This window comes from Acinetobacter haemolyticus CIP 64.3 = MTCC 9819 (assembly GCF_000369065.1).
In the GTDB taxonomy this organism is placed as follows: Bacteria; Pseudomonadota; Gammaproteobacteria; order Pseudomonadales; family Moraxellaceae; genus Acinetobacter; species Acinetobacter haemolyticus.
The window spans coordinates 356,383-414,053 of record NZ_KB849812.1 but is presented as its reverse complement, the minus strand read 5'-3'; the positions used below and the strand labels follow the sequence as shown (position 1 = coordinate 414,053).

Below are 57,671 nucleotides of genomic sequence, written 5' to 3'. Positions count from 1 at the left end.
GAAGCATCTTAGTAACAACTTAGAAAAAGCCCAGAAGTTGGGCTTTTTTTTTGCCTGTATCAAATTTATACATGATTTTTAGATCGTTTTATAAAAACCTGTCGGGATATTCGGCATAATAGAACCATTAAATATATTGTGAGAATTGGTCATGTTAAGCAATCAGCAGCAGGCCTTGGTGCAAGCCATACAACAACTCGATTTAGACCAAGTGCGATTTTTACTGGCTGAGGGACTCGACCCAAATTTTATCGATCCTGAACAAGGACCACCCGTTTCGGTGATATGTGATGGATTATTTACATGGTGGGAAACCATCTGTGAAGCATATGAAGCTAATCAACCACTGACTGAAACTGAAAAACAACAACAACTTCAAGTCTACTTAGATATTTTAGATGCGCTGATTCAAGCCAAAGCGAATTTACATCTTTGGGATGCGGAAGAGTTTTATGGACCATTGTGGGATGCCGCAAGTTCAGCATGTGCACCAGTGGTCAAGCGTTTACTAGATGAAAAAGTTGACCCAAATACGCGTGATGAAGAGGGTCTTACGATTTTATCCTCGATTAGTCAGCTTTTCTTTGATTGTGATTTTGATGAAATTGACTGGTCACAGGCGTTGGCAGAGGAACGTACAACACTTGAACTGTTACGGGAACATGGTGCAAAAATGTCAAAAGAGCTAGCAACTTGAGTTTAGCCGATTGAATAAAAGGGGATAATGATGAAACAACGTCAAACATTAAGCTTGATCGCGCTATCAATGCTAGCAAGTTCAGCCTTTGCGAATGAATTTTCTTTTGATCGTCCTGGCGCTGGCATAGGTACAGGCATTACACCAGTTGGTCAACTAGCTTGGGAACAAGGTCTGCCAACCGCAAGTTATCAGCAACAAACAATTGATGGGGTAAAGGAAAAAACTTTAACCTTAAATGGCGATATGTTGTTACGTACAGGTTTAGCGAAAGGGTTAGAGCTTCAGTTGGGTTGGCAAGGTCCTGTTTGGCAGCAACACAAGCGTGCGGGTGCAACTAAAGAAAACAATGGTTTAGGTGATGTCAGCATCGGTTTGAAAAAAGCGATTAATTTAAAAGATGACCGTCTGAGCATGGCATTGTTAGCTGAAGCGATTCTTGCGACAGGAAATGACGAATTTACTGCCCATGATGATATCTATAGCCTCACTTCGGCGGTGGCTTATGAGTTTAGTGACCTCATTGGTACCTCGATTACCATGCGTTACGAAGCGCAAAACAGCAATTGGGCTGTGACTGCAATTCCAACCATTGATTATAAAATTGCTGGAAAATTGTCTGGATATTCAGAGTTTATTTATCGTAAAGCAGAAAGCCAAGATTATGAATATGGGCTGGGTGCAGGTCTGATTTATGCAGTGAACAATCGTATGCAGCTCGATGCCAGTGTGGGTGTCGATTTAGAAGGCAATGCGCGAAGCTATAACGGTGGTTTAGGCGTTTCCGTTTTATTTTAATCCATGTCACTTCTCAATCTCCCGTGAATCCCTGCATTTCTCATCGGGAGTATTGGGTTGATAAAAGAGAAATCTGAATGAAAATCTATGCTCAGGGTGGCTACAGTAGCGAACTGGTGCGTTACTTTCTTGGTAGTTTACTGTTGTTATGTGGGAGTTTTACCCACGCCCAAGAGAATCTTTCCGCGCAACTGTTAAATCCTGAGGATGCATTTGTATTTTCCGTAGAATCATCTCGTGCAGATCAAGCTCGATTACATTGGGAAATTCAACCAAATTATTATTTATATCAGCATAAGTTTGAGGTGAAGCAAGGCAATCAGCCTGTTGCTTTAAACTTACCTAAGGCGAAGGACCAATATGATGAAAATTATGGTCATAGCCAAGTGTACTATGATGAGCTTGCATTTGAGATTCCTACACAAGCATCTCAACACTATCAAGTGACATGGCAGGGATGTGCCAAAGATCGTATTTGTTATCCGCCACAAACAATCGCATTTGATACGGATGCCAATGGTCTTGTAAATACACAAAACCTCAGTCCAAACGCACAAAAGCGCTTTCTTGATGTCGCTCGCTCTGCCAATGCAATCAATACGCAACGCCCCGATCTGGCAGATATTTCTGATCAAGAGCAAGCATCTGCAATAAGTTCATCCAATGAGGCAGGGCAAATGGCACAAGACCAAAAATGGTCGAGTCGTTTAGCACAGCATTCATTGTTGTATAGCATTCTTTTATTTTTAGGCTTAGGTATTTTACTGGCCTTTACACCTTGCTCACTCCCCATGCTACCGATTTTGACGTCACTTATTGTGCGTGAAAATAAAGGGGTCAAAGCTTGGGCAATAGCGCTGACTTTTGTAGTCAGTATGGCAATGATCTATGCTCTACTGGGGCTTATTGCTTCCGCTGCTGGGTTGAATTTCCAACGTTGGTTACAACAACCTGCCACCTTGATCGCATTTAGTCTGTTATTTGTGGTGTTTGCTTTAAACCTGTTTGGTTTATTTGAATTGAAAATGCCACAGAAATGGGTAAATCGACTGGATCATCTGCAAGCCTCACAAAAAGGTGGGACGCTGGTCGGTGCGAGTGTCATGGGCATGATTTCGGCGTTATTGGTTGGCCCTTGCATGACAGCTCCTCTTGCCGGTGTGTTGCTATTTATTTCGCAAACACAGAACCAATGGCAAGGTGCATTATTGCTATTTACCTTGGGCTTTGGGATGGGGATACCACTGTTATTGGCTACAGTTTTAGGTGCACGAGTGTTGCCAAAAGCAGGGGAGTGGATGCATCAAATTAAGGTAATTTTTGCCTTTTTAATGTTGGCTTTGAGTCTTTATTTTATTCGTCCATTATTACCTGAGTTGGCATTACAAATTCTCAGTCTAATCCTTGGTTTAGCATTTATTATTTATGCCGCCTCTCGTTTGTTGGCACAGAACAGTAAACTGAAATGGCTTTATATTGTCTTATTGATGATCACGACACCTTGGCTTGTATTCAATCAATATCAACATATTCAAAATTTAAATTCAGTTCAGGCAGACAAACTAGCTGAATGGCATGTCGCCAAAACAGCAGATGAGTTTCAACATATTCTTGCCAATGCACCGAAAGATCGTGGGATTGTTATTGATGTATATGCTGATTGGTGTGTGGCATGTCAACCTATTGAACATCGTATTTTAAAAGATGCAGAAGTGCAGCAAGCTTTAGCGCCGTATTATTTAATTAAGTTGGATTTGAGTCAGTATGATGATTCTCATCAAGCTTTGTTAAAGCAATGGGATATTTTAGGTCCACCCACTTATTTATTCTTAAACGCGCAACAACAAGAACTCCGTTCATTACGTTTAACTGGCGCATTTAAAAAAACGGAGTTACTCCAACAACTGGCTTTATTTGAGGGGAAATCATAACGATGTATACGCTCTTTATTGGTAATAAAAATTACTCAACATGGTCAATGCGCCCTTGGATTTTATTAAAACAAGCAGGCATTGATTTTCATGAGCATTTAATTCAATTTGATAGCTTTGAACCAGACAGCCAGTTTAAGACAGAAATCTTAAAGCTCAATCCAACAGGAAAAGTACCTACTCTAGTCGATGCAGATATTACGGTTTGGGATAGTTTAGCTATTTGTGAATATGTAGCTGAACAGCAGCCTGAGAAAAAACTGTTGCCGCAAGATCAGAAATTACGTGCTAGAGCGCGTTGCATTAGCGCTGAAATGCATAGCAGTTTTCAAAACTTACGTAATCTTTGCCCGATGAATATTGAAGCTGATCTGACCCATATTGGTGAGCAATTGTGGGCTGAGCATGAGCAGTTGCGCGCTGAAGTTGCACGAATTGATCAGATCTGGTCAGAGCGTCCAAGTGAAGACAGCTTTTTATGTGGTGAGTTTAGTATCGCTGATGCATTTTATGCACCTGTAGTCATGCGCTTTGTGTGTTTCAAGCTGCCTGTCTCTGCATCAAGCCAAGCTTACATGCAAAAAATCTTGGCCTTGCCATCGGTTCGACAGTGGATTGCTGACGCGAAGCAAGAACAAATGTTTGTTCCTTTTGATGAGCCGTACCGTCAAAATCGTGAAATGTATTTAAATAAGTAGACAAAATTTCAACAAATTATTCTCCTACGTTATTTTTAGACACGTAATATTATGACTTGAAATAAAGTCATAATAGGAGAATACACTCAGTGTTTTTAAAAGCCTATAAAGAAATTTGGCGTGTTTCCAATAAATTTTATAAGAATGAGAGAAAACATTTAGTTTTACTGGTTTTGTTGCACAAAGATTTGAAATGCAAAGCGCCCCTAATTGAGCCAAATTTAAGGCGTAACTTGGGTAAGTGGTCGACCTAATTCCGTAAACCTGTTGAGGACTGCTACACGTGCATGAATTTCATTCACCTGACTAGGAAAGCTTCTTGCCATTAATTTATCGCCTAATAATTTAATGCAATGCATCTTGGTTTCCACCAAACTTCGTCGATGATAGCCTGACCATTTTTTCCATAGTCTCCTGCCTAAACGTTTAACTGTTCGAAGTAATTCATTTCGTTCTAGCGAGCTGATCTTTGTATCTTTCCATGGTTTCGCATTTTTTCTAGGTGGAATCACCGCATGCGCTTGCCGATCTGCAATGACCTGACGGCATTGCTTGGTGTCATAAGCTCCATCGGTATAAACAGAGTCAATCTGCTCATCTTGTGGAATCTGATCGAGTAAATCACCAAGCACTTGTGAATCACTGACATTATTTGTAGTGAGTTGAATAGCGCGTATTTGAAGGGTTTCAGCATCTATACCAATATGTAGTTTACGCCATTGGCGACGATATTCAGGTCCATGTTTCTTGCGTTTCCATTCGCCCTCACCTAGAAACTTCATGCCTGTAGAGTCTATGAGTAGATGCAGCCCATCGCTACTTTTTTGGTAGCTGATTGCAATATCAATATGCTTTTGTCTTCTACAAAGCGTACTGTAATCTGGTGCGGTCCAATTTAATCCACAAAGTTTAATCAGACTTTGCACAAAGCCAGTGACCATACGTAAAGATAGACGGAATAAGGATTTAATCATTAAGCAGCATTGGATAGCTGCGTCGGAGTAGGTTTGATTTCGCCCTTGTTTGCCTTTTGATGGAGCATACCATTGCGTAGCAGGATCAAACCAAATGGCAATATTTCCGCGACTCATGAGTGCTCGGTTATATGCGGGCCAATTGGTTGTGCGGTAGATTTTGTGTGTAGGCTTCTTCATTTGAAAATTATATCGCTGAAAAAGCTTTTACAGATAGGTTTGTGCAACAAAGCCACGTTTAAATATATTACGTGCAGTTCTGAAAAAGCCCAAGGTCTTAATTTTGGATGAACCAACCTCAGCATTAGATTTGAATACCAGCATTAAAATATTGAGCTATTTAAAGGAGAAAATAGAGACGTTAATCGTGATTACACACTCCCAAGAATGTATTGATCTTGCTGATGAGATTATTAATGTTGAGCAGCTATTTAGATATGAATCATCATAATCTTGATTGGTTTTAATCTTTTAATTATTAATATGAGTAATCACAGTGCTAAATCTCCAAAAATCTGAATATTATTTCTTCCTGATGCTTTCACGGCATAAAGTGCTTGATCGGCCTGACTGACAACTAAGTGTGGTTCATTCGCATTGAGCGAGCTACTGATCCCAAAACTCGCACTAACAGAAAATTGTTGTTGATCCTCAGCAATAAAACACATGTCAGCAATTGCTAATCGACAACGTTCAGCAACATTCTTGGCTTGGATTGCTGTGGTATTGGGTAATAATAAAATGAACTCCTCTCCACCAAAGCGACCAATCAGATCCTGATCACGGACATTGTTTGAAAGGCACTTTGCCACATGCACCAAAACTTGATCGCCCATGCTATGACCAAATTCATCATTAATATTTTTGAAATGATCTAGATCAAGTAGCACCACCGAATAAAATGAATTTGGCTGTTTATTTAGTTTCTCCAAATGGTTACTAATACTACGTCGATTCATAACATTGGTAAGAGGATCAAGGCGACTAAGTGCTTGAATGGCAGTTTCGCGAGTACGCCATTGGGTCAGTAAGATCTCAAATAAGAATAAACAAGCGATTAAAATAGGCAGCAGGAAAAACAACATGCTCCCCACCCAAAATGGGTGCATCTCGGCTTGATTTAAAATCTTTGGATTAAACAATGGTGCGTACTGGAGCACACCATATAAACTTAAAATATTGCAGAATAACAGCGCAATTGTTGCAGGAATAAGTGCACAGTAAATCATTTTACGATTAAATAGGACTAAGCCAACAGCGACGACACTGACATAAACCACCATCGTGGCAGGGCTAAAGCTTCCAATTAAATAGCTGGTATGACACAGCAGTGCTGTAAACAATTGGACGGTTAAGATAGGAATAACTTCTGACGCCCAAGCCCGATCTTTAAAAAGATAACAGGGAACAATCAGGCCCAAAAAAACAAAAAACATAATCAAATTGGTCCAAAGTTTAGACCAAATCAACGGTAAATTGACCCATTGCCATGTCACTGGATTGAGTAAGACCAGTACATCCCAAACGATCCCGAAAAGGGTCATAAAGGCAGCAAGGATCAGTAGCAGAATCGACTTCTTTAACATGTTCCAGTTGATCAGTGGTTCATGTTCCCAAAGCTGTGAGAAACTCCATTTCTCTCGATTCGCTGTCCTCTTAAAATGAATCTTCGTCATTGGCATGCATCCTTTTATGCAATGAGATTCCTTAGAAACTTTATAAATGTAAATTTGACATCAAAATGTTGATCAAATGCGTATATAACTAACAATAGCATCTTTGGAATGCGAAGAAAGTCTGCTTCTAAGCTTTGAGTGCAAATCAGAACGGGAAAAATTTTTAGAAAAATAGAGTATGATCTAAATAATCGATTAATTTTATTTTATGATGACAAAAATGAATTAAGTATGACAATGGTCAGCCATAGCTGACCATTTTTCACACAAAACCCAAAGGACTCAGTCACGATCAATCCGTTGTGCAAAAGTTGCAATATCTGCCAATGCTTGTTTTGCTTCTGGAAACCAAGCGTTGAACATTTGAAAATTATGCCACATGCCCGTATAGAGTTTGAAAATCACTTTAACATCGGCTTGCTCTGCTTTTTCGCGGAAACGCTTGGAATCATCCAATAAGATCTCTTTAGATCCGACTTGAACCAATGTTGGTGGTAAGCCCGTTAAATCATCAAATAAAGGAGAGACACGAGGATCATCAGCTTGAATATCTGCAGTCAGATAATGATTAATTCCCGCTTGTAAGGCTTCTATCGACAGTAATGCATCGTGTTTTTGATTAAAGCGTAGCGATTCACTGGTGAGGGTTAAATCCAAATAAGGAGACATTAAAATCAAGCCACTTGGCATCAGCTCAGGTTGTTGCTTTAAACGTAAGCACAGCGCGAGTGCAAGATTCGCCCCACAAGAATCACCTGAAATAATAATATCTTTGGGTTTAATCCCTTGAACCAGTAACGCTTGGTAAACATCAAAAATTGCATCAATCGCTTCAGGAAAAGGATGTTCTGGTGCTAATGGATAATCAATATGGATGACTTGCATTTGGGTACTGTCAGCGATATCGGTCATCAATGCCCGATGTGTATTGAGGCTACCTAAGAAAAATGCGCCGCCATGTATATGGAAAATTAACTGTGTTGCTGTTGCTTTGGTTTTGATTTCCTCACCACGTACGCCAGCCAAACGTAGAGGACGGATTCGCGCGTTTGGGTTTTGTGGAAATAAGCGACACAGTTGGTCTAATAGCGGACGTAAAGCATTCGGTGCTAAATTGAATTGACTTGGTGTCCGGATGGTCGCTTTGAGTAGGGATTCAGTAAAATAATATTTCCAAACAGTACCAAATTTCATAATTTTTCCATATTGTTAGAGCAGTATACAACTAAGAGAGTACTTGATTTTAAGACCTATACAATGGCGTTCTGTACGGTGTTTTGCACCTGATCAGGTTGTACCTAATAGTCACAATCAAGAATTGCAATATTGATGGAAGTTTTCAATACTCTTAGTCTTAAAAGACCCATTAAGGATATTACAAAAATGAAGAAAATTGCTTTAGCACTAGGATTGTTTAGTTTGACAGCATTTGCCAATGCAGCGGATGCATTACACGGTAGCGTGTGGCAAACGATTGACGATGAAACCAAGCAACCCAAAGCGATCGTCAAGTTTACTGAACAAAAGGACGGTTCATTATCTGCATCGATTCAGAAGTATTTAGTTCCAGGTCAGGAAAGTGTTTGTACGAAATGTGAAGGTCCATTTCATAACAAATCATTGAATGGCGTAACGATTGTACGCAACCTTAAAAATGTAGGTGGCGTAAATTATGATGGTGGTTCTATTGTAGATCCAAAAAATGGTAAAACTTATAAGCTTAAAGCAGAGCTTACCGATGGTGGTCAAAAGCTGAAATTACGCGGTTATATCGGCGTTGCAGCACTTGGTCGTAACCAAACTTGGGTGCGTTCTAACTAAGTTGATTAGTTGAATAAAAAAACTGAGTTCGCCTAATGTGAACTCGGTTTTTTAATGTCTATTCTAAGCCGATAGGTTTTGATACGTTGTTTCATCAAAGCCAATGATAAAACCTTGCGGGGTTTGTAATACAGGACGTTTAATCAAGCTTGGCTGTGCAATTAAAGTCTTAATCAGGTTTTGCTCGCTACTGCTTGCATGCGCTTGTTCATCTGCTGTTAATTTACGCCATGTTGTACCTTTTTTATTAAGGACTTTATCTGCACCGATTTCCTTTAACCAAATCTCGATGGTTTCAGCATCAATACCTTGTTTTTTATAATCATGAAATTGGTAATCAATTCCCTTGGCTTGTAGTGCATCAAAAGCTTTTTTCATCGAATTACAATTTTTAATACCGTAAATTTTAAACATATTCAAACCATCAAAAACAGTGAATCATCTTCCTCACAGCCTAACTGAAAAGCGATGTGATTTGCCAGCCGAATTTTTTTATTAAGTTGATCGATGTAGGGTATTAATAAGTGTCAATCAAGTAGGTGATAAGTAAATTGGTTCTTTGTGCTAAATGCGAAGGGAAAAATCAATAAAATTGTATATTCAGAAAAGAGAAAACCCGCATTTAATCATCCTGATCATGCGGGTCTCATTTCAACGTCCAATGTCTCATCCTTGCAAATAAACTTAAACTAAGTTTATTTTATCTTCCTACGGCGTCCTATCCCTTTGTGGTCATCCTGACCGCTTCCCTGTGCCGTGGTGCTATAATGCCGTCACAGTTGTTAAATAAAAATACACAAAAAGCGACATGATATGTAAGCTAAAGAAGCGATCAAAGTGAACAACTGTTCACTTATTCGTGTATTTTGTAGTCGATAATCACAGGGGCATGGTCACTAAACCATTGTTCTTTATAAACCCATGCATTTGCAGTACGCGCTTTCCAATCTGGAGAGCATGCATGGTAGTCGATACGCCAACCCACATTTTTTGCACGCGCTTGACCACGATTTGACCACCATGAGTACAGCTCTGCTTCAGGTCGTACTTCACGGAAGGTATCAACATAACCCAATTCATCATAAATATGATCGAGCCATGCACGTTCATGCGGTAACACGCCTGATGACTTCTGGTTACCTGACCAGTTTTTAATATCAATACGCTTGTGTACGATATTGTAGTCACCACACACGATGATTGATTTATTCTCGTCACGCCATTGTTTTAGTATCTTTGCGTATTTTTCGAGAAATACATCTTTACGTGCTTGGGCTTCATCACCACTTGATCCTGAAGGTAAGTATAGAGAAGCAATATGAACAGGATGTGACAGCCCTAAATCAAATTCAGCGGTAATAAAACGACCTTGAGAGTCTGCCAGTTCAAAACCTAAACCATTGGTGACTGAAACAAATGGTAGACGACTATAGATGGCTGTACCTGCATAACCAGCACGTTCAGCAGGGAATAGGTGTGTGTACCAACCTTCTGGTTTAAATTTATCAGTCCATTGTTCATGAGTGATACGGCTTTCTTGCATACAGACCACATCCGCATCGGACTGCTCTAACCATTCCAAGAGCCCTTTGGTTACGGATGCGCGCAGTCCATTCACGTTAATTGAAACGACTCGAAGAATTTTTACATCACTTGGATAGCTATCCTTTGGTATCATACGTCTGTTTAACCTCAATTGAAGAATTTGGAGCACCTTATATGACAACGCCTGTGTCATTTCATCCGCAAGCTTTTATCGAACTCGCATTATCACGTGGTGTGCTTAAATTTGGTGAGTTTACCTTAAAATCAGGTCGTGTCAGTCCTTATTTCTTTAACGCAGGTTTGCTCAATGATGGTGAAGCATTGTCTTTGTTAGCCCAAGGCTATGCGGATAAATTGGTCCAGTGTGACAATGTTGAAGTGATTTTTGGTCCAGCGTACAAAGGTATTCCTTTTGTTGCAGCAGCAGCAGTGGCGTTGTCTCAAGTGCATGGTAAGAGTGTGCCTTGGGGCTTTAATCGTAAAGAAGCCAAAGATCATGGCGAAGGCGGTGTGTTGGTTGGTGCATCAGTTGCAGGTCAAAAAGTCTGGATCATTGATGATGTGATCACTGCAGGGACTGCGATTCGTGAAGTTGTGAGCATCTTAAAAAATGCAGGTGCAACGATTGCAGGGGTGTTGGTTGCATTAGACCGTCAAGAACGTGGTCAAGGTGAGCTTTCTGCGATTCAGGAAGTGCAGAAAGAACTTGAAATCCCAGTGCATGCTTTAATCACAATGAAAGATTTGATGGATTACTTGGATGCAAAAGGCGAGAAAGAAGCATTGGCAAATATGCAGGCTTATCGTGAAAAATATGGCATCTAAGTTTTAGGTGTAAGAGAAAAGGAAGCGAAGGCTTCCTTTTTTGTTCGTTTATTTACACTAATTCTAGAAAAAATAGATTATTTAAAATATATTTTGCGATAAAAAGTATTTTTGATACAAATTGTTGTTTATAATTGGAAAAAACTGAGAATTATCATGCCTTTTGTATCACTTCTATTTTGGACATTACCTTATTATTTATTTTTTAATTTGGTATTTCTTATCCCATCGGGAATTATAATTTTTATTTTCCAAATATTTTTAGTTCTATTTATGGGTGATACCCAATTAGTGACTAATATTTGTTTAAGCTTGTTTTTTTTAGTTTTTATGCTGGAGTTATGGCTTATTTATAGAGCTGCTTACATAAAGTCTTTTGAAAATAGAGGTTTTTTTGAGGCTGCTAAAGATTCATTTAATGAGTTCAGACTCGGCATATGATGTGTGCTTAAAAAACAGGAGGGTTTAACTTGGTAAACTATACATACTCATTAGGAGTTTACCATGAGCAAGAAACAGAAGACTTACACCGCAGAATTTAAAGCTGAAGCCATAAAAGCCATTGAAGAGAACCAAGGTAATGTATCGGAATCCGCTAGACAACTTGGCATTTCAATGCAAACCCTTTCGAACTGGAATAACAAAGCAAAGGCTGGAACTTTAGCAGGCACAAAACAGTATTCGCCCGATCTAAACGCCTTACTCGAAGAAAATAAGAAGCTTAAACAACAGCTCAAAACAGCTGAAATGGAACGTGAATTTTTAAAAAAGGCAGCAGCGTACTTTGCCAAAGAAAGTCAGTGAGGTACGCCTATATGAAATCGCAAAGCCACTTATTTCCGATTATTTTAATGGCTCGATTACTTCGTGTATCCGTTTCTCGCTTTTATGATTGGCTAAAGCGAGGCATGAGTAAAAGATCAATTCAGCGAAATCAGCAGACAATTTTGGTCAAAATAGCCCATGAAGAAACCAAACAAAGCTATGGCTATGTTCGATTAACCAAGCATTTACAAGCGCAAAGTATCAAAATAAGTATGTATGCTGTGCGCCAAATAAAAAAATCAAATCAGTTGTATTGTAAGCGCCATAAGCGTTTCAAAAGAACCACGGACAGTGATCACAACCGTTCTATTTATGACAATTTACTCAAGCAACAGTTTTCAATGACGAAGCCTAATCTTGCGTGGTCGAGTGACATTACCTACATTTGGACGGCTGAGGGCTGGTTGTACTTGGCAGCTGTCAAAGATCTTTACACGAAACAGGTTGTTGGCTATAGCTTAAATGAGCGCATGACAGCCAAGCTTGTTTGTGATGCATTGAATATGGCTATTCGCAATCAGAAACCTGCTAAAGATCTCATTGTACATTCAGACAGAGGCAGCCAATATTGCAGTAATGAATATCGAAACTTACTTGAGAAATTTGATTTTCAGGGTTCAATGAGCAAAAAAGGCGACTGCTTCGATAATGCACCGATAGAGAGTTTCTGGGGCATACTCAAAAATGAACTAGTCCATCATCGCAACTACAAAACAAGGGAAGAAGCCAAAGCGGATATTACAAAATATATAGAGTTATTTTATAATCAGCGAAGAATTCAAAAAGGCTTGGATTTTAAGACACCAAATCAAATGGCAGAAGACTTTTATCGGTTAGCTGCCTAGAATCTCCCAAGTGAAAGTCTCCTGCTAATTCAGCACACATCAATAAGACTGTTTTTAAAATTTTAACTATCAATGTTAAACACAATTATCTAAATACTTACGTTGAGCGATATCATTGCTCAACGTAAACTTCCAAAGTCTAGTGGAAAAAGCTAGAGAAAGGAGAGTTATTCAACTCAGTATTAAAAAATCTATAAAACTAAACATTCTGATCTAACATCGCAGGCATCAAAATTTCTTTAACACAGCTTGCTTTACTGGTTGAAATAATAAAATTAATCGCATGAATAACATCTGCTAATGGGATTAGTGAATATTTCGTTTCTTCTAAAATTTCTTCAACAGGTTTTTCAATCTCATATTCACTGGCAAGATAGCCTAAGTTCAGTACACTCACCCCAATTAAGTGCTCACGTAAGATTTCTCTGAGGGATTGTGCAATACCTCTTAATGCAAATTTGGTGGCGGAGAAAACAAGTTCTTTGCCGTTATGATTTTCAACACCCCAAGTTGAACCGATCAGTATGATTTTGGCATTGTCAGAGCGCTTTAGATTTTCAATTAAAGATTGAATGGATTGGATACAGGTGGTGATATTGGTATTAATGATTTGATTGATTTCAGTAGCAGAAACATCTTCAAAATTATAGTTGTCGCTAAAAGCTCGTTGTTCCCAAATGCCCACGTTATAAATCAGCACATCAACTTTTTGCTGTCCAATTGCTGTTTTTACGTCACTTACAGCTTGTTCAGGTTTGGAGAGATCAGTACAGATCCAGTTTAAGTTAGGAGTTTCTCGTGGTTGGGTGCGAGATACGCCATAGATGGTATCTGTTGGTTTTGGTACAGTTTGAACAATCGCTTTGCCTAGGCCTTTACTAACACCATATATGAGAAATGTTTTATTTGAGTCGCTCATTACTCTTTCCAAGTGTTTAGGATTAAAAGGCAACTATAAAAGCTCAACTTAGCTTGAGGTCAAGAATTAAGTTTAGTTATTAGGAAAAATATGTGAGAGTTTCGTATTTAGTTTAACAAATCGATTATTGGAAATCATGATTGAAAACTAAGCGTGGAACGTGAAAAATCACAAAAATCCGTTCAAGTGTGCTGAATCCTAGAGTGGATTGAGGTAAGGTATTGATGCAAAAGTGGAAATCTCAAGAATTTCGCATAAGGCGTATTATGTTAATTTTAGATTCACTTAATTTAAAAAAACTAATCATTTATAGGGTATGAGCAATTGATCCCAAATTTAAGCGCAGAAATTATTCCTCATAAATCTATTGCTGATATTACATTAGGACTAGATTTTGAACACTTTACGGCTAATTCAAAATATCAGATTATTAATGATTATTCTGAATTAGAAAGTATGTATTCCAAAAGAGATAAGTGGCTAGTTCTACATCGAAATGAAGTTCTGCCTTGGGGTGATCCTATCAATGAAATATATTGTTTTTGGAATGAGATTATCACTCTAACATTCAATTTCAATACCAAAAAGCTAGAATTCATTTATGCTGGTCCAGGATATCAAGGAAAATTATTGGGTCTACTAGGCATAGGAGATCGGTTAGATTCTGTCAAAGATCAATATAATTTCTATTTTGAAGGTGATAAACATTATCTTGAATATAAAACAGATAGTGATAAAGCAGGAGAACTTGTTCCAGTTGAAATAGAAACAAATTATAGAACTGCATATTCAGAAGAATATAATGATCAAATTATTGAAGGCTTCTTGGTTTATTTACTTCCAGAAGAACGAGGGCATTTAACATAATGACTCTTATGCGAATTACTCGTCCTCACACTTCTTACACTCCAACAACACTCCAATTTTTTCTAAACGCCCTTGCTCTGTTAACACCCAAGGGCGATTCTGCCACGGTGGATCGTGGCGGACATGCTGCGTGTGACCACAGGCGAGATCAGCAACCCAATGATTCTCATCATCGAGGTGAAATCCAACAATGGCTTGTTGCATTTATTCACTCAAACTTTCAAGTTTAGAATTTTCCAAACCCTTTAAAAAACGATGGCATAAATTATGAATCGCCACTAAATCATTTGGATCAACACCCAAAGAGCAGGCGAGTTTAAATGGAATTAAGGTAATTTCATCTTTTGCAGCCAGTGCTTTTTCAAGCAAGATCACCTTTTTCATACGTTCATCTTCTTTCACCGCAACACGCTTTAAAAACTGTTTTTCTTCGAGTTTTTTAATAATTGGCGTCAGCGTTCCCGAATCAAAAAAGGTCTTTTGTCCAATTTCAGACAACGTCACATTGTCTTTTTCATACAAAGCCAACAATACAATAAATTGCGGGTAGGTCAGATCATATTCCTGAAGTAGTGGACGATATTGACGAATCATCGCATTGGTCGCGGAATACATCGCAAAACACACTTGATTATCCAAGTAAGAAATTTCGGTCATGCTTCGCTCCTCAACATCGTTTTTGCTAGGTGACAGTATAGTTTGGAAATGAATAAAAGTATATTGTGCATAATTAACTTGCACACAATATAATTGTGTGCAATATTAATATCCGCGGCTGAACAAATGCAAACAGCGATTAGGTAAATAAGATCGATTGAATCAAAGAGAGGTGTGGTATGACCACAATTTATGATTTTCAGGCAGAATTGTTAGAAGGCGAGCAAAAGAACCTTGCAGACTATCAAGGCAAAGTTTTATTGGTGGTTAACACTGCAAGTCAGTGTGGCTTAACCCCACAATTTGAGGGACTTGAAAAGCTATATCAAGATTATCAACAGCAAGGTTTAGTGATTTTGGGCTTCCCCTGTAACCAATTTGCTAACCAAGACCCATCAAGTAATGAAGAGATTGGCAGTTTTTGTCAGCGTAACTATGGCGTGTCATTTCCCATGTTTGCCAAAATTGATGTAAATGGTACAAATGCCCATCCACTATATAAATATTTGACTTCAGAAGCCAAAGGCATTTTAGGGAGTGAAAGCATCAAATGGAATTTCACCAAATTTTTGATTAACCAAAACGGTAAAGTGATCAAGCGTTATTCTCCAACCACCAAGCCCGAAAAAATTGGCAAAGATATTCAGAAACTTTTGGCTTAATTTGAATCTGAAATCGAATGTTGCACGAATTACTGGGGATGGATTCATTTGCCAGTAATTTTTTTTATTTATAATGAAAGATAAAAATCTTCTTTAAAATAAACCTGATGTAGTCATCTGAATCAATTGGAATTTTTTCGAGTTAAGAATTACACAACTTGTTGCACGATCAGCTGCAAACTTCGATATACTTTTTGCCAAGATTTAAAAATACGAGCGTCAGATTATGCGTGTACTTGTCGTGATGGACCCAATAGAAACCGTGAATCTCAAGAAAGATTCCACGATGGCAATGTTATGGGCGGCTAGTCGTCGCGGACATGAGCTGGGTTATGCATTACAACACGATTTATATATCGACCAAGGTAAAGCGTTTGGTTTGATTGCACCGCTTAAAGTCTTTGAAGATTATAACCATTATTATGAGTTGGGTGAGCAGCGCAAAGAGTCATTGGCTGACTATGATGTGGTATTGATGCGTAAAGACCCACCGTTTGACATGAATTTTGTCTATACCACTTATATCTTGGAACAAGCTGAACGTGAAGGCGTGTGGATTATTAACAAACCACAATCGCTGCGGGATTGTAATGAAAAGCTGTTTGCGACCCAATTTCCAGAGTTACAAGTGCCAACGCTAGTGACGTCACAGCAAAGCTTAATTCGCGAGTTTATTACTGAGCATGGTGATGTGATTGTAAAGCCACTTGATGGTATGGGAGGAACTGGGATTTTCCGTTTATACCAAGATGGTGTGAATATCGGTTCGACTTTAGAAATGTTGACTGAATTGGGTACACGCCCAATCATGGCACAACGCTATATTCCAGAAATTGTAGAAGGGGATAAGCGGATCTTGATGGTCAATGGTGAACCGATTCCCTATTGCTTAGCGCGAATTCCGCAAAATGGTGAAGTGCGTGGTAATTTAGCGGCAGGTGGTTTGGGGCAGGCGCGACCACTCACTGAAAATGATAAATTGATTGCGGCAAAAGTCGGTCCTTTCTTGCGTGAAAAAGGTTTGGTTTTTGTCGGTTTAGATGTGATTGGTAATTATGTCACTGAAATTAATGTGACCAGCCCAACCTGTATTCGTGAGATTGATGCGCAATATGGTACTTCGATTGCGGATGATCTTTTTTCTGTGCTCGAAGCGGGTCGTACACACTAAAAAAATGAGGGGCTGAAATGTTAACAGCCCCTATATTTTTGACCGAATTGCCCATGTGAATTTTTACCGAACTTGGTACTAAATAGGCAATTCAATGTAGACATCATCGTGTTTTTAGCAAACAATTGAAAAAAGCCGAGCTTTCTGTTGTAAACAAGTGAAATTCGCTTTTCGTGAATGAAGCTTTAGGATTAAAATAACGCCCGAAAACAATAGACGATAACCTTCTTTTTTTGAGTTGAAGAATTAGACCGTGACCAATTCACCACACAACAAACCTAAACATGTCTTGATGATGGCTGCAGGTACTGGCGGACATGTTTTTCCTGCACTTGCTGTTGCCAAACAACTTCAACAAGAAGGCTGTCAAGTCTCGTGGTTAGCAACGCCTGCGGGAATGGAAAATCGGTTGCTCAAAGATCAAAATATTCCAATTTATCAAATTGATATTCAAGGTGTACGTGGTAATGGTTTACTGCGTAAGCTCAGCGCACCGTTTAAAATTTTAAAAGCAACATTCAGCGCGATGCGCTACATGAAGCAGCTCAATATTGATGCGGTTGCTGGTTTTGGTGGTTATGTTGCAGGTCCAGGGGGATTAGCTGCTCGTATTTTGGGTATTCCTATTTTAATCCATGAACAAAATGCGATTGCAGGTTTTACCAATACCCAATTGGCACGTATTGCCACAACCGTGTGTCAGGCTTTTCCAAATACTTTCCCGACCAGTGATAAAGTGGTGACTACGGGAAATCCTGTCCGCGCTGAGATCACTGCAATATTAAATCCTTCATGGCGCTACCAAACCCGTGAACAAGAACAACAAGCACTGAATATTTTGATTGTTGGGGGATCGTTGGGAGCACAAGCGCTGAATGAGCGATTGCCTGAAGCCTTAAAAAAGGTCGATGTAGCATTGAATGTGTTCCATCAATGTGGTCAAAACCAACAAGAAGCAACGCGTGTACGTTATCAGGATGCACCTGAAGGTCTAAATGTTACGGTTGAGCCATTTATTCATGATATGGCTAAAGCGTATAGTGAGGCGGATTTGATTATTTGTCGTGCAGGAGCCTTAACAGTCACAGAGGTGGCGACTGCAGGACTTGCAGCAGTTTTTGTTCCTTTACCAATCGCGGTCGATGATCACCAAACAGCAAATGCAAAATTTTTAGCAAATGTGGGGGCTGCCAAGATTTGCCAGCAAGCGGAGATGACACCAGCGGCTTTGGATGAGTTGTTTGGGCATCTACTTAACCGCCAGCTACTTTCTGAAATGGCAATCAAAGCACGTCAACAGGCGCAACCAAATGCAACGCAGCATGTGGTTGATCTGATTCAAAAATTGTAATTCGAGTTTATTTATGTCTCCAACAAGTCCAAACCAAGCCAAAAAGCTGATTAAAGTGCCAGAAATGCGCCGTATTAAACATATCCACTTTGTTGGTATTGGTGGTGCGGGGATGTGCGGTATTGCTGAAGTGTTGAGTAACCAAGGCTATAAAGTATCTGGTTCTGATATCAAAGCTTCGAAAACTACGGCACAGCTCGAAGCGAATAACATTAAAGTTTATATCGGTCACACTGCTGACAATATTAAATATGCTGATGTACTGGTGGTGTCGACGGCGATTGATCCTGAAAATCCTGAAGTAAAAGCAGCGATTGAGCAACGTACTCCGATTGTACGTCGTGCTGAAATGTTGGGTGAGCTCATGCGTTATCGTCACGGGATTGCCGTTGCGGGGACACATGGAAAAACCACAACAACCAGCTTGTTGACTACCATGTTGGCGGAAGGCAATCTTGATCCAACCTATGTGATTGGTGGATTGTTGAATAGCACCGGTGTCAATGCAGCGCTGGGTGACAGCCGTATCATTGTGGCTGAGGCGGATGAGTCTGATGCATCATTCTTGTATTTACAGCCGATGGCTGCAATTGTGACCAATATTGATGCGGATCACATGGATACCTATGAAGGTAGTTTTGATAAGTTAAAAGATACGTTTATTCAATTTCTCCATAATTTACCGTTCTATGGTTTGGCTGTTGTTTGTGGTGATGATGCCAATATTCGTGAGATTTTACCGCGAGTTGGTCGTCCAGTATTGACCTATGGTTTTGATGAAGATAACGATATTCGTGCAATCGACGTTGAGCAGGATGGCATGCGTTCACATTTCACTGTGTTGCGCAAAGATCGTGAACCATTGCGTGTTACCGTGAATCAGCCCGGTTTACACAATGTCTTGAATGCGCTTGCAGCAATTGGTGTGGCAACAGATGAAGGTGTATCTGATGACGCAATCTGCCGTGCATTGGCTGGGTTTAGTGGCGTCGGGCGTCGTTTCCAAGTTCAGGGTGAGTTTGAAGTGGGCGATGGCCTCGTGAAGTTGGTTGATGATTATGGTCATCATCCAAAAGAAGTTGAGGCGACGATTAAAGCAGCACGTGCCAGTCATCCAGATCGTCGTTTGGTGATGTTGTTCCAACCGCATCGTTACAGCCGTACACGTGATTGTTTTGATGACTTTGTGGAAGTGTTGTCACAAGTGGACCAATTGTTATTATTGGAAGTTTATTCGGCAGGTGAAAAACCGATTGTTGGCGCAGATAGTCGAGCATTGGCACGCAGTATACGTTTGCGTGGTGAGGTTGAACCGATTTTGGTTGACCCTGTTGATGGAAATTTACCGAGTGTTCTACAAAAAGTGTTACAAGGCAATGACCTGTTATTAACACAAGGTGCGGGTAACGTTGGTGCAATTTCGGTAGAATTGGCTCAGCATCGTCTGTATGCCGAATAATTTTGTTTTGTAAATATTAAAAGTTTTAAGGATATAAACGTGTCAAATGCTGCAAAATTCGGCAAAGTTGCTGTGTTATTGGGTGGGAAGTCAGCTGAGCGTGCTGTGTCATTGGACAGTGGTCAGGCTGTGCTAGAGGCATTATTACGTTCGGGTGTACAAGCTGAGGCATTTGACCCACAAGAGCGCAGTGTGACAGAGCTGGTTGCTTATGATCGTGCTTTTATTGTGTTGCATGGTCGTGGTGGGGAAGATGGTCAAATTCAAGGTGTGCTTGAATGGCTGAATATTCCGTACACAGGCACTGGCGTACAAGGTTCAGCGATTGGGATGGATAAAGTCAAAACCAAGCAAATTTGGCAGGGTAGTGATTTACCAACAGCGCCATATCGTATCATTACGAAAGACACTGATTTAGATGCAGTGATTGCTGATCTTGGTTTGCCAGTCATTATCAAGCCTGTACATGAAGGCTCTAGTGTCGGTATGAGTAAAGTTGAAAAAACCGAAGACTTTGCTGCTGCAATTGCAAAAGCCACAGCACATGATGCAGTGGTGATGGCTGAAAAATGGATTACAGGTCGTGAATTTACCATTTCATTTTTAAATGGTCAGCCTTTGCCAGTGATTCGCCTACAGCCACCTGCTGATGTCGCGTTTTATGACTATGAAGCAAAATACCAACGCAATGATGTGGAGTATGGTATTCCATGTGGATTGAGTGAAGCAGAAGAAAAGACATTACAAGTTCTTTGCTTGCGTGCTTTCCAAGCCGTTGGTGCCGAAGGGTGGGGGCGTATTGATGCAATGCAGGATGAACAAGGCAATTTCTGGTTGTTAGAAGTGAATACTGTCCCAGGCATGACCAGCCACTCTTTAGTACCAAAGGCTGCTCAAGCGGTAGGTTATAGTTTTGATGCGCTCTGTGTTGCGATTTTAGAGCAAACCTTAGCAGCGTCGGTTTAGTTTTATGGCTCAACTTCCTGCATCTATGCGTCGCAAGCAACGACCAGCGATTAGCTCAATCCACGAGAAACCACCGACACCAAAACAAAAAATGGTGAATGCTGGTGGTTGGATATTGCTGGTGGTTGCATTTGCAGTGTTAGCATTGGGCATCTATGGTTTATATAAAGTGATGACCGATGCGACTGTGGCGGAACTGCAGGTCGTTGGTACAAATTCAGAACAAGAAAATCAACAGCTGATCCAGCAGTTGAGTCCAGTGATTAAAGATAATTACTTTACCTCGGATTTAGAGCAAATTCGAGATTACGCGTTAAAAGTGTCTTGGGTTGACCGTGTGGTGGTGTCACGAGCTTGGCCAAATGCAATTCGAGTGCGGGTCATGCCGCGCCATCCGATTGCGCGTTGGGGAACAGGGCGTTTGCTCAGTGACAATGGTGAGGTGTTTAGCGAGGCTGTGCCAAAAGCACATCCTAATCTACCGCTTTTACATGGGCCCGTCAGCCAATCCAAAATGATGATGCGTCGTTATAATGAAATTAGTCAATTGTTTCAGCCAGCAGATTTACGTCTGAAAGAATTGTATTTAACCGAGCGTATGACATGGTTTATGCAGTTTGATTCGGGTTTACGTATTATCGTTGATCAAGATCAAACCATGAATAAGTTACAGCGCTTAAGCCATTTGGCACAAACGGATCTTAAACCTGTATGGCCGAAGATCTCGGCGATTGATTTGCGTTATCGAAATGGACTGGCAATCCAGTGGAGAAATGCAACGCCGCCTAAGATCGTCAACGGTCAGTTTGTTGTAACGATTGATGACACAAGCCTTGCAGGTGGAATTCAGGCAAAGCCATAATACGTGGCTTGAAAACAACAGGCAGTTTGCCCGTACTAAACAACAAAAGATATGGTATTGAAGTAATGAGTGAAACTGTTCCCTCAGTTGTTACGATTGACATTGGGACTCATAAGGTCACAGTTTTAATTGGTAAAATCCATGCGCCCGATAAGATTCAAGTGATTGGCATGGCGTCTGCTCGTAACCGTGGTATGGTGAAAGGCAAGATAGTCAGTCTCGACAAGGTGATTGCGGCTATTAAAAATGCGGTATCCGAAGCTGAGGATATGGCAGAGTGCCGTATTCATAGTGCGTGGGTATCTATTCCAAGTACAGAATTACAAAGTTTTTATGCATCAGGTCGTACGCCTGTGGCAAACCACGATCATATTATTACAACCAATGAAGTGGTGCGCGCTTTAGAACTGGCGAAAGCTAGCCATGTTTCACCTGACTATTATTTGGCGAGTGCTGTGCCGTTAGGTTTTGAGCTTGGCGATTCTGGTGAATGGGTACAAAACCCAGTCAATATGTCAGCGCATAGCATGACAGGACATTATCAGCTCATGATGATGCCAATCAGCACCATGCAAAACCTTGATCGCGCCATGAAAGGGGCGAATATTGGGGTGGAGAAAATGGTCGTATCATGTTTGGCGACCGCTGAGGCGAGTTTGCTCAAAGATGAAAAAGAATATGGCGTATGTTTGGTGGATATCGGAGCTGGTATAACCAATATTGCGGTGTATTTAGATGGTCGTTTAGCTTTGGCGCGAACTTTACAGCGTGGTGGTGAAAATGTAACACGAGATATTGCTGCGGTTCTACAAACCACCACAGAAGAAGCAGAACGTATTAAAATATTACATGGTTGTGTGGATCTCAGTGTGGTGAAGCCTGATCATATGATTCAGGTACAAGGCATTGATGGGACACAAACCATTAGCCGCATTGAATTGGCTGAGATTATCATTGCGCGTTATGAAGAAATTTTTGCGATGATCCGTGAAGAATTAGAGCATAGCGGTGCGATTCATGGTTTGTATCATGGTGTTGTATTAACAGGTGATGCATGTCAGATTGAAGGCATGGTGAATTTGGCACGTCGTATGTTGGGCGTTTCTGCGCATTTGGGCAATCCACCGTTACAGGTCTATGCCGATGATCAACATCTACCAGCACTACGTCGTTCAATGTATGCAACAGCTGCGGGTTTGTTGATGTTTAGCCAAAGTGATTTGCAAGATGTGGTCGAAGAACCAGAAGAAGCAACCGAGCGTAGTTTTGTCGAACGTGTTGCCAATGGTTGGAATGCATTGAATAGCAAATTAAAGGCTATATTTTAGGATTTGCTGAGATTCTGCCTTGAGCGTTATAACTCACATTGCGACATTGGTTTTTTAGCTAATTAGGCAAGGCAGGGTAGAAATCTAAACAAACCCTTAGTTGTAGTTTTTTTTGGGAAAATTTGTTAAGAAGTTGTAATAGTAGGTCACTGTACTTGACAAGCTAGTGATTATTGAACAGCATCCTAAACATCAGTAGTTTTAAAAATCAGGGCAGTAACGGGCTGAAGTAACTGCCATTAATATATTAGGAAATCTAAAGGTCATGGCCTCATTTGAATTTATAGAAGATGAACTAGACGATGGCAACGGTCAAGCCCGTTTCACAGTGTTTGGCGTTGGTGGTGGGGGCGGAAATGCTGTCCAGCACATGGTGCAGTCAGATATTCAAGGCGTGAAATTTGTTTGTGCGAATACGGATAAGCAAGCACTTGATTGTATGAATGCGCCATTCAAAATTCAATTGGGCGAACAAAGTACCCGTGGTTTAGGTGCTGGTGCAAATCCAGAGGTGGGGCAAGTTGCGGCAGAAGAAAGTCGTGAAGTGATTCGTCAACACCTTGAAGGTACAGACATGGTATTTGTTACTGCTGGTATGGGCGGTGGTACAGGTACGGGTGCTGCGCCTGTGGTTGCCGAGGTTGCTAAAGAAATGGGCATCCTAACTGTGGGCGTCGTAACAACACCATTTAACTTTGAAGGTCGTCGTCGTCAAAAGTCTGCTGAAAAAGGTATTGATGCTTTAGAAGCGCATGTTGATTCTTTGATTATTATTCCAAACCAACGCTTACTCAGCGTTTATGGCGATATTTCAATGAAAGATGCCTATAAAAAGGCGGATGATGTGTTGTTGAATGCGGTACGCAGTATCTTTGATTTAGTGGTTAATCGTGGTCATATTAACCTCGACTTCGCAGATTTGAAAACAGCAATGAGTACTCGTGGTTACGCCATGATGGGTGCTGGTCTAGGGCGTGGTGAAGATCGTGCACGCCAAGCGGCTGAACAAGCAATTCGTAGCCCATTGCTTGATAATGTCAATATTATCAATGCCAAAGGCGTGTTAATTAATATCACAGGTGGTGATGACATTACCTTGCGTGAAACAGAAATTATCACTGATGTCGTCAATCAAATCGTTGACTTGGATGAAGGTGAGATTTTCTACGGTACTGTATTTGATCCAGATGCACGTGATGAACTACGTGTGACTGTGATCGCAACGGGCTTAACGCGTAATGCATCTGAAGTAGAAACCAAGAAACGTACCACTCATGCACAGGCTGTTTCCCAAGGTACGCAAACTGTTGATGAAGATGATGTTCCAGCGATCAGTAAGCGTGCAAATACAGAAGCACCGAGTAGTGCAGCGCCAAGTTCATCACCACTTTCATCTCCGATGAGCATTCAAGATTATCTAAAAAATCAACAAAGAAAGTAATTTAATCAATTACTTGGAAACAGGGAGGGCGAGCACCTCCCTTTTTTATTTTTTGTAATAAAGTATTGATTGACATTTCTGCCAACAACAGATTCGATTTATCAAGTGCCAAAACAACCCAAATATGCTAACTTATATCGGTTTTTGCAAATAAAGTTGGCATGGCATGTTGAAACAACGGACTCTTAAACGTGTAGTGAAAGCGAGCGGTATTGGTCTGCACAGTGGTCAAAAGGTGCTGATTAATTTTGTTCCACATCACGTAGATGGAGGAATTGTGTTTCGTCGTATCGACTTGAATCCCCCTGTTGATATACCAGCAAATGCGATGCTGATCCAAGAGGCATTTATGTGCTCGAACCTCGTTCGAGAAGATATCAAGGTCGGTACCATTGAACATGTGATGAGTGCGATTGCAGGGCTTGGAATCGATAATCTCATCGTCGAAGTCTCTGCGTCAGAAGTTCCGATTATGGATGGCAGCGCTGGTCCTTTTATTTATTTGTTGATGCAAGGTGAGCTCGCTGAGCAAAATGCACCGAAGAAATTTATAAGAATTTTAAAACCTGTCGAGGCGCTAATCGAAGATAAACGCGCTATTTTTACACCGCATTCTGGTTTCCAACTGAACTTTACTATTGACTTTGATCATCCCGCCTTTGCTAAAGAATATCAGTCAGCAACGATCGATTTCTCAACTGAAACTTTTGTATATGAGGTGAGTGAGGCGCGAACTTTTGGTTTTATGAAAGATTTGGATTATCTAAAAGCCAATAATTTAGCTTTAGGTGCGAGTTTAGATAATGCGATAGGTGTAGATGATACTGGTGTGGTCAACGAGGAAGGTCTGCGTTTTGCTGATGAGTTTGTACGCCATAAAATATTAGATGCAGTGGGTGACTTATATCTTTTAGGTCATCAAATCATTGCGAAGTTTGATGGTTATAAATCAGGTCATGCACTGAATAACCAGTTATTACGCAATGTTCAGAATGATCCAAGTAGTTATGAAATTGTAACATTTGATGACGAGAATAATTGTCCAATTCCTTACGTAAGTGTGACATAAGTCATTGTCTTTTCTTGCCTATGTTATAATGTAACAAATGAAAGTGAGATGGAAATCACGGAAAATAAGAAGATATTCCATCACTTAAGTTGTACTGTTTACTTTTTATTGCTTGCCAAAAGTAGTAAAGCTTGGCTAAGCTTAGGGTCGCTCACATATTCAGCGGCACTGCGTAAAAGCTCTTGAGTCTCTGAATTAAGTTTCTTTGATGCGGGGGCAGGTTCTGTTGAAACATGTTTTTTGTTTCTCAATCGAACTTGAATTTTGCGTAAATCACGGAATACTTCAAGTTGAGTGAACTGCGCGACATAGTGAGTTTGTAAGTAACTAAGTTGACTAATCATCGCTTGATTTTCACCTGTTATGATCAAAACGCCATGTTGATAACAAACAACCTGCCATTGCTCTGGTTGGGGCAATAATGGTTGAATAATTTTCGTAAGTTTTTGCCATTGTGTGACTTGCGTAGTCAGAAACGTTAAGTTTCCAGTTTTTGTATGTTGTCCTTTCTGTTGAAAAACGTTGTTAGGTTCAGACATGTCAACTTCCTTAGAGGTTACCTGTCCATCTTAAGCGTTTAGTTCGGCTGTGATCAAGGAAGAGATGATAAAGGAACAATTTAAGGACGGTTTCAAGAGGTTTTTTATGCATACGCGTCGTATTTTACTTGCATTTTCACTTGCTGCTTCAGCCGCTTCGGTTGCTTTTGCAGATTATCAAAATATCAATCAAGCCACTGCTGCAGACCGTCTAGAGCAGTTATCTAAAACCTTAGATCAAGGTTCATATACCCATCCTGATGATATTGATCTGCCAGCTGTATCAAATGTCTCTGTTAAATTACGCGAAAAAACCATTGAACTAAACAATGCCAGTATTGAAAAGAAGTATGGTCGCCAAGAGAGTGGACCTTCATTCTCAGCGGGTACGGGTCATTCTTGGTTAGTCAGTCATCCATTGCAAGATGGTCGTGTTAGTTCGACTTGGGGTAACCGTACGCTATTAGGTTCTACTCGCCATCATTCAGGTGTTGATATTGCAGCACCATCGGGCACACCTATCTATGCAACAGGTCCTGGGGTTGTAACCAAATCAGGTTGGGGTACGGGTTATGGTCAATACGTTGAAATTGATCATGGTAATGGCTATGTTACTCGTTATGCGCATGCATCACGCTTAATGGTCAATGCGGGTGAGCGTGTTGGTGCGGGTCAGCATATTGCAAATGTTGGTTGTACTGGTCGTTGCACTGGACCTCATTTACATTTTGAAGTCGTGAAAGATGGCCAACGTCGTAACCCTTCAACTTATCTTGCTTTGTTGCCTTAATGTAATTTGTTAACAGTTGTATATAAATGTTTGAAGAAATCGCCTTTATTGGCGATTTTTTATATTTTTTGTTTGATTTGGGTCAATGACTATTTAGGAAAAAAATATTAAGCGCTTTTGTATTCATTTAGGGCGATACCTTTATGAAGCCAAAACATGATAAATATAGCAATAACAATATAGCTTAAGGGAAAAGGTGAATTATATGGCGTTTTATGGCGACTCAGACGCGCAGGAAACCCAAGAATGGCAAGATGCTTTTGATTCAGTATTACAACATATGGGCACGGAACGCGCTGCTTTCTTACTTGAGAAACTTTATCAACGTGCCATTGCCAAACACGTTCCTATTCAACGCTTAAATACACCTTATCTCAATACTATTTCAGTTGAAGAACAACCTGCCATGCCTGGTGATCAGGATATGGAGCGTCGTATTCGTGCTTTAATCCGTTGGAATGCATTGGCGATGGTTCTTCGCGCCAATAAAACAGGTGATGATTTAGGTGGTCACCTCGCAAGTTTTGCATCGTCTGCAACCCTATATGATGTCGGTTTTAACCATTTCTTCCGCGCCAACAATGATAATTTCGGCGGAGATATGATTTATTACCAAGGACACTGTGCTCCTGGTATTTATGCACGTTCATTCCTTGAAGGACGTTTAACTGAAGAGCAGTTAAGTAATTTTCGCCGTGAAGTTGGTGGTAATGGTTTACCAAGCTATCCACATCCTTATTTGATGCCAGACTATTGGCAATTCCCAACGGTATCAATGGGTCTTGGTCCAATCATGTCGATTTATCAGGCACACATTCAAAAATATTTGATGAACCGTGGTTTGATTAAAGAAGAAGATCGTAAGGTCTGGGCATATCTCGGCGATGGTGAGATGGATGAACCAGAAAGCTTAGGTGCGATTTCATTGGCAGGCCGTGAAAAGCTTGATAATTTAGTCTGGGTGGTTAACTGTAACTTACAGCGTCTAGATGGTCCTGTACGTGGTAACGGTAAAATTATTCAAGAACTTGAATCGATCTTCCGTGGTGCAGGCTGGCGTGTCATTAAAGTAGTATGGGGCCGTCATTGGGATCCATTACTGGCTAAAGATACAAGCGGTGCCTTAAAAGCACGTATGGAAGAAGCTGTTGATGGTGACTACCAGCGCTACCAAGTAAAAGGTGGTGCCTATACGCGTGAGAAATTTTTTGGCAAGTACCCAGAAGCTGCGGAACTTGTAAAAGACTTAAGCGATGAGGACATTGATAACCTTAACCGTGGTGGTCATGACCCTTACAAAGTCTTTGCTGCTTATGCAGAAGCAATGAAAGCAAAAGGTCAGCCAACAGTAATCTTGGCGAAAACCATTAAAGGTTATGGTTTGTCTGAAGAAATTGAAGCGGTGAATAAAACGCACCAAATCAAAAAGATGCAAATTGACTCGTTACGATATGTGCGTGACCGTTTCAATCTTCCATTCACGGATGAGCAGTTAGAAGAACTTCCATTCTATCGTCCAAGTGAAAACTCTCCAGAAATGAAATATATGAAGGCGCGCCGCGATGCATTGGGTGGTTACTTGCCAGCACGTCGTCGTGAGAGTGAGTCTTTAGAGATTCCTGATTTATCTGTATTTGATGCAGTGTTGAAAGGTTCTGGTGGCAAAGAGCAATCCACCACGATGGTGATGGTGCGTTTAATTTCTGCTTTACTCAAAGAAAAAGCAATTAAAGATCGCGTCGTGCCAATTGTTCCAGATGAAGCACGTACGTTTGGTTTAGAGGGTATGTTCCGTCAGTTGGGTATTTATGCCGCTCACGGCCAAAAATATACACCAGAAGACCAAGAACAGCTCATGCATTACCGTGAAGCAAAAGATGGTCACATGTTACAAGAAGGGATCAATGAAGCAGGTGCGATGAGCGCATGGGCTGCTTTGGCAACCAGTTATTCAACCAATAACTTGCCGATGATTCCAATGTACATGTACTACTCAATGTTTGGTTTCCAACGTATTGGTGATATTGCATGGGCTGCTGGTGATGCACAGGCTCAAGGTTTCTTGTTGGGCGCGACTGCGGGTCGTACAACATTAAACGGTGAAGGTTTACAGCACCAAGATGGTCATTCACATATCTTGGCGAACACGATTCCAAACTGCGTATCGTATGATCCATGTTTTGGTTATGAGTTAGCGGTAATCGTACACGACGGTTTACAACGTATGTATGTGAACCAAGAGCGTGTGTTCTATTACTTAACGGTAATGAATGAAAACTACGAACATCCTGAAATGCCAGAAGGCGTTGAAGAGGGCATTAAACGTGGTATGTATTTATTTGAGAAAGATGAAAAAGCAACTGTCCAATTACTTGGTTCAGGTGTAATTCTTCGTGAAGTGATTAAAGCTGCGAAAATCTTACGTGATGAATACCAAATTCATTCAAATGTGTGGAGTGTAACAAGCTTCAACGAATTGGCACGTGATGGTATGGCATGTGAAGAATACAATCGCCTACACCCACTTGCTGAACAAGTGAAAGAATCTTGGGTATCTAAACAATTACGAGGTACGGAAGGTATCGTCGTTTCTGCTACAGATCATATGCGTGCTTATAGTGAACAAATTCGTGCCTATCTTCCAGATGGTCGCCCATTTGTAGCATTGGGTACAGATGGCTATGGCCGTTCAGATACCCGTGCGAACCTACGTAGTTTCTTTGGTGTTGATGCTGCGCATATCGTTGTTGCGACTTTGAAAAAATTAGCGGATGAAGGTGAGGTGGATGCACGTTTGGTGAAAGATGCAATTTCTAACTTTGAGCTAGATACGGATCGTCCAGTAGCCTGGGTTCCACAAGCACATCCAGAAGTTCAGCCAGTTGCTGAATACAATGAAACGCAAACAGGTGAGGGGAACTAAGCATGCAAATTAAGACCCCTGATATTGGTGTAGATAAAGCAAACGTTGCTGAAATTTTAGTAAAAGTTGGTGACCGTGTTGAAGTTGACGACAGTATTGTTGTGCTTGAGTCAGATAAAGCAACTGTTGAAGTGCCTAGCACTTCAACAGGTGTCGTAAAAAGTATCTTGATTAATCAAGGTGATGATGTGACTGAAGGTGTGGCTTTGATCGAGGTCGAAGCAGAAGGGGCAGCACAAGCAGCGCCAACTCCAGTTCCTGCGGCTGAAGAAAAGCCAGCTGCTCCAGCACCTGCACAACAAACTCAAGCTTCAGCTCAACCTGCTGCTACATCAACTGCAACTGTTGACGTAACTGTACCTGACATCGGCGTTGAAAAAGCATTGGTTGGTGAAATCCTCGTTAAAGTGGGTGATCAGATCGATGTTGAACAAAGTATTGTGGTTGTCGAGTCAGATAAAGCGACTGTAGAAGTTCCAAGTAGTGTTGCGGGTATTGTGGAAAGCATTCAAGTGAAAGAAGGCGATACCGTTAAAGAAGGTGTTGTGCTTCTTCAAGTGAAAACAACGTCTGCATCTAGTGCACCAGCTGAGGCGCCTGCTTCTATCACAGCTGCTGCGGCAGCACCTGCACCAGCTCAACAAGAAACTGTAGCAGCGACGGCTACTCAATCTGGTCCAGTGGATATCAATGTTCCTGATCTAGGTGTCGATAAAGCAGTTGTTGCTGAAATCTTAGTTCAAGTTGGCGATAAAGTTGATGTCGACCAAAGCCTTGTTGTGGTTGAGTCAGATAAAGCGACTGTAGAAGTCCCAAGTACGGTTACTGGTGTTGTTAAAGCAATTCATTTACAAGCAGGTCAACAAGTTTCGCAAGGTATATTGCTTGCAACAATTGAAGTTGAAGGTCAAGCAACTGCGGCAGCTCCAGCAGCAAAAGCAGCAGTAGCATCTACTTCACCAGCAACGGCACCTAAAGCGGCAACTCCTGCTCCAACTCAGTCTGCGCCTGCGGCACCATCTGGTACTGACAAGTTAACTAAAGAGCAAGAAGCTGAAAATGCCAAGGTATACGCTGGTCCTGCCGTGCGTAAATTAGCACGCGAATTGGGTGTGGTACTTGGCCAAGTTAAAGCATCTGGTGAACATGGTCGTGTGATGAAAGATGATGTTTTTGCTTATGTAAAAACTCGTTTAACTGCACCGCAAGTTGCTCCAAGCACACAAGCAGCGCCTGTGGCTTCAGGTTTGCCATCGCTACCTGATTTCACCGCATTTGGTGGTGGTGAAGTAAAAGCAATGACGCGTTTGCAACAGGTTTCGGTACCGCAATTGTCATTGAATAACTTCATTCCGCAAGTGACTCAGTTTGACTTGGCTGATATCACTGAGCTTGAAGCATGGCGTGGCGAACTGAAAGATGGCTTTAAGAAGCAAGGCGTTAGTTTAACTATTTTAGCGTTCATCGCGAAAGCGGTTGCTCACTTGTTAAAAGATGAGCCTTATTTTGCAGGTCATTTGGCGGATGATCAAAAGTCTGTATTGCTTCGTAATGAAATCCATATGGGTATTGCGGTTGCAACACCAGATGGTTTGACAGTGCCTGTACTACGTAATCCAGACCAAAAGTCCATTAAGCAAATTGCTACGGAGTTAGCTGAACTTAGTCAAAAAGCGCGTGATCGCAAGTTATCACCAAAAGATTTACAAGGTGCGAACTTCACGATTACCAGCTTAGGTTCAATTGGTGGAACGGCCTTTACGCCATTGGTGAACTGGCCTCAAGTTGCAATCTTGGGTATCTCACCTGCCACCATGCAGCCAGTATGGAATGGTAAAGACTTTGATCCGCGCTTAATGTTGCCGTTGTCATTGTCTTATGATCATCGTGTGATCAATGGTGCGGATGCAGCACGCTTTACCAATAAATTGACTAAATTATTGAAAGATATTCGTACTTTGTTACTGTAATTTCAATGGTTTGATTTGGAATAACCTCGCAATTGCGGGGTTTTCTTTTTTTGAATAGCCTGAATCAATGTAGTGCTTTATTTGTGCAATTTTTTATCTAAAATGAATACTAAATAAGGAGATCTGATGTGGAGTAATAATGTTCGCGGTATATAAAATAATGTTGCCGTTATTGCTGGTTATGTTTGTTGCTATGGGGCTCTGGGTGAGTGTTCTGCATTTCCCGTGGGAATGGGTATTCTATATGGTGATGGGGTTAGAAGTAATGGTTGCTACAGTCGCGATGACAATGGAATATCAAGCACAACAAGTGGGTGGTGTAAGCAGTTGGGGCAGTATGGGTTTTATAGGGAGTAATCTTTTTTTTGCTTGTGTGTTGGGTATATTACGTTATGGATTATGGTGTTATCAAAAAATCTAAATTTAGAGATTTTAAATGGAGAAGGGATTTGTTAAAATAATTAAACTTCATTGGGGAGTAGCCGCTCTTTACGCAAAGTAAAGAGGTGATGATCAACATAATTGTTCAACCGAACATGGTCATCATAGCAAAGAACCAAAGCAGCTCACGCTGTGCTTTTGTTGGCAAGACCTTTGATTTATCACTCTGCATCAATTCATTTGATTTTGGCTAGCAGGAGGGATAGGTCATCGGTATATATGCTAGCCAGAGCAATCCATTATGTATGAATTTCTCATCTCAACTTCGATTGTTGCCCTTGCTGAAATGGGCGATAAAACTCAGCTTTTGGCATTGTTACTTGCTGCGCGATTCCGTAAGCCGATTCCGATTTTAATTGCTATATTATTGGCGACCTTGATCAATCATGGTGTGTCTGCTGTACTAGGTCAGTGGATTACAACTGTACTCAGCCCTGAAATTTTGTTGTGGATTCTGGCGCTTGGATTTATTGGAATGGCGATTTGGATGCTGATTCCGGATGAATTGGGCGATGAATCAGATAACATTAATAAATGGCAAAAGTTTGGTGTATTTGGTGCGACTTTTATCTTGTTTTTCTTGGCAGAAATTGGAGATAAAACCCAAATTGCAACGGTTGCTTTAGCTGCACGTTTTGACAGTATCTTTTGGGTGACGATGGGTACAACCCTAGGGATGATGATTGCCAATGCGCCAGCGGTGTTCATTGGGCACAAGATTGCTGATAAATTGCCGATTTCATTGATTCATAAAGTCGGCGCTGCCATTTTCTTGATTATCGGTGTGTCTACTTTGCTTCAGCATTATTTCTTTTAGGGTTGTAATCTGAAAAACACGCTTTGGCAGAAGTTGTTGAGTTTTTGTTGATTAGAGCGCATTACAATTTTAAAGCCCCTTTGATCAAAGGGGCTTTAAATGATTAATAGTTAAATTTCACAGTAAAATTAATCTGTCGTGGATTGCCTAAGGTGATGAGATTCTCATTGAGCGCACCCGCATAATAGTCTTTATCAAACATATTGCGAATTGCCAATTGGGCACCCCAATGTGCCGCATCATAGCCTGCTTCAGTATCAAAGACGGTATAACCTGGAATATGGACATCTAGTTTATCCATAGTTTTATAAGTTTCGCCGCGGAATCCACCACCTACATACCAGCCAAGTTTTGATGTGGGATCAAATTTATAACGTGCAGAGAAACTGTAGCTGTGTTCTGGGACATTATTAAGTGCTTTGCCAATATTGCTACTATCGGCGTCTTTACTAATTTTGGCATCGGCTGTGTAGGTATAGGCAGCTGTTAATTTTAGGCCTTCTAAAATTTCTGAGCTGAGTTCAGTTTCGATACCACGAGTTAACTGTTCACCACGTTGTACTTTTTCATTTGAATTTACTGAATCATTAACAACTACGTTCTGACGTTTTAAGTCATACCAAGCAATAGCACCTTGAATACGTTGGTCTGGGCTTTGTAACTTCATCCCAACTTCTACCTGTTTTCCTTTTTCTGGCTTAAACGGATTGCTATTGATATCAGTACCACTGTTTGGAGTAAATGAAGTCGCGTAGCTGACATAAGGCGCCACAATGTCATTGAGGGTATACATGACAGAAGCACTACCAGTAAATGCTTCATCAGACTGTTTGCTGCTATTTCCCGTAATCAAACTTGTAGTTTGAGTTTGTGCCCAATCTTGGCGACCAGATAGACTTAACAGTAATTGATCATTGAGTTGAATACGGTCACGAATATATAAACCTGCGTATTTTAAACGGTTAATATCGTGGTTGCTGACAGGATTGGAACAAGTAACAGTTTGTCCATATACGGGAGTGTATATGTTTAAATCACCGACATTACAACGGTTGTTGGTGTAATCACTTTTTTCTTGGAAGGCATCAACACCTATATTGATGTCGTGCTGCATGCCATATAATTCAAATTGGTTATTTAAACGGTTATCAATTGCATAACTTAAGTTATCAATAATTTGGTGGCGACTGTTATTTTTACGGCTGATCGTGGTGTAGTTTTTATCTGCCCAAAAGTTACTACCTGTACGGGCAAAGACTGCTTGACCATCCATTTCAGTTTTTTGTACGGCAAAGTTTTGGTTAAAGTTCCATCCATTTTCAAAGGCGTGCTTAAACGTATAACCAGTACGATATACATCTGCTTCATATTTACCAAAATGAGGATCGCCAATATATAAACTTCGGTCTATAGCGCCGTTAGGGTTATCTTTTAATGTACCAATGACAGGTAAACCTTGTTGGCGAATATATTCTCGATGCTGATAGCTTGCGATGACAGAAAGATCAGTGTTATCCCCTAAGTCAAAGTTATAAGAGGGGGAGATGTAGTAATTTTTAAAATAAACGTAGTCAGTTGGATCATCTTGATCTGAGATACGACCATTTAAACGGAAGGCACCTTTTTCACTCTTATTTGGGCTATAGTTTAAGTCGAAAGTCCCTTCTTTAAGGCTGTAACTACCATAAGTCATGCTAGCTCGTGCAAAGTTTTCCGCTTCAGGTCGTTTGGTGACTAAATTGACCATACCTCCCGGAGCAACCAAACCAAAATTAATCGAAGCAGGGCCTTTTAATATTTGTACTTGATCCATTCCCGAAATTTCAGCAGCTACAGAAGGGGTAGGTGAACTTTGCCCAATTCTTAAACCATCGACATACACCGAGTCAGAAGAAGTTTGGCCTCGAATAATAAAATCATCCCAACCGCGGCGACCAAGCTTTCCGGCCTCTACACCTGCAACCCCTTCAAGTGCATCCGTAAGAGTTCTTGCTTGTTTCTGGTCAAGTTGTTCACGGGTGACAACAGAAACTGATTGAGCAGTTTTAAATAGAGGTGCATTGGATTTGAGTGCTGAAGTCGCTGTCGTGGCGGCATAGGCCTGATCTTGCTGTTGGGCTTTGACCGAAATAGTTGGGAGTATAAGGTCTTGATCTTCTTTAGCATATGCCATGGTCATAGTGCTTAAGATAAGTGTTGCGAGTAAAGTACGATGCGTAACAAGCATAGGGATGTCCAAGGGAGGGAGCAAAATGGCAGGTGAATGCCATGAATGAGAATGGTTATTATTTTAAGGGATCCGTTTTCTAAAACCAAGCAATAAATCTAAAGCTGATTGTTGGATAAATTATGATAAATATCCAATATGTGATTGAATCTAGATTTAAATCCCATTATTTTATTATGGAATTAAAATAATTCATATTTAAAAGATTTTTTGGGGTTTCTATGAGTTTTGAACGGACAACATCACAGATATTATTTGATAATGGTACGCATAAATGCATTAGTTTTACCAGTTTGGTGAAAGGGGAAGGCATTCAAGCAAATCAATTTTTGATTATTGACCATGAGCGAGCTGCGGTTTTAGATCCAGGCGGTGATCTCACATATGTGCCTTTAACCATGGAGCTTAATCGCTACACCAAACTGAAAAATCTTGATTATGTGATGGCTTCTCATCAGGACCCAGACATTATTACCTCGATGCCTCGTTGGTTGGTCTATACCGATGCCAAAGTTGTCGCATCAAAGTTGTGGGCACGTTTTCTACCGCATCTCAATTCAGCATTTATGAGTGATCGTATGAAGGGAAATTGGGAAGAGCGACTGATCGAGCTGTCTGATACGGGACAAGTTATTCCTTTAGGGCAGTCCTCGATTGTCGCAGTACCTGCACATTTCTTACATTCTGTCGGTAATTTCCAGTTTTATGATCCGACAGCAAAAATCTTATTTTCTGGTGATATGGGAGCATCGATAGTAGATGATGCGAGTGTGCCGATTGCAGATTTTGAAGCGCATACTAAGAAAATGAAAGGTTTTCACCAACGCTATATGTGCTCAAATAAAGTGATCCGATTATGGGTTAATATGGTACGTCAGATGGATTTAGAAATGATTGTCCCGCAACACGGCACAGCCTTTGTTGGAAAAGAAATGATTGAGCAATTTCTAGATTGGATTGAAACGCTGGAATGTGGTGTTGACCTGATGAATGAATATGTCTTTAGTATGCCCACAGAAATCGCTTAAACATAGGATAAATATGACGGTCGAATACAAAAAATAGGGTTCATCTCTCTTGTTTTTGTAGATAAGTTTTTTTAGGATTCGCGTTTTAAAGAGTTTTATTTTGATAACGAGAATTTTAACAAAAATGTTGTCTCAAATTATGACCTCTGAAACATGTGTCCATTGTGGCGCATGTTGTGCGCATTACCGTGTATCGTTTTATTGGGCTGAGGCTGAAGTCATGCCAAGTGAGATGATTGAGCCGCTCACAGCTGTTTATTCATGCATGAAAGGAACAAATCAAACTCAGGTTAGATGTATTGCTTTAGAAGGCGTGGTTGGACAGCAGGTGAGTTGTTCAATTTATGCGGTGCGTAGCTCAACCTGCCGAGAAGTACAGGTTGGTGATGGACATTGTCATAAAGCTCGACTTGCACACAATATGATTCCTTTGATTCAAATTGAAGAACAAGATGCTGCAAATAATGAAGATTATGATCAGGTGGGTTGATTAAAAGTCTGTGAAACTGAATTCGAAAAACAGGGAAATGTGATGGTAACGGTTTTTCTGAAATTATTTCATCCTAGAAAATGAAATTCACTGTGAAATTTGTTTATAATAGCTCACGGAATTTACCAGTGAGATTGTTATGCTGACCATCGTTCAAGAAGCGCTAACCTTCGATGATGTCTTATTACTTCCTGCCTACTCAACTGTTCTCCCAAAAGATGTCTCCTTAAAGACACGTTTAACTCGCGGAATTCAACTCAATATCCCTCTCGTTTCGGCTGCAATGGATACAGTGACTGAGTCACGTATGGCGATTGCAATGGCGCAAAATGGTGGTATTGGTATTTTGCATAAAAACATGGATATCGCAGCGCAAGCCGCTGAAGTACGCCGTGTGAAAAAATTTGAAGCTGGAATGGTGAAAGATCCAATCACAGTAACACCAGAAACGACGGTTCGTGAACTGATTGCAATTACACAAGCAAATAATATTAGCGGTGTACCTGTGGTTAAGGACGGCAAAGTTGTCGGTATTGTGACAGGACGTGATACACGTTTTGAAACGAATCTAGAGCAACCTGTTAGTAATATCATGACAGGTCAAGATCGCTTAGTCACTGTACGTGAAGGCGAGTCGAAAGAAAATATCCAAGCATTGCTACAAAAGCATCGTATTGAAAAAGTTTTAGTTGTTGGTGAAAACAACGAACTTAAAGGCTTAATTACGGTGACTGACTTCCGTAAAGCAGAAAGCTACCCGAATAGCTGTAAAGATGAACTCGGTCGTTTACGTGTAGGTGCAGCAGTTGGTACAGGTGCTGAGACACCAAGCCGTGTAGAAGCATTGGTCGATGCAGGTGTAGATGCGATTGTTGTTGATACAGCACATGGTCATTCTGCTGGCGTCATTGAGCGCGTACGTTGGGTAAAAGCGAATTACCCACAAGTTCAAGTGATTGGCGGTAATATCGCAACAGGTGATGCGGCATTGGCATTACTTGATGCGGGTGCAGATGCTGTAAAAGTAGGTATCGGTCCAGGTTCTATTTGTACCACGCGTATTGTTGCTGGTATTGGTATGCCACAAATTTCTGCCATTGATAGTGTTGCAAATGCCTTGAAAGATCAAATTCCTTTGATTGCGGATGGGGGTATTCGTTTCTCTGGTGATATGGCGAAGGCGATTGGCGCAGGTGCAAGCACGATCATGGTAGGTTCACTACTTGCTGGTACTGAAGAAGCACCAGGTGAAGTTGAGTTTTTCCAAGGTCGTTACTATAAAGCCTATCGTGGCATGGGTTCATTGGGTGCAATGGCAGGCGCGACTGGTTCTGCTGACCGCTATTTCCAAGACTCAAAAGCAAGTGCTGAAAAATTAGTACCAGAAGGTATTGAAGGTCGTGTTCCTTATAAAGGTCCAATGGGTAACATCGTACATCAAATGATGGGCGGTTTACGTTCATCTATGGGTTATACGGGTTCAGCTGCGATTGAAGATCTTCGTCAAAATGCGAAATTTGTAAAAATTACTTCAGCAGGTATGTCTGAATCACATGTACATGACGTGACGATTACTAAAGAAGCGCCAAACTACCGTGTTGGTTGATTTTTGGTAATTTTGTCGCTGGAAAAACCGTCAGTTCGCTGACGGTTTTTTTGTTTTAGTGTAAAGTGAAATAGATGATAAATGATGTGGCTTAGCGTCATATTACGATAAGAAAGTGAGTAGAAAATGAGTTATTTTGGTACTGATGGAATTCGAGGCAAATTTGGACAATTGCCGATTACGCCAGAATTTGCTTTAAAATTGGGTTTTGCTGCAGGAAAAGTATTAAAACGTAATAGCCCAAAAAATAAGCCAATTGTGGTCTTGGGGAAAGATACACGTTTATCAGGGTATATTTTAGAAGCTGCATTACAAGCGGGTTTAAATGCGGCTGGCGTGTATGTGCATTTGCTTGGTCCATTACCGACGCCAGCAATTGCACACCTTACTCGTGCTCTGCATGCACACGCGGGCATTGTGATCTCTGCTTCACATAATCCTTATTTTGATAACGGGATTAAGTTCTTCTCAAGTGAAGGTAAGAAACTTCCTGATAATATACAAGATCAAATTAATCAAGAGCTTGAACAAGATTTGCTTATTGATGATACAGCGAACTTAGGTAAAAGTGTTCGTGTAAAAGATGCCAATGGTCGCTATATCGAATTCTGCAAATCAACTTTCCCATATCATTTCAACCTACATAATTTAAAAATTGTCGTGGATTGTGCCAATGGTGCAGCCTACAGTGTTGGACCATCAGTGTTCCGCGAGTTAGGTGCCAAAGTTATTCCACTATTTAATGATCCTGATGGTTTAAATATCAATGAAAACTGTGGCTCTACACATCCAGAGCATTTACAAAAAGCGGTAGTTGAGCATCAAGCAGATCTTGGTATTGCTTTTGATGGTGATGCCGATCGTGTCGTAATGGTGGATAAAAATGGCAATCTCATTGATGGAGACCATATTCTTTATATTCTTGCAACACAAGCCAACCATAAGCCAGAAGGTGTGGTTGGAACAGTGATGAGCAATATGGCACTTGAGCTTGCGTTAGATAAAGCCAATGTTGGATTTGTCCGTGCAAAAGTGGGTGACCGCTATGTATTGCAAGCCCTTGAGGAGCAGAGTTGGAGTATTGGTGGAGAACCATCTGGGCATATTTTAACCTTAGATAAAAGTACCACGGGTGATGCAATTATTGCAGCTCTGCAAGTACTTACAGTCATGGTTGAACAAGGTAAAGCCTTACATGAGTTAGTAGATGGTTTTGAGCTATTTCCGCAAGTATTAGTCAATGTCCGTTTACAACAAATGATTGATCCATATTCAATTCCTTCTTTAGTTGAAGAGTTTGAAAAAGCAGAACAACAGTTGAAAGGTCGTGGACGCTTATTAATTCGTAAATCAGGCACCGAGCCAGTCATTCGTGTAATGGTTGAAGGTGATGACTTACCTGAAGTTGAAGCGTTAGCAAACCGTTTAGCGGATGCTGTGCGTGCGCAAGCTCAAGTTGCTTAAGAGAGAATACCAATGAGTGATGTGATTAAGGATCTGAGTGAATTACGATTAAGTTATGAACAAGGTGAGTTGCATGAAGCACAGATCAGCGATCATCCTCACCTGCAATTCTTGAATTGGTTTAATCATGCTTTGGCGGCACATTTACATGAGCCGTATACGATGTCTTTGGCCACTGCAAATGCACAAGGTCGCCCACATGTACGGACTGTATTATTACGTGGTGCGACAGAAGCAGGCTATGATTTTTATACCAATTATGACAGCCAAAAAGGGATAGACCTTGCTGAAAATCCATTTGCTGAGTTGTTATTTTACTGGCCAAGTTTAGAGCGCCAAGTTCGTATCAGTGGTCAAGTGATCAAGATCTCTGAACATGAATCAACTGAGTATTATTTAAAGCGCCCCCGCGATAGTCAAATCGCCGCGCATATCAGCACCCCACAAAGCGGTAGAATTGCGAGTCGAGAAGAGTTACAGCAGCGTTTTTATGACTTACAGCAGCAAGTGGGTGAACACGGTGAACTCACTAAACCTGATTTTTGGGGCGGTTATCGTTTAATTGCTGACTATTATGAGTTTTGGCAAGGGCGTCCAAATCGTTTACATGACCGCTTGAGTTATGAAAAACAGGATGGGCAATGGGTTATACAACGTTTGATGCCATAAATGACACAGATAAAAATTCAACAAAGACCTTTGCTTACACGCCCTGAACAGTTTCAGGGCGTGCCTTCGTTTATTGCTGAGATATTAGCAAGACGAGGTGTTCAATCAGAGCAAGAACTTGAACTCAAGCTAAAACATTTATTGCCCCCTACTTTAAAAGGGATCGATGCCGCAGTTGAATTGATTGATCAAGCGATTGATCAACAAAAGCAAATAGTGATTATCGGTGACTATGATGCGGATGGGGCAACCAGCACTGCATTAATGGTTTTGGTTCTACAAGAAATGGGGGCAAGAGTAGAGTATTTAGTCCCTGATCGCTTTAAGTATGGTTATGGGCTCACGCCCAAAATTGCGGAATTGGCAAAGCAGAGTTATCAGCCTGATTTGCTGATCACGGTCGATAATGGTATTTCCAGTCATGCAGGGGTGGAAACAGCACAAGCTTTAGGTATGCAGGTGATTATTACCGATCACCATCTCACAACTAAAGCTACACCTGCTGCTGAAGCAGTAGTCAATCCAAATCAACTTGGATGTGATTTCCCAAGTAAAGCTTTGGCTGGGGTAGGTGTTGCTTTTTATGTATTGGCAAAATTAGCCAGTCACCGTGCTCAGTATGGAAAAAGTAGCTGTAAAGTCACTCAATATTTAGACCTCGTGGCATTGGGAACCTATGCTGATGTTGCAACATTGGATTACAACAATCGTATATTGATTGATGCGGGACTGAAACGGATTCAGCAGCATCAATGTCGTGTGGGAATTTTAGCGCTATTAGATATTGCGGGACGTGATGCTGCGAGTTTACGCGCACAAGATTTAGGTTTTGTCCTTGGGCCTCGTATTAATGCCGCAGGGCGTATGGAAAGCATGCGAATCGGCATTGAATGTTTACTTGCAAACGATATGCAAACCGCTTATCCAATCGCACAGCAGCTCAATCAATTAAATCTTGAGCGCCGGCAAGTTGAAACGGAGATGAAGCAACAAGCACTTTCTGCCTTGCAACATATCCAATTAACAGCTGAGCAAATACCGCCAGCATTAGTGATGTTTGATGAACAATGGCATCAAGGGGTGATTGGTATTGTCGCTGGGCGACTTAAAGAACAGTTTTATCGCCCAAGTTTGGTATTTGCACCTGATGAAGATGGGATACACATCAAAGGTTCTGCGCGTTCTATTGATGGCATTCATATCCGAGATATGATTGAATCCGTGGCAGAACAGCGTCCAGATCTACTGAGCCATTTTGGTGGTCATGCAGCAGCAGCAGGTTTAACGCTTAGGAAAGAACATTTTGATGAGTTTAAAAGCGTTTTTACTCAAATGATCGCTGAGATGGATTCTGATTTATTTCAAGCCACCTTATGGACCGATGGAGAGTTAGATGATTCAGCTTTGCATTTAAGCTCTTTGGATTGGATTGAGCAGCTTGGACCTTGGGGACAAAAATTTCCTTTGCCGCAGTTTGAAGGACGATTCCAAGTGGTTGATTATCGTTGGCTTAAAGATCAGCATTTAAAACTGAAATTGGCAGTAGGGTCACACTCAATTGACGCGATTGCTTTTAACGCAATAGATCGTTTCGAATTTAACCCAATGCTAGGGTATGTCGATTTAGTCTATAGTTTAGAGCGCAATGTATTTAATGGAAGTACCAGTCTGCAATTGCAAGTCACTTATTTAAAACAATAAAAAAACCGATCAATATTGAGCGGTTTTTTTATTGTGCGTATGGCGAATTAAAAGCGGAATGTTCCGTTGATGCCATATGAGTTTGCACCATCAATCGTTGTATATCCAACACTTACAGCAACTTGTGGTGTAAAGAATTTTTGTGCACGAATGCTAAAAATACTATCTGATTCATCAGCAGTTGAGTCAGCAATTGAAATACCGACACTCAATGTTGGATCTAAATAAAGATCAGCAGCTAAGCGGTAAGTAGTTTCATCTCCTATATAACTCTGAGCTTCAAAGTTAGTATAGTAACCAGCAATTTCGGAAACATATTTCGCACGAAGGGTCACTGCTTTATCGTCATCTTCACCTGAAACAGTCGCTGCATTTACGTAAGTTGTAATATAACCGTATTTTGCTGCTTGGATCGGATCGAAACTTTTTGACAAATCTGTTAGACCAACTGCGAATAATAGGCCGTTAATTGGTAAAAAACCTGCTTCAATAGAGTAACCATTACCATCATCACTCGCAAATTTATAGGAATATCCTAATGCTTTAAGTGTTGCGTCTATCTCAGTTCTATGGAGACTACCAGCAATATAAAATTGAGTGTTGGGAATAAAGAATTCACCATTGATACCTAAGCTATTAAATTCTTGTTTAAAATCTACATCTGCAAGTAGTGTTCCAATGATGTTTGTAATTGGATATTGACCAGATTCTTTGGCATAAGTGTAGCCTAATCCAATATTGGAAGCTTTATCTAAAAAAGCCGCTTCTGCTAATGGGGCATTGCGAGTTTGGACTGGATTAAAATAATATTTTCCTGCGACAGAAACTGTATTAACTCGATGACTATCCAATTCACTGTCTTTAATGTATGTATATTCATAAGCACCAGTTACTTCTGCTTGATATGCATTTGCATTAAAACCAATGAATGAGGATAAAAGCGCTGTAATTAGACTAAGTTTTTTCATTGATTGATAACCCCTTATTAAAATAAGTCATTTATTAATATTGTGTTGCACGGGGTAGTTTAGTGAAAAAAAACCATACGTCAATTATTAAATGAATGGTCAAATCGATTATATATTTATCGTTTAAAAAAGACATTTATGCTTTTAGGGAAGTTGGATTGTTATTCTGATTTGGTTGAAATTATGTATATAAAAATCGCCCTGAAATATTCCTATTTCAGAGCGATTATGTATTAGACGAAAACGTCTATTTTAGTAATTACATTAGAAGCGATATTTTGCTGCAACACCAAATGTATTGTAGTCATTTTTAGCAACGGTTCTGTCTTTACCGAAACCAATACGTCCTTCTAAACTCATTTGTTGGTTGAAGAATTTACGCGCATTCACACCAAATTCACGTTGTTTAGAGAGATCATTGTCGTAGTAATCAGCACCAACACTGAATGTTTTATCGATGTAGTAATCCGCTGCTAGGTTAAACTCATCTAAGTCACCGAATGCTGCACCAGCTTCTAAGTTGATGTCATTACCGCCGACTTGAGTCACATATTTCGCACGAATAGTTGGATCAACACCATCGTCAAACTTGTTGTCATAGCCTTTCGCGCCCACAGCAACTAAGAAACCTGGTGCTGGTAAATAACCAACTTCAGCACTGTAATAAGTAGTTTTGATATCACGTGCATGATTTAGCTTCAAGATATTACGGCTAACATCACCACTGACATAAAAATCTGAGTTAGGAACAAAGTACTCGACGCCAACACCATAGGTATTGTCATCAGTATCACCTTTGTCTTTCCAAACTGCTTCAGCGCTAACGTTACTTGCACGATCTAAAAATGCTGCTTCAGCAAGTGGCGCGTTACGAGTTTGTACAGGATTGAAATAGTATTTACCATTAATCGCGAAGTCACTGCCTGAACTACCTTTGTCAGGGTCGATATAACCTACAGATGCCCCAACTTCAGCTTGATACGCATGAGCAGTGCCTGTTACTGCAAATACAGATAAAAGTGCTGATGCAATTGCTAATTTTTTCATGGTTATGCCCCTTTGAGATAATGAACCAAATGAAATTTCGATTACATGTTTTGTTACAACTTCCAGTCTAGGCTAAAACGAGTATGCGTCAATCCTTCGTCAGTAATCAGATGGTACAAATGTAAATGTATTGTAAGTTTGTTTATTTAAGATATTGATTTTAATTGTAAAAAATTAATGTTTTGATTTATTAAAACATAGGATGGATTGTGTGTTTAGGTATTCTTCGTGTAATTATTGAACACTATTGTCGCTAAATGTGTCGTTTGAGAGTTATAAAACCGATAAGAAAAAATGTTGATGTTGATCTTGTTTCGCAATTATTGCTCTCACCTGATAGAGGCTGTGTCGGCTATATCAGTTATGTTAAAATATCAAATTGAGTGAAAAATTTTTGTGAGAAAACACACGTGGAAATTAATCCGTATTTAGTTCAATTGAAAGATTTATCTGATCGTAGCCAAACACTACGGGGGTATCTTTGACTACGATCTAAAAGTTGAGCGTTTAGAAGAAGTTTTAAGAGAATTAGAAGACCCTGCGATTTGGAACGATCAAAACCGTGCTCAAGCCATCGCTAAAGAAAAGGGCAGTTTAGAAAATACCATTGGAGTGTTTGATCGTCTTGCTGAACAGCTTGATGATGCAAAAGCAATGCTTGATTTGGCTGTTGAAGCTGATGATGAAAGTCTATTGCTCGATGTACAAGCTGAGTTGGACAGTGCAGAACAAGCTTTAGGTAATCTAGAATTCCGTCGCATGTTTAGCAATCCCATGGATCCGAATCCATGCTTCCTTGAAATTCAGTCAGGTTCTGGCGGAACAGAAGCACAGGATTGGGCGTCTATGCTATTGCGTATGTATTTACGTTGGATCGAACGTCATGGCTTTAAGGCCGAGTTGATGGAAGTTTCAGATGGTGATGTTGCGGGTATTAAATCAGCAACAATTCGTGTCGATGGTGAGTTTGCTTATGGTTGGTTACGTACTGAAAGTGGTGTGCATCGTTTAGTACGTAAATCGCCATTTGACAGTAACAATAACCGCCATACTTCATTTTCTGCGGTATTCATTTCACCTGAGATTGATGACAATATCGAAATTGATATTAATCCTTCTGACGTTCGTACTGATACCTATCGTGCTTCGGGTGCAGGTGGTCAGCATATTAACAAAACCGATTCTGCGGTGCGTTTAACGCATGCTCCGACAGGAATTGTGGTGGCGTGTCAGAACCAGCGTTCGCAGCACGCGAACCGTGACCATGCATGGAAGCAATTACGTGCCAAACTCTATGAGTTAGAGATGAGCAAGCGTAATGAAGCTGCACAAGCATTGGAAGATTCGAAGTCTGATATTGGTTGGGGAAGTCAAATTCGCTCTTATGTCTTGGATGATTCACGAATTAAAGACTTACGGACTGGTGTGGAGAATTCCAACACTAAAGCTGTGCTAGACGGTGACTTAGATAAGTTCATTGAAGCGAGTTTGAAACAAGGTTTATAAGAACCTCTCTCAATCACTTCTTAAAAGAGGGAGACGTCTTCGATGGTTTAATCGAGTGTCCTCTCTTTTGAAGAGATGAACTTTCTCAGTATTCTGAGAGAGCAAAAGGAGGGGTATAAAGAAATTCAGAACGGCAATCTCGTTCAGTACCTTAAGGTTAATCGGAAAAATATGATATTAATATCGAAAAAAATAGATATTAATATTTATAAAATTCGATATACTGATTCTAGGTGCTGAACAAAGCTTTGCCTGTTGAGAAACATGGTGAGTCTATGGATATTGATGTTATAAGCAAGGCCTTAGCCAATCCATTACGTCGACAGATCTTGCAATGGTTAAAAGAGCCTGAGCAATTTTTACCTGTACAAGAATGTGGTGGCAGTTTTGAACGCGGTGTATGTGCAGGACACATCGAACGTTTAGGCAAAGTTGCGCAATCGACGATGTCGAATCACTTGTCTGTATTACAGCAAGCGGGTTTGATTAAAGTTGAAAAATATGGGCAATGGTCATACTTCACACGTAATGAAGCTTTGATTCAGCAATACATCGAACATTTAAAACAAACACTATAGCCGTGAGTCAAGACTTGGTCTTTAAGCTTCGGTTCATAGTGAAGTTGAGGCGATCATGGCAGAATTAAGCTCTACCTTACAAGTAGGTGATTTTACAATTAAAAACCGTTTGGTTTTAGCTCCATTAACCCGTGCACGTAGTGGTGAAGAACGTATTCCAAATGATTTGATGGTGGAATATTACCAACAACGTGCGAATGCGGGTTTAATTATTACTGAAGCAACGGTGATTAGTCCTAAGGCCGTGGGATATGCCAAGACACCAGGTCTATGGTCACAAGAACAAGCTCAAGCTTGGCACAAGATTGTTGATGCCGTACATGCACAAGGTTCAAAAATAGTTGTTCAACTTTGGCATGTGGGCCGTATTTCGCATCCTGACCTATTGGATGGCGATACACCTGTTGCACCAAGTGCAATTCAACCTGCTGGTGAAGTGAGTTTACTTCGTCCAAAACGTCCTTTCGTCACGCCTCGTGCTTTATCACATGAAGAAATTCAAGAAATCGTAGCGGAATATAAACATGCTGCTGAACAAGCCAAAGCAGCAGGTTTTGATGGGGTGGAGCTACATGCAGCCAATGGTTATTTGATCGATCAATTCTTGCAAAGTAAGACCAATACACGTGATGACGAGTATGGCGGTTCTATCGAAAACCGTGCACGTTTGTTATTACAGGTCGTGGACGCCTTTATTGAAGTGTGGGGTGCAGGTCGTGTCGGTGTACATTTAGCACCACGTGCTGATTCGCACGATATGGGGGATGAAAATCCATTGGCAACCTTTGGTTATGTGGTGGAGCAGTTAGAGCAACGTCATGTTGCATTCATTTTCACGCGTGAATATGAAGCAGAAGACAGTTTAATGCCAAAATTGCGTCCTAAATTCAAAGGTACTTGGATTGCCAACGAAAAATTAACACCTGCATCAGCAAAACGCATTTTGGCGACTGGGCAAGCGGATGCTGTGGCATTTGGTTTAGCGTATATTGCCAATCCAGATCTATTCGAGCGTTTACAATATGATTTACCTTTAAATCAGGTAAACTTTCAAACTTTATATGCTGATGGTGCAGAGGGATATACGGATTATCCTGTATTTGAAAAACTAGAAGCATAAGCTTCTATTCGAACACTCATGTCATTAATGGTTGTTAAATCGTCTTAACAGAATCAACAAAAATGGCATGAGTTTTTTATTGAAATTCCGCATAATAAGCACATATTAAATCGTGAAATATGGTCTAGGATGGCGCAGCAAAACGCAGTACAGCAAACACCATTTTGGTATAATTTTTTATTGACCTGTCTCAAACCCTTATATCGTTGGAAAATAAAACAACGTGCAGAAAGTGATGCGCTGTATCAGCAAGAATGTGTGGAGCGGTTTGGTCCCTTCCAGCCACCAAAAAATTTAGCGACCATTTGGTTTCATGTGGTTTCTGTCGGTGAAACCAATGCTGCACAGCCTTTGATTGAGCATTATTTAAAATTAGGTCATCCAGTACTGGTCACCAATACCACCAAGACAGGTCAAGCTCGAGCAAAATCACTTTTTTTAAAAGCGCCTTATCTTGATTTATTTCAGGCGGTTTACTTACCCGTTGATCAAAAGTCATTACTCAAACAGTTTTTTGAGTTATATCAACCAAAATTCTTGGCTTTGGTTGAAACTGAAATTTGGCCGAACTTAATTGCTGAAGCAAGACAACAACAAATTCCCTGTATTTTGCTCAATGCACGCCTTTCGGAAAAATCAGCCAAAGGCTATGGAAAAGTGAGTCGTTTAACTCGACCGATGTTACAACAGCTGACTTGGCTGTTGGCACAAGATAAAGCTACCCAACAACGCTATATTGAGTTAGGTCTGGATCGAACAAAAAGTCAGGTCGTAGGAAATATAAAATTTGATATTACTGCTCCCCAGCAGTTTGTCGAGCAAGCAGAACAATTAAAACAAGACTGGAATTTACTTGGGCGGCAAATTATCACTTTAGCCAGTACGCATGCCCCTGAGGAAGAAAATTTACTTAAACAATTACAGCAATATTTAAATTCAAATCCTCATCTACTTTGTATCGTTGTTCCTCGTCATCCAGAGCGTTTCGAGGAAGTGTATAAGGCTTGCCAAAGTTTAAATTTAAATACGCAACGTCGTAGTCTTAAGCAAATGATTCAAGCAGATACGCAAGTTTTTTTGGCTGATAGTATGGGCGAAATGTGGTTGTGGTATGCCTTGAGTCAAGCCTGTTTTGTAGGTGGATCATTGAATGAACCAGGTGGTGGGCATAACATTCTAGAGCCGATGGTTTTAGATGTCCCAACGGTGATTGGTCCCCGTTATTTTAATTTCCAAACGATCGTGGATGAGTTTGTTGCAGAGCGGGCGATTTTGATTGGCGAGAATGCTGAGCAGGTTACGGCACAACTTCTCAATTGTTTGAATGATTCAACGCAACGTCAGCAGTTAATCGAACAGGCTCAAGTGGTGTTACAGCGTAATCAAGGTTCGTTGCAAAAGCATATTCAATTACTTGATCATTATTTGAAGCAAACTGATTTGTCATGAATATGGTTTTATTGGAGCCACATCTAACGGCTAGTGCTGATCAATGGTTAATCGACAACCCACGTCAATTAAAACATTTACAACAACATCTGCAATTAAGTGTTGGCGACACATTGAAAATAGGTGTTCGCAATGAGCAGCGTTATTTAACAGAAGTGTTGTATGTTTCAGAACAAAGAATCATTGTTAAACCGATTCGAGTTGAGGCAATTCCTGAAAAATTACCAGTCCATCTGATTTTGGCTTTACCTCGTCCTAAAGTGTTGCGCCGTATGGTGATGGATGCTGTGACTTTGGGGGTGGAACGGATCAGTTTAATCCATAGTTATCGAGTCGATAAAAGCTATTGGCAAACGCCGTTTTTGCAACAATTGGATGATTATGTAACGCTTGGCTTAGAACAAGCCGGCGATCCGATTGCTCCTGAGATTCAATTGTATAAGCGGTTCAAGCCTTTTGTTGAAGATATCTTGCCTTGCTTTATCACGACTGAGGCCGCTGCATATGTCGCACATCCTTATGCTGAAGCGGTTATGCCTCATGCGATTCAACATCGATGTAGTGTGATCGTTGGACCTGAGGGAGGATTCATTCCATATGAGATTGAATTGATGCAAAAAAATGGTTGCCAAGCAGTATGCTTAGGCAACCGAATCTTACGCACAGAAACAGCAGTAGCACATATCTTAGGACGGCTGTTTATCTGAAGGCTGCATCACTGTTGGCAATTGTGCGGCTTGATTTGCCTGAACTTTGAGTTCTTGGATTGGGTATGGAATATTAATATCTTGAGCATTAAATGCTTGTTTTACTTGAGCTTGGATTGAGCTTGTCGATGATAAAATATCGGTTTCTGTGGTATCAATCCACCAACGAACAGTTAAGTTAACTGAGAAGTCTGCCAGTGCTGTTACATTGACTGAAAATTTTGGTTGGCTTAACACATTACGGTCATTGTTTAAAATGTCCAAGACAATTTGTTTCGCTTTCTGTTCATCATCATCATAACCAATGCCAACGACAAACTCACAGCGGCGTTGTTGATAAGCCGTATTTACCGTTACGGCACTGGTATAAACCGTCGCATTTGGAATCACAATTCGACGACCATCGTAAGAGCGTAAGAAGGTGGCGCGAATTTGAATATCCTCTACAGTACCTTCCATGCCATTGACGATGATGGCATCCCCTATGCGAAATGGTTCACCCAATAAGATGAGTACGCCAGAAAGTAAGTTCTGAAAAATATCCTTAAAAGCAAAACCAATCGCGACTGAGCCGATCCCTAAAGCTCCAATGAGCTGGCTCGGTGTAAACCCAGGAATCGCGATCACCAAAGCAATCAAGAAGCCAAAAAATAGAATGAAAGTGCTACCGACACGATGTAATACCAGAACCAAGTTTTGTCGTGCATAAGAACGATTACTGAGTGTTTTATTCACAAAAACTTTGAATAGTTTTGTGAGTAGCCAAAAAATCACAAAAACAATAATCGCAAGACCGATATAGGGGATACGATCCCAAAACGCATAGATCATTTTATCGATAGCACTGTATGCATCTTGATATTTTTCCGTATGCGCTAGGACTGTTTCGGTTGTTTTGCTGCCAGCTTGTTGGATCAATGTGCCTGTATCTTTGGCGACACTTGTTAAGGTGATTTGTTCGTTTGCCAAGGTAAGATCTCTATTTCACGGTGAGGGAGGAATCAGGTGCGCCATCATAATCAATTTATATTGGGCACGCATGAGAAATTGGTTTGTCATGATATGGTTTTATTTTATACCGAATCGGGCATGATCGTTTATGATGATTGTTGGAAGATTTGTTGTCAAAAATAAACATTTTTATCGGTTTATTTTTATACTTTGGTCTGTAGATTACTGGTCAATGATCAAAACAATGATCTTTTTTGAAAATAAAAAACATCGACAAGCGGTTAATATTTAAATTATTTTGAGGGACTTTATACATTTAGGTGATTGGATCTGTAGCGAATCCCTACGACCAAAGCCGCATTGTTTACCCTTATAGATGATCGCCATACTGCAAATGAGCACAGACATACCAAAGAAATAGATGAGTACATCTAAGGTATGAGATAAAAGACCAAGGAAGTAAGTTATGAAAGAAATCTACCCAGTGCCTGAAAAATTTAAAGAAACGGCAAGGATCTCGGAAGCAGACTATTTCAATCGTTATCAATACTCTATTGAGCAGCCTGATGCTTTTTGGGAAGAAGAAGCACAAAATATTGATTGGATTAAACCTTTTACTCAAGTCAAAAATACAAATTTTGACCCCGCGAATTTTAAAATCGAATGGTTTGCCGATGGTGAACTAAACGTATCAGCAAATTGCTTAGACCGTCATTTAAAAGATAATGCATTAAAGCCAGCGATCATTTGGGAAGGTGACCATCCTTCACGTCACAAGATCATCTCGTTTGCTGAGTTGCATGATGAGGTTTGTCGTTTTGCAAATGTATTAAAGAAACAGGGTATTAGCAAAGGCGACCGCGTTGTTTTATATATGCCAATGGTCCCTGAAGCAGCAATTGCGATGTTGGCTTGTGCCCGCATTGGTGCTGTGCATTGCGTCGTTTTTGGCGGATTTTCACCTGATTCACTGGCAAGCCGTATTGAAGACAGTCAAGCAAAATTAGTCATTACTGCGGATGCTGGCATGCGTGGTGGTAAGTTAATTCCATTGAAAGAAAATGTGGATGCCGCTTTAGAAATTCAGGGTACGGAAAGTGTAGAACATGTGATTGTGGTTCACCGTACAGGCAACCCGATCCAATTCAATGAAGCACGTGATTTATGGTATCACCTCGAAATCATGGAAGTTGACGAGCATTGTCCACCTGAACCAATGAAGGCAGAGGATCCGTTATTTATTCTCTATACATCAGGTTCAACAGGTAAGCCGAAGGGTGTGTTACATACAACGGGTGGTTATCTGGTCTATGTCAACACCACATTTAGAGAGGTTTTTGATCTCAAAGAAGATGATGTGTATTGGTGTACAGCAGATGTTGGCTGGATTACAGGACACAGCTATTTATTGTATGGTCCACTTTGTAATGCAACCACCACGGTCATGTTTGAGGGGATTCCTCAATACCCAACATGGGCGCGTATTGGTCATGTGATTGATAAGCATAATGTCACGATTTTATATACAGCACCAACTGCCATCCGTGCCATGATGCGTGAGGGCGATGCTTATGTTCGTGAGAGTGATCGTAGTAGCTTACGTTTACTCGGTTCAGTCGGCGAGCCAATTAATCCTGAAGCATGGAACTGGTATCACGAAGTGGTTGGTGAAGGACGCTGCCCGATTGTCGATACATGGTGGCAGACGGAAACAGGTGGTATTTTGATTTCACCGTTACCGGGTGCAACCGCTTTAAAACCGGGTTCGGCAACACGTCCAATGTTTGGTGTACAACCTGCATTGGTTGATGGGGAAGGTAACCCACTTGAAGGTGCGAATGAAGGGAACCTAGTGATCAAGGATTCTTGGCCGGGTCAAATGCGCACGATTTGGGGTGATCCGCAGCGCTTTATTGAAGCCTATTTTTCAACTTTCAAGAACTGTTATTTCACTGGCGATGGTGCACGTCGTGATGAAGACGGATACTATTGGATCACAGGTCGTGTTGATGATGTACTTAATGTTTCCGGACATCGTCTAGGGACTGCTGAAATTGAAAGTGCATTGGTTGCCCATGAAGCGGTTGCAGAAGCTGCTGTTGTTGGTATGCCACATGACATTAAGGGGCAGGGAATTTGTACCTTTGTAACCTTACAAGCAGATGTGTCAGAGTCTGAAGAGTTGCGTAAGGAGTTGGTCAATTGGGTACGTAAAGTTCTTGGGCCAGTGGCAACGCCAGATGCCTTGCATTGGGCACCTGCTTTACCAAAAACACGCTCAGGTAAAATCATGCGCCGTATCTTGAGAAAGATTGCAGCAAATGAACTGGATAGCTTAGGTGATACTTCAACGCTTGCTGAGCCAGCCGTGGTAGATGCGTTAATCGCAACGGTTTACCCAGAAGTGAGTAGTGCAGAAGGTTGAACTTAAAAAGCCCCCAAGCCGAGTCTTGGGGGTAATTTTGCGCCTTTATCTTTATTTTTCTTCTTATTCAAAAATGAAGGAAACTCAAGCTGATTTTGCAGTAACATGAGACAATCGTTGTTGTTCTAATTGCCGTACCAGCGGTAATACTTTTTCACCAAAATATTCCACCTCCTCAATAAAATGTAGAAAACCTGACAGGATCAGATCTACACCGACCTGTTTTAAAGCTACAATTCGTTCAGCAATTTGCTGTGGTGTACCAATCAAATTGGTTTTAAAGCCATCATTGTATTGCACAAGATCATCAAAGCTTGATTTAGCCCAATTTCCTTCTTGTTCTGGCGCTGCGGCCCCTGCCTCACGTGTTGCATCACCAAAGGCATTGACTGCCTCTACATTTGCCTTAGCGATGATTTCATTTAGCACAGCATGGGCTTCTTGCTCTGTATCTCGGGCGATAATAAAAGCATTCACTCCGATTTTCACTTGGCGATTTTCGAGTTTTGCTTTGGCACGTACATCATCGATTTGCTTTTTGATCTCTGCGACGCTATTGCCATTGGTGAAATACCAATCTGAGACACGAGCTGCCATATCACGAGCTGCGCGGGAGCTGCCGCCTTGAAAGACCTCAATATAAGGTTTTTGCAAAGGTTTTGGTTTTAGCGTGTAGTTTTGAAACTGGTAGTATTTACCTTCAAAGCTATAATTGTCTGTAGTCCAAATACCTTTGAGTGTCCGAATAAACTCTTCAGAGCGAACATAACGTTGATCATGCTCAGGCCAAGGCTCACCGATTGCATCAAACTCTCCACGAAACCAACCACTCACAACATTGATTGCGATGCGACCTTGGGTTAAATAGTCAATGGTCGCGAGTTGCTTCGCTGCAAGTGCAGGTTTCCATGGACCCGGCAGAATTGCTGCGATGACTTTGAGTTTCTCTGTTTTTGCCAACAAAGCATGACTAAAGCTCACCGATTCATGTTGATTTTCTGCACCATAGCCCGCGGTAAAACGGATTTGGGTGAGCGCGTATTCAAACCCATTTTTTTCTGCGGTTTGTGCTAAACGGATATTGTAGTCATAGCTCCAATCAGTGCGTTGTTCGATGTTACTAACCACAAGTCCGCCACTGACATTGGGAACCCAATACGCAAATTTAATTGCAGATGAAGAAATAGTCATTTTTTTACCCTCTAAATAGTCTTCTAAGCGACGTGGGTTAAATTTTTTGTAGGTTTGGGGTGTAAGCGAGATTCAGCGGCATCGAGGTCTGGAACAGCCGCTGATGGTAAAACCTCTGCTTGTTCAATTTGCTTGTTGATCCCCAAGTTCTGATTGGCCTGCTCAGTTTTGGCTTTGATGACTGCTGCGCGTTGTCCCTTGGCAGGCGCCCATTCCAGAATAGGTAAGGCGCGGGCAACAGCTAAGGTGATGCGATCAGACAATTGCTCACTATTGACCGTGTACGCTGGTGTGAAATCACGATCTGTCGCGTATACACCGATTGGTAAGGTTTGCGCTTGGAAAAAGCTAAACAAAGGACGTAGTTGATGCTCGAGTACCAAAGCATGGCGGTCGCTACCACCCGAAGCAGCCAATAGTACAGGAACATCAACTAAGGCAGTTTGTTCAACGAAATCAAAAAAGTGTTTAAATAGCCCTGTAAACGAAGCACGATAAACAGGTGTTCCAACAATTAATGCATCTGCAGCCTCTACCGCAGCCAAATCATCTTGTACACGTTGTGGTAATTGGTTGCGATAGATTGCACCACCTAATAAAGGTCCGATTTCACTGAGTTTTACAAAATGGACTTTGATCTGCGTTGCTTCTGCAAGCTCATCAAGAATTGCTTGAACGAGACTTTCTGTTTTTGATGGACTATTCAGGCCACCTGAAACGGCAACGATGTTGAGCGGAGTAGAAACAGTATTACGATTGGACATAGACATTGCCTAAATAAAAGTTCATTACGAATGGCTTTTATTTATCTACGTCTGATGTCGTGCTGTAAAATAAGGAAATGCTGCAAGCTTATCTGATTTAAAGATATATCGCATAAGCATACAAAATCGTAAATTTACGATGATTTAATTTTATGTTTCTATTCAAAATTTTTAAGATCGAACCATCATCGTGATGATTTATACAAATATATGATTTATTTTACTGGAAAAAGAAAGAAAAAATGTCAGAGTGCTTGACCAATGGTTTATTTAAAAATAGGCTTAGATAGGTTAATTTTAATAAACACCGTACAGTGACGTACTAAAACAGCAGATTGCTTATAGCGCTTATGAATATTTTAATTGTAGATGATCACCCTCTCTTTAGACACGCTTTAATTCAAGCGGTGCGTTACAGTTTGCCACAAGCGCAGATTCAAGAAACGGCTGATGTAGATGAGTTTTATAAGCGTTTAGAGCATGGTGCTGAACCTGATTTAGTTTTGCTTGATTTAAACCTGCCTGGTGCATCGGGTTTTTCTGCTCTGGTTTATGTGCGAGCGCAATATCCTGCGATTCCAATTATTGTGGTCTCAGCACATGAAGAGGTTTCGATTATTCAACGTGCCATTGCACATGGGGCAATGGGATATATCCCAAAATCATCTCATCCAAGTCATATTGGTGAAGCTATCAAGCATGTTTTAGAAGGCGAAATCTGGCTCCCTCCAAATTTACCGACGCATTCGAGCTTTGATCCAAGAGCAGCAGATGAAACCGCTTTGGCAGAACGCTTGCAGTCCTTAACACCGCAGCAATTTCGCGTACTTATGATGGTTGCTGAAGGCTTGTTAAATAAACAAATTGCTTATGAGCTTGATGTCTCTGAGGCAACAATTAAAGCACATGTGACGGCGATTTTCCGTAAATTGGGCGTGCAGAATCGTACCCAAGCTGTTTTAGCAATCAGTGCGTTAAATATTGATGAGAAGAAAATTTCCTGATTTTATTTTTCAGTTATTATCAATTTACTCTGCAAATCGTTGCATAAAAAAACCAGTTCAAAAGAACTGGTTTTTTTATTATGAATCATATGTTCTATAGAAAGAACCAAAATCCAAAATTAGAAACGGAACTTCGCGTTTAAGCCGATAGTTTGCGTATCTAAGTTTACAGTTTCAGCATCTTCATCTAGGAAGCTTTTCGCATTTGCATTTACGTAGCTTGCACCAACAGCAATCGCTGGAGTGATGAAGTAATTTACATTTGCACCCCAAGCTGATTTGATTGGAGAGAATTTGTCATTTGCTTGGTTAGAGCTTGCACTTACTTCTGCATAAGAAGCACCAACGCTTAACTTAGGTGTTACATAGAAGTCAGTTTTTAATTCATAAGCGGTTGTATCGCCATAAACAAGACCTGCTTCGAAACCTACAGCCATGTTTGTACCGTCGATGTTACCAACGTATTTAGTACGTGCAGTGATTGCGTCTTGGTCTTCACCAATAACTAATGGTTGAGCAAATGATTTAGCAATACCACTAGAAAGTACGCTGTTAGCATCTAAAGCAAATTGGTCAGCAATGTTAGTATAACCAACAGCAACTAAGAAGTTAGGTGTAAGCATAGTACCTACTTCTAATGCGAAGCGGTCACCATTGTCTCGCTCATCATCACTTTTAGATTTAGTGTGGCTATAAGATGCGCTTGTATATACTGGTAGGTAAGGTGTTGGAATATAAGCTTCACCTTTAGCACCATAAGATTGGGTTTTAGATGTTACAACTTCATCGCCGCTTAATTTTGCAAAGCTATATGCTGCAGAAACATTAGAAGCTTGGTTTAAGAACGCAGCTTCAGCTAAAGGACCTTTAGAAGCGTCTACATCTTTGAAGTAATAAGTTGCTTGGCCAGCACCAGTAAAGTCTTTGTCATTTGCATCAGTTGCGTTGATGAATTCAGATTGACCTTGAACTTCTACTTGGTAAGCGTTGGCACCGGTCATGGCTAATAATAAAGCAGTGGCTAAACCGAGTTTTTTCATAATAATTTCCAGCTTTAACAGTGATTGAGTTAAGTTGGAGTCATTGTATTGTAACAAAGTATGTTGTCAATGTCATAAATCGAATTACTCGACCAAGGGTAAAATCAGTACAATAGGTTGATTAAAAATCAAACAAAAGCATCATTTCTTGTCAACCTGAAAGAAAATATATAACTAACAGTTAGATATGATCATTTTGTTATAAAAATAAATGCTTTATGCATGTAGGGAATGAAAGGATATTGATTGGTTAATTCGATTGTTATAATCGGTTTTTACGTTTATTTGCTGTGGTGATTTGTCATAAAATTGCCATGAAAAATGTGTTTCTAATGCGTTTATTTCACAAATATGCAATCAAATTAGCAAAAAAATAGCAGTAATCTTGTTGATAAAATCAGCCAAATTGGTTGTGGACAAGCTTAAATAATCATCAGTATTTAATAAACCGATTAAAAAACAGAAAATAATTTATTTAATTTACTTTACTTTTTGAGGCATAGTTCACATAATACGAATCAAGAGATATGTAATTTGCATTTTACGATCTCCTAACATTTTCCTTGTGTATTTTTTAAGTTTTCTAGCTCGGCTTTCCCCAAGGTCGAGCTTTTTTTTATTTACTTATAGTAGAAGATCTAGATCAATAAATATCACAAAGTAATTTGTATAAAAAGGTCTATAGTGACAACTAAACTCAGATAATTTTAAATACAGAAAATGAAGCTATCAAAATTATACACCCTCACTGTGCTCATAGGATTTGGATTAAGCGGTGTCGCCTGCCAGCATATCCATACTCCAGTCTTGTTCAATCAAATTGAAAACGATCAAACAAAGCAGATCGCTTCCTTGTTTGAGAATGTTCA

54 protein-coding genes and 1 riboswitch (2 of these 55 only partly in view) are annotated in these 57,671 nt (G+C 40.6%); of the genes, 38 read left to right on the top strand and 16 right to left on the bottom strand.

Annotation, left to right across the window (positions count from 1 at the left end; all coding sequences use genetic code 11):
- The 5 genes from F927_RS16090 to F927_RS16070 all read left to right on the top strand — a co-directional run.
- Nucleotides 1-12: the 3' end of an HPF/RaiA family ribosome-associated protein gene (locus F927_RS16090; RefSeq protein WP_004641598.1), read on the top strand. The gene continues 348 nt to the left of window position 1, outside the view; 12 of the gene's 360 nt are visible here — the last part of the coding sequence; its start codon lies off the left edge, out of view; it ends in the stop codon at nt 10-12.
- Between the two features lie 139 nt (nt 13-151).
- Nucleotides 152-697, top strand: a complete 546-nt coding sequence (locus F927_RS16085) for an ankyrin repeat domain-containing protein (protein WP_005087224.1) — start codon at nt 152-154, stop codon at nt 695-697.
- Between the two features lie 30 nt (nt 698-727).
- Nucleotides 728-1,495 carry a transporter gene (locus F927_RS16080; protein ID WP_017394677.1) on the top strand — a complete coding sequence of 256 codons (768 nt, stop codon included), beginning with the start codon at nt 728-730 and terminating at the stop codon, nt 1,493-1,495.
- Nucleotides 1,496-1,572: 77 nt separating this feature from the next.
- Nucleotides 1,573-3,426 carry a protein-disulfide reductase DsbD gene (gene dsbD, locus F927_RS16075; RefSeq protein WP_005087220.1) on the top strand — a complete coding sequence of 618 codons (1,854 nt, stop codon included), beginning with the start codon at nt 1,573-1,575 and terminating at the stop codon, nt 3,424-3,426.
- A gap of 2 nt (nt 3,427-3,428) precedes the next feature.
- Nucleotides 3,429-4,124 carry a glutathione S-transferase family protein gene (locus tag F927_RS16070; RefSeq protein ID WP_005087219.1) on the top strand — a complete coding sequence of 232 codons (696 nt, stop codon included), beginning with the start codon at nt 3,429-3,431 and terminating at the stop codon, nt 4,122-4,124.
- 221 nt (nt 4,125-4,345) lie between these two features.
- Here the strand turns inward: F927_RS16070 and F927_RS16065 are convergent, their stop codons facing one another.
- The 3 genes from F927_RS16065 to F927_RS16055 form a co-directional block, all read right to left on the bottom strand.
- Nucleotides 4,346-5,278, bottom strand: a complete 933-nt coding sequence (locus F927_RS16065; protein WP_020846310.1) for an IS5-like element IS17 family transposase — start codon at nt 5,276-5,278, stop codon at nt 4,346-4,348.
- Between the two features lie 311 nt (nt 5,279-5,589).
- The gene (locus tag F927_RS16060; protein WP_005087217.1) at nt 5,590-6,774 is read right to left on the bottom strand and encodes a GGDEF domain-containing protein; all 1,185 of its coding nucleotides are present in this window, start codon (nt 6,772-6,774) and stop codon (nt 5,590-5,592) included.
- A 282-nt stretch (nt 6,775-7,056) separates the two neighbouring features.
- Nucleotides 7,057-7,968 (bottom strand): alpha/beta hydrolase, encoded by a 912-nt coding sequence (locus tag F927_RS16055; RefSeq protein WP_005087216.1) that lies wholly within the window; start codon nt 7,966-7,968, stop codon nt 7,057-7,059.
- Between the two features lie 189 nt (nt 7,969-8,157).
- Here F927_RS16055 and F927_RS16050 point away from each other — a divergent pair, with 189 nt between their 5' ends.
- The gene (locus F927_RS16050) at nt 8,158-8,595 is read left to right on the top strand and encodes a DUF2147 domain-containing protein (RefSeq protein ID WP_005087215.1); all 438 of its coding nucleotides are present in this window, start codon (nt 8,158-8,160) and stop codon (nt 8,593-8,595) included.
- Between the two features lie 63 nt (nt 8,596-8,658).
- Here F927_RS16050 and F927_RS16045 read toward each other — a convergent pair whose 3' ends face one another.
- Complete coding sequence (locus tag F927_RS16045) at nt 8,659-9,009, bottom strand: arsenate reductase (RefSeq protein ID WP_017394562.1); 351 nt, start codon at nt 9,007-9,009, stop codon at nt 8,659-8,661.
- Between the two features lie 439 nt (nt 9,010-9,448).
- Nucleotides 9,449-10,273, bottom strand: a complete 825-nt coding sequence (locus F927_RS16040) for an exodeoxyribonuclease III (protein WP_005087212.1) — start codon at nt 10,271-10,273, stop codon at nt 9,449-9,451.
- 41 nt (nt 10,274-10,314) lie between these two features.
- Between F927_RS16040 and pyrE the strand changes: the two genes are divergently transcribed.
- The 3 genes from pyrE (at nt 10,315) to F927_RS16020 (ending at nt 12,635) form a co-directional block, all read left to right on the top strand.
- Nucleotides 10,315-10,965 (top strand): orotate phosphoribosyltransferase, encoded by a 651-nt coding sequence (pyrE, locus tag F927_RS16035; RefSeq protein WP_005087210.1) that lies wholly within the window; start codon nt 10,315-10,317, stop codon nt 10,963-10,965.
- 156 nt (nt 10,966-11,121) lie between these two features.
- The gene (locus tag F927_RS17430) at nt 11,122-11,406 is read left to right on the top strand and encodes a hypothetical protein (protein WP_005087208.1); all 285 of its coding nucleotides are present in this window, start codon (nt 11,122-11,124) and stop codon (nt 11,404-11,406) included.
- 63 nt (nt 11,407-11,469) lie between these two features.
- Nucleotides 11,470-12,635 (top strand): IS3 family transposase gene (locus F927_RS16020; protein WP_100223926.1). Its coding sequence is split into 2 segments (ribosomal slippage): nt 11,470-11,728 and nt 11,728-12,635, totalling 1,167 coding nucleotides; the frame shifts between segments, so codons are not numbered across the junction.
- Nucleotides 12,636-12,834: 199 nt separating this feature from the next.
- On the opposite strand, the gene F927_RS16015 is transcribed toward F927_RS16020, so the two are convergent.
- Nucleotides 12,835-13,554, bottom strand: coding sequence for an SDR family oxidoreductase (locus F927_RS16015; RefSeq protein WP_005087206.1), 720 nt, complete (start codon nt 13,552-13,554; stop codon nt 12,835-12,837).
- A gap of 324 nt (nt 13,555-13,878) precedes the next feature.
- Here F927_RS16015 and F927_RS16010 point away from each other — a divergent pair, with 324 nt between their 5' ends.
- Entirely contained in the window at nt 13,879-14,421 is a 543-nt protein-coding gene (locus F927_RS16010; protein ID WP_005087204.1) for a hypothetical protein, read from the top strand.
- 15 nt (nt 14,422-14,436) lie between these two features.
- On the opposite strand, the gene F927_RS16005 is transcribed toward F927_RS16010, so the two are convergent.
- Both F927_RS16005 and F927_RS16000 read right to left on the bottom strand, forming a co-directional pair.
- Entirely contained in the window at nt 14,437-14,625 is a 189-nt protein-coding gene (locus tag F927_RS16005; RefSeq protein ID WP_005087203.1) for a DUF3565 domain-containing protein, read from the bottom strand.
- The gene (locus F927_RS16000) at nt 14,626-15,078 is read right to left on the bottom strand and encodes a MarR family winged helix-turn-helix transcriptional regulator (protein ID WP_005087201.1); all 453 of its coding nucleotides are present in this window, start codon (nt 15,076-15,078) and stop codon (nt 14,626-14,628) included. It lies immediately after the preceding gene.
- 179 nt (nt 15,079-15,257) lie between these two features.
- On the opposite strand from F927_RS16000, the gene F927_RS15995 reads away from it, so the two are divergent.
- From F927_RS15995 to lpxC, 9 genes are all read left to right on the top strand, one after another.
- Nucleotides 15,258-15,740, top strand: coding sequence for a glutathione peroxidase (locus F927_RS15995; RefSeq protein ID WP_005087200.1), 483 nt, complete (start codon nt 15,258-15,260; stop codon nt 15,738-15,740).
- A 226-nt stretch (nt 15,741-15,966) separates the two neighbouring features.
- Nucleotides 15,967-16,911 carry a glutathione synthase gene (gshB, locus tag F927_RS15990; protein ID WP_005087198.1) on the top strand — a complete coding sequence of 315 codons (945 nt, stop codon included), beginning with the start codon at nt 15,967-15,969 and terminating at the stop codon, nt 16,909-16,911.
- 253 nt (nt 16,912-17,164) lie between these two features.
- Nucleotides 17,165-18,262, top strand: coding sequence for an undecaprenyldiphospho-muramoylpentapeptide beta-N-acetylglucosaminyltransferase (gene murG / locus F927_RS15985; protein ID WP_017394484.1), 1,098 nt, complete (start codon nt 17,165-17,167; stop codon nt 18,260-18,262).
- Nucleotides 18,263-18,275: 13 nt separating this feature from the next.
- On the top strand, nt 18,276-19,721 hold the full coding sequence (murC, locus tag F927_RS15980) for a UDP-N-acetylmuramate--L-alanine ligase (RefSeq protein ID WP_005087195.1): 1,446 nt from the start codon (nt 18,276-18,278) through the stop codon (nt 19,719-19,721).
- Between the two features lie 39 nt (nt 19,722-19,760).
- On the top strand, nt 19,761-20,687 hold the full coding sequence (locus tag F927_RS15975) for a D-alanine--D-alanine ligase (protein ID WP_005087193.1): 927 nt from the start codon (nt 19,761-19,763) through the stop codon (nt 20,685-20,687).
- A 4-nt stretch (nt 20,688-20,691) separates the two neighbouring features.
- Nucleotides 20,692-21,549, top strand: coding sequence for a cell division protein FtsQ/DivIB (locus F927_RS15970; protein WP_005087191.1), 858 nt, complete (start codon nt 20,692-20,694; stop codon nt 21,547-21,549).
- Between the two features lie 65 nt (nt 21,550-21,614).
- The gene (gene ftsA, locus F927_RS15965) at nt 21,615-22,877 is read left to right on the top strand and encodes a cell division protein FtsA (RefSeq protein ID WP_004641555.1); all 1,263 of its coding nucleotides are present in this window, start codon (nt 21,615-21,617) and stop codon (nt 22,875-22,877) included.
- Nucleotides 22,878-23,142: 265 nt separating this feature from the next.
- The gene (gene ftsZ, locus F927_RS15960) at nt 23,143-24,318 is read left to right on the top strand and encodes a cell division protein FtsZ (RefSeq protein ID WP_004641553.1); all 1,176 of its coding nucleotides are present in this window, start codon (nt 23,143-23,145) and stop codon (nt 24,316-24,318) included.
- A gap of 166 nt (nt 24,319-24,484) precedes the next feature.
- A complete protein-coding gene (gene lpxC, locus F927_RS15955; protein ID WP_004641551.1) occupies nt 24,485-25,387 on the top strand; it encodes a UDP-3-O-acyl-N-acetylglucosamine deacetylase in 903 nt (300 codons plus the stop codon).
- Nucleotides 25,388-25,485: 98 nt separating this feature from the next.
- On the opposite strand, the gene F927_RS15950 is transcribed toward lpxC, so the two are convergent.
- Complete coding sequence (locus F927_RS15950; protein WP_004641549.1) at nt 25,486-25,926, bottom strand: hypothetical protein; 441 nt, start codon at nt 25,924-25,926, stop codon at nt 25,486-25,488.
- Between the two features lie 106 nt (nt 25,927-26,032).
- Between F927_RS15950 and F927_RS15945 the strand changes: the two genes are divergently transcribed.
- The 5 genes from F927_RS15945 to F927_RS15925 all read left to right on the top strand — a co-directional run bounded on the left by F927_RS15945 (nt 26,033) and on the right by F927_RS15925 (nt 32,867).
- Entirely contained in the window at nt 26,033-26,716 is a 684-nt protein-coding gene (locus F927_RS15945; RefSeq protein WP_005087189.1) for a M23 family metallopeptidase, read from the top strand.
- Nucleotides 26,717-26,921: 205 nt separating this feature from the next.
- Nucleotides 26,922-29,639, top strand: a complete 2,718-nt coding sequence (gene aceE, locus F927_RS15940; protein WP_005087187.1) for a pyruvate dehydrogenase (acetyl-transferring), homodimeric type — start codon at nt 26,922-26,924, stop codon at nt 29,637-29,639.
- A 2-nt stretch (nt 29,640-29,641) separates the two neighbouring features.
- Nucleotides 29,642-31,609, top strand: a complete 1,968-nt coding sequence (locus F927_RS15935; RefSeq protein WP_005087185.1) for a 2-oxo acid dehydrogenase subunit E2 — start codon at nt 29,642-29,644, stop codon at nt 31,607-31,609.
- Nucleotides 31,610-31,748: 139 nt separating this feature from the next.
- Nucleotides 31,749-32,030 carry a hypothetical protein gene (locus tag F927_RS15930; RefSeq protein WP_005087184.1) on the top strand — a complete coding sequence of 94 codons (282 nt, stop codon included), beginning with the start codon at nt 31,749-31,751 and terminating at the stop codon, nt 32,028-32,030.
- Between the two features lie 40 nt (nt 32,031-32,070).
- Nucleotides 32,071-32,209, top strand: a riboswitch (yybP-ykoY riboswitch).
- 82 nt (nt 32,210-32,291) lie between these two features.
- A complete protein-coding gene (locus tag F927_RS15925) occupies nt 32,292-32,867 on the top strand; it encodes a TMEM165/GDT1 family protein (RefSeq protein ID WP_005087182.1) in 576 nt (191 codons plus the stop codon).
- Nucleotides 32,868-32,970: 103 nt separating this feature from the next.
- Here the strand turns inward: F927_RS15925 and F927_RS15920 are convergent, their stop codons facing one another.
- The gene (locus tag F927_RS15920) at nt 32,971-35,094 is read right to left on the bottom strand and encodes a TonB-dependent receptor (protein WP_005087180.1); all 2,124 of its coding nucleotides are present in this window, start codon (nt 35,092-35,094) and stop codon (nt 32,971-32,973) included.
- A 221-nt stretch (nt 35,095-35,315) separates the two neighbouring features.
- On the opposite strand from F927_RS15920, the gene F927_RS15915 reads away from it, so the two are divergent.
- The 6 genes from F927_RS15915 (at nt 35,316) to recJ (ending at nt 42,052) form a co-directional block, all read left to right on the top strand.
- Nucleotides 35,316-36,122 (top strand): oxygen-binding di-iron domain-containing protein, encoded by an 807-nt coding sequence (locus F927_RS15915; protein ID WP_004641535.1) that lies wholly within the window; start codon nt 35,316-35,318, stop codon nt 36,120-36,122.
- Nucleotides 36,123-36,246: 124 nt separating this feature from the next.
- Nucleotides 36,247-36,612 (top strand): YkgJ family cysteine cluster protein, encoded by a 366-nt coding sequence (locus F927_RS15910; RefSeq protein ID WP_017394460.1) that lies wholly within the window; start codon nt 36,247-36,249, stop codon nt 36,610-36,612.
- Between the two features lie 139 nt (nt 36,613-36,751).
- Entirely contained in the window at nt 36,752-38,218 is a 1,467-nt protein-coding gene (gene guaB, locus F927_RS15905) for an IMP dehydrogenase (protein WP_004641532.1), read from the top strand.
- A 126-nt stretch (nt 38,219-38,344) separates the two neighbouring features.
- Nucleotides 38,345-39,682 (top strand): phosphoglucosamine mutase, encoded by a 1,338-nt coding sequence (glmM, locus tag F927_RS15900; RefSeq protein ID WP_005087175.1) that lies wholly within the window; start codon nt 38,345-38,347, stop codon nt 39,680-39,682.
- Nucleotides 39,683-39,694: 12 nt separating this feature from the next.
- Nucleotides 39,695-40,351, top strand: coding sequence for a pyridoxamine 5'-phosphate oxidase (pdxH, locus tag F927_RS15895; protein WP_004641528.1), 657 nt, complete (start codon nt 39,695-39,697; stop codon nt 40,349-40,351).
- Nucleotides 40,352-42,052: a single-stranded-DNA-specific exonuclease RecJ gene (recJ, locus tag F927_RS15890; RefSeq protein ID WP_005087173.1), complete on the top strand. Its 1,701-nt coding sequence runs from the start codon at nt 40,352-40,354 to the stop codon at nt 42,050-42,052.
- A gap of 47 nt (nt 42,053-42,099) precedes the next feature.
- On the opposite strand, the gene F927_RS15885 is transcribed toward recJ, so the two are convergent.
- Together F927_RS15885 and F927_RS15880 are read right to left on the bottom strand one after the other, a co-directional pair.
- On the bottom strand, nt 42,100-43,020 hold the full coding sequence (locus F927_RS15885; protein WP_005087169.1) for a putative porin: 921 nt from the start codon (nt 43,018-43,020) through the stop codon (nt 42,100-42,102).
- A gap of 264 nt (nt 43,021-43,284) precedes the next feature.
- The gene (locus F927_RS15880; protein WP_004641522.1) at nt 43,285-44,067 is read right to left on the bottom strand and encodes a putative porin; all 783 of its coding nucleotides are present in this window, start codon (nt 44,065-44,067) and stop codon (nt 43,285-43,287) included.
- A gap of 410 nt (nt 44,068-44,477) precedes the next feature.
- Here F927_RS15880 and prfB point away from each other — a divergent pair.
- The 5 genes from prfB to F927_RS15855 all read left to right on the top strand — a co-directional run bounded on the left by prfB (nt 44,478) and on the right by F927_RS15855 (nt 49,427).
- Nucleotides 44,478-45,573, top strand: a protein-coding gene (gene prfB / locus F927_RS15875; RefSeq protein ID WP_100222739.1) for a peptide chain release factor 2 whose coding sequence is annotated in 2 segments (ribosomal slippage) — nt 44,478-44,549 and nt 44,551-45,573 — 1,095 coding nt in all. Because the reading frame shifts where the segments join, the coding sequence is not laid out codon by codon here.
- Nucleotides 45,574-45,848: 275 nt separating this feature from the next.
- A complete protein-coding gene (locus F927_RS15870; RefSeq protein WP_005403396.1) occupies nt 45,849-46,151 on the top strand; it encodes an ArsR/SmtB family transcription factor in 303 nt (100 codons plus the stop codon).
- Nucleotides 46,152-46,206: 55 nt separating this feature from the next.
- The gene (locus F927_RS15865) at nt 46,207-47,271 is read left to right on the top strand and encodes an alkene reductase (RefSeq protein ID WP_005087167.1); all 1,065 of its coding nucleotides are present in this window, start codon (nt 46,207-46,209) and stop codon (nt 47,269-47,271) included.
- A gap of 129 nt (nt 47,272-47,400) precedes the next feature.
- On the top strand, nt 47,401-48,720 hold the full coding sequence (locus tag F927_RS15860; protein WP_005087165.1) for a 3-deoxy-D-manno-octulosonic acid transferase: 1,320 nt from the start codon (nt 47,401-47,403) through the stop codon (nt 48,718-48,720).
- Nucleotides 48,717-49,427 carry a 16S rRNA (uracil(1498)-N(3))-methyltransferase gene (locus F927_RS15855; protein WP_004641510.1) on the top strand — a complete coding sequence of 237 codons (711 nt, stop codon included), beginning with the start codon at nt 48,717-48,719 and terminating at the stop codon, nt 49,425-49,427. The genes F927_RS15860 and F927_RS15855 overlap by 4 nt, the downstream gene beginning before the upstream one ends.
- Here the strand turns inward: F927_RS15855 and F927_RS15850 are convergent.
- On the bottom strand, nt 49,407-50,396 hold the full coding sequence (locus F927_RS15850; RefSeq protein WP_004641509.1) for a mechanosensitive ion channel family protein: 990 nt from the start codon (nt 50,394-50,396) through the stop codon (nt 49,407-49,409). The two genes, F927_RS15855 and F927_RS15850, sit on opposite strands and share 21 nt — an antisense overlap.
- Nucleotides 50,397-50,844: 448 nt before the next feature.
- Here F927_RS15850 and acs point away from each other — a divergent pair, with 448 nt between their 5' ends.
- Nucleotides 50,845-52,803, top strand: coding sequence for an acetate--CoA ligase (acs, locus tag F927_RS15845; RefSeq protein ID WP_005087161.1), 1,959 nt, complete (start codon nt 50,845-50,847; stop codon nt 52,801-52,803).
- Nucleotides 52,804-52,887: 84 nt separating this feature from the next.
- On the opposite strand, the gene sfnG is transcribed toward acs, so the two are convergent.
- Both sfnG and msuE read right to left on the bottom strand, forming a co-directional pair.
- Nucleotides 52,888-53,994 carry a dimethylsulfone monooxygenase SfnG gene (gene sfnG / locus F927_RS15840; RefSeq protein ID WP_005087160.1) on the bottom strand — a complete coding sequence of 369 codons (1,107 nt, stop codon included), beginning with the start codon at nt 53,992-53,994 and terminating at the stop codon, nt 52,888-52,890.
- A 23-nt stretch (nt 53,995-54,017) separates the two neighbouring features.
- A complete protein-coding gene (gene msuE / locus F927_RS15835; RefSeq protein ID WP_004641499.1) occupies nt 54,018-54,758 on the bottom strand; it encodes an FMN reductase in 741 nt (246 codons plus the stop codon).
- Between the two features lie 350 nt (nt 54,759-55,108).
- Between msuE and F927_RS15830 the strand changes: the two genes are divergently transcribed.
- Complete coding sequence (locus F927_RS15830; protein WP_005087158.1) at nt 55,109-55,762, top strand: response regulator; 654 nt, start codon at nt 55,109-55,111, stop codon at nt 55,760-55,762.
- A gap of 119 nt (nt 55,763-55,881) precedes the next feature.
- On the opposite strand, the gene omp33-36 is transcribed toward F927_RS15830, so the two are convergent.
- Nucleotides 55,882-56,805: a porin Omp33-36 gene (gene omp33-36 / locus F927_RS15825; protein WP_257787227.1), complete on the bottom strand. Its 924-nt coding sequence runs from the start codon at nt 56,803-56,805 to the stop codon at nt 55,882-55,884.
- Between the two features lie 717 nt (nt 56,806-57,522).
- On the opposite strand from omp33-36, the gene F927_RS15820 reads away from it, so the two are divergent.
- Nucleotides 57,523-57,671, top strand: partial view of an OXA-214 family carbapenem-hydrolyzing class D beta-lactamase OXA-264 gene (locus F927_RS15820; protein WP_005087154.1) — the start only. Its footprint extends 679 nt past the window's final position; the window shows 149 of its 828 coding nt (coding positions 1-149); it begins with the start codon at nt 57,523-57,525; its stop codon lies beyond the right edge, outside the window.

Excerpts from the sequence above, each read along its gene's own strand:
- F927_RS16085 (WP_005087224.1), top strand. The coding sequence starts at position 152 with ATGTTAAGCAATCAGCAGCAGGCCTTGGTGCAAGCCATACAACAACTC.
- F927_RS16080 (WP_017394677.1), top strand. The coding sequence starts at position 728 with ATGAAACAACGTCAAACATTAAGCTTGATCGCGCTATCAATGCTAGCA.
- dsbD (WP_005087220.1), top strand. The coding sequence starts at position 1,573 with ATGAAAATCTATGCTCAGGGTGGCTACAGTAGCGAACTGGTGCGTTAC.
- F927_RS16070 (WP_005087219.1), top strand. The coding sequence starts at position 3,429 with ATGTATACGCTCTTTATTGGTAATAAAAATTACTCAACATGGTCAATG.
- F927_RS16065 (WP_020846310.1), bottom strand. The coding sequence starts at position 5,278 with ATGAAGAAGCCTACACACAAAATCTACCGCACAACCAATTGGCCCGCA.
- F927_RS16060 (WP_005087217.1), bottom strand. The coding sequence starts at position 6,774 with ATGACGAAGATTCATTTTAAGAGGACAGCGAATCGAGAGAAATGGAGT.
- F927_RS16055 (WP_005087216.1), bottom strand. The coding sequence starts at position 7,968 with ATGAAATTTGGTACTGTTTGGAAATATTATTTTACTGAATCCCTACTC.
- F927_RS16050 (WP_005087215.1), top strand. The coding sequence starts at position 8,158 with ATGAAGAAAATTGCTTTAGCACTAGGATTGTTTAGTTTGACAGCATTT.
- F927_RS16045 (WP_017394562.1), bottom strand. The coding sequence starts at position 9,009 with ATGTTTAAAATTTACGGTATTAAAAATTGTAATTCGATGAAAAAAGCT.
- F927_RS16040 (WP_005087212.1), bottom strand. The coding sequence starts at position 10,273 with ATGATACCAAAGGATAGCTATCCAAGTGATGTAAAAATTCTTCGAGTC.
- pyrE (WP_005087210.1), top strand. The coding sequence starts at position 10,315 with ATGACAACGCCTGTGTCATTTCATCCGCAAGCTTTTATCGAACTCGCA.
- F927_RS17430 (WP_005087208.1), top strand. The coding sequence starts at position 11,122 with ATGCCTTTTGTATCACTTCTATTTTGGACATTACCTTATTATTTATTT.
- F927_RS16015 (WP_005087206.1), bottom strand. The coding sequence starts at position 13,554 with ATGAGCGACTCAAATAAAACATTTCTCATATATGGTGTTAGTAAAGGC.
- F927_RS16005 (WP_005087203.1), bottom strand. The coding sequence starts at position 14,625 with ATGCAACAAGCCATTGTTGGATTTCACCTCGATGATGAGAATCATTGG.
- F927_RS16000 (WP_005087201.1), bottom strand. The coding sequence starts at position 15,078 with ATGACCGAAATTTCTTACTTGGATAATCAAGTGTGTTTTGCGATGTAT.
- F927_RS15995 (WP_005087200.1), top strand. The coding sequence starts at position 15,258 with ATGACCACAATTTATGATTTTCAGGCAGAATTGTTAGAAGGCGAGCAA.
- gshB (WP_005087198.1), top strand. The coding sequence starts at position 15,967 with ATGCGTGTACTTGTCGTGATGGACCCAATAGAAACCGTGAATCTCAAG.
- murC (WP_005087195.1), top strand. The coding sequence starts at position 18,276 with ATGTCTCCAACAAGTCCAAACCAAGCCAAAAAGCTGATTAAAGTGCCA.
- F927_RS15970 (WP_005087191.1), top strand. The coding sequence starts at position 20,692 with ATGGCTCAACTTCCTGCATCTATGCGTCGCAAGCAACGACCAGCGATT.
- ftsA (WP_004641555.1), top strand. The coding sequence starts at position 21,615 with ATGAGTGAAACTGTTCCCTCAGTTGTTACGATTGACATTGGGACTCAT.
- ftsZ (WP_004641553.1), top strand. The coding sequence starts at position 23,143 with ATGGCCTCATTTGAATTTATAGAAGATGAACTAGACGATGGCAACGGT.
- lpxC (WP_004641551.1), top strand. The coding sequence starts at position 24,485 with ATGTTGAAACAACGGACTCTTAAACGTGTAGTGAAAGCGAGCGGTATT.
- F927_RS15950 (WP_004641549.1), bottom strand. The coding sequence starts at position 25,926 with ATGTCTGAACCTAACAACGTTTTTCAACAGAAAGGACAACATACAAAA.
- F927_RS15945 (WP_005087189.1), top strand. The coding sequence starts at position 26,033 with ATGCATACGCGTCGTATTTTACTTGCATTTTCACTTGCTGCTTCAGCC.
- aceE (WP_005087187.1), top strand. The coding sequence starts at position 26,922 with ATGGCGTTTTATGGCGACTCAGACGCGCAGGAAACCCAAGAATGGCAA.
- F927_RS15935 (WP_005087185.1), top strand. The coding sequence starts at position 29,642 with ATGCAAATTAAGACCCCTGATATTGGTGTAGATAAAGCAAACGTTGCT.
- F927_RS15930 (WP_005087184.1), top strand. The coding sequence starts at position 31,749 with ATGTTCGCGGTATATAAAATAATGTTGCCGTTATTGCTGGTTATGTTT.
- F927_RS15925 (WP_005087182.1), top strand. The coding sequence starts at position 32,292 with ATGTATGAATTTCTCATCTCAACTTCGATTGTTGCCCTTGCTGAAATG.
- F927_RS15920 (WP_005087180.1), bottom strand. The coding sequence starts at position 35,094 with ATGCTTGTTACGCATCGTACTTTACTCGCAACACTTATCTTAAGCACT.
- F927_RS15915 (WP_004641535.1), top strand. The coding sequence starts at position 35,316 with ATGAGTTTTGAACGGACAACATCACAGATATTATTTGATAATGGTACG.
- F927_RS15910 (WP_017394460.1), top strand. The coding sequence starts at position 36,247 with ATGTTGTCTCAAATTATGACCTCTGAAACATGTGTCCATTGTGGCGCA.
- guaB (WP_004641532.1), top strand. The coding sequence starts at position 36,752 with ATGCTGACCATCGTTCAAGAAGCGCTAACCTTCGATGATGTCTTATTA.
- glmM (WP_005087175.1), top strand. The coding sequence starts at position 38,345 with ATGAGTTATTTTGGTACTGATGGAATTCGAGGCAAATTTGGACAATTG.
- pdxH (WP_004641528.1), top strand. The coding sequence starts at position 39,695 with ATGAGTGATGTGATTAAGGATCTGAGTGAATTACGATTAAGTTATGAA.
- recJ (WP_005087173.1), top strand. The coding sequence starts at position 40,352 with ATGACACAGATAAAAATTCAACAAAGACCTTTGCTTACACGCCCTGAA.
- F927_RS15885 (WP_005087169.1), bottom strand. The coding sequence starts at position 43,020 with ATGAAAAAACTTAGTCTAATTACAGCGCTTTTATCCTCATTCATTGGT.
- F927_RS15880 (WP_004641522.1), bottom strand. The coding sequence starts at position 44,067 with ATGAAAAAATTAGCAATTGCATCAGCACTTTTATCTGTATTTGCAGTA.
- F927_RS15870 (WP_005403396.1), top strand. The coding sequence starts at position 45,849 with ATGGATATTGATGTTATAAGCAAGGCCTTAGCCAATCCATTACGTCGA.
- F927_RS15865 (WP_005087167.1), top strand. The coding sequence starts at position 46,207 with ATGGCAGAATTAAGCTCTACCTTACAAGTAGGTGATTTTACAATTAAA.
- F927_RS15860 (WP_005087165.1), top strand. The coding sequence starts at position 47,401 with ATGGCGCAGCAAAACGCAGTACAGCAAACACCATTTTGGTATAATTTT.
- F927_RS15855 (WP_004641510.1), top strand. The coding sequence starts at position 48,717 with ATGAATATGGTTTTATTGGAGCCACATCTAACGGCTAGTGCTGATCAA.
- acs (WP_005087161.1), top strand. The coding sequence starts at position 50,845 with ATGAAAGAAATCTACCCAGTGCCTGAAAAATTTAAAGAAACGGCAAGG.
- sfnG (WP_005087160.1), bottom strand. The coding sequence starts at position 53,994 with ATGACTATTTCTTCATCTGCAATTAAATTTGCGTATTGGGTTCCCAAT.
- msuE (WP_004641499.1), bottom strand. The coding sequence starts at position 54,758 with ATGTCCAATCGTAATACTGTTTCTACTCCGCTCAACATCGTTGCCGTT.
- F927_RS15830 (WP_005087158.1), top strand. The coding sequence starts at position 55,109 with ATGAATATTTTAATTGTAGATGATCACCCTCTCTTTAGACACGCTTTA.